Source organism: Mesorhizobium sp. LCM 4577, from assembly GCF_001854795.2.
GTDB classification, from domain to species: Bacteria; Pseudomonadota; Alphaproteobacteria; order Rhizobiales; family Rhizobiaceae; genus Mesorhizobium; species Mesorhizobium plurifarium.
Genome location: NZ_MDDU01000002.1, coordinates 1 through 56,628 on the forward strand (window position 1 = coordinate 1; position 56,628 = coordinate 56,628).

A 56,628-nucleotide genomic window follows, 5' to 3' on the forward strand; every position below is an offset into this window, starting at 1 on the left:
AACCGCCGCCCGTCAATCCAAGTCGAAGGCACTCCCGTTGCTCTCCCGATCAGATGAGCCTCGACTATGTCTAACTTTCCCCGGACAGCCCTGCCCTTGTGGGAGAAGGGGGAAGTGCCTCTACTCTTCCGGCTCGGTCGTGAACAGCAGCGGATAGCCCTTGGCCTTGCCGGCATCGGTCGCGCGCGCCGCTTTGGTCTCGGCGACGTCGCGCGTGAACACGGCGACCACGCAGACGCCGCGCGTATGYGCGGTGATCATGACGCGGTGCGCCTGATCCTCGCTGAGCTTGAACTCGCCCTTGAGCACCGTCACCACGAATTCGCGCGGCGTGAAATCGTCGTTGACGAGGATGACCTTGTAGAGCTTCGGCCGCTCGGTTTTCGGCTGCGTCTTGGTGCGGGGTTTGAGCACGGTTTCGAGCATCGGAATCCACCAGCGACGAACTGGGTTCTCGTTTCACTTTGTCACGCAGGAACGCGCACGTCCATTTGCCTCGCGCGACGGCAACGGGGCCAAGGTGATGAAAACCTATGTGGGGAAGCGTCGCCTGCCGGTCAACGCCCCTGCCGCCCGGCCGTGCGCGACCTGCCGGGGCCACCCGATCCGCGCTCGAGCAGCGCGAAGAGCATCCAGGCAGCAAAGCCGATCATCGTCGCGCCGGTCAGCACGAGCAGAATCCAGGACTGCGCCGGGGTAATGTAGTCGAAGCTTGAGGAGATCAGCGGAGCGAACAGCTCGGGCTCGGTCCTGCCGCTGGCGGGATCCGGCACGGGGCTTGCGGTAAAGATGATCAACGATCGCGCGGCCGCGGTGACGATCAGGCCGCCGAGTGCCAGCCAACGCATCAGGGACGAAAACCGCTTCTTCATGCGGATTGTCCTACAGCACCGGCATTGCAATCAGGTTAAGGGTCGCGCCAGGCGCGGCGGAAGCTGCCGGTTGGGAGGCTTCCGTCGCGCGTAAGCCGCTCCAGCCGAAATGGCCGGAACGGCTTTGCAAGATGATGCCGAAGCCTGGATCAGGTCTTCGGGGCGTCCTTCTTGTCGGTCTTCTTGACGACCTTCTTGGTCGCAGCCTTCTTGTGCTTCTTGGCGGTCTTCTTGACGACTTTCTTCGCCGTGCTGTCGGCCGGAGCGGTCGTGCTGGTCGCGGTCGAAGCAGCCGGAGCGGTCGTCGTCGTCTGGGCGTTGCCAAGAGTCGGCATCGCGAAGGCGAGAGCAACACCGAGGCCGAGGGCGGAGAGGAGGGACTTCTTCATGGCTTCATTTCCTTTTTCTTGCAGATCTGGATGAGCGTCACTGAACGGGATCGATCGGTGTCACTCCAAGCAGCTTCAAAGCGTTTGCGAGCATCCGGATTCCCTGTGCCTGCTTCTTGTTGGCGCAGAACCGGTTTCCCTTTCTTTGCAGTGCTTTCGCCGCGGTGACCTGCGTTGCCGCGGCATGGGTTTCGAGGGCTTCGTCAACCTGACGGCTCAGATTGGTGCAGCGCTCGGTCCGGGTGAGCGGCGGCGCGACCTTTGCAGTGGAGGCGCCGGCCGCGGCTGTGATGAGCGACATGCTGAGCAAAGCACCCATCACGCTGATCCAGAACCTCTGCATTGATCTCGTCCGTTACTCCGGAAACTTGCGCCGCAGCCGATGACCTGACCGCCACGGCACCGGTTATGACCTTGAAATTTTTCACCAGTTTTTCCCGACTGTAGAATTTTGTTTCTGGATTGTTTCTGGGGAACTCGCCCGGCCCGGCGATCGCGGCCACTGGCCAAGATGTGGCCCGAATTCTATCGTGTGAGAGATTGCCGAAGGGACGCCCGGCTAACAGAATCATAGGTTTCGAGTGAAATCGGACGCACACATACTGATCGTCGACGACGACAAGGGCATACGCGACCTGTTGCAGGAATTCTTCCAGAAGCGCGGCCTGCACACGACGGTTGCCGGCGACGGCACCGAGATGGAAGCGGTCCTGCGCCGCACGCCGGTGGACCTGATCGTTCTCGACGTGATGCTGCCCGGCAAAAGCGGCCTCGAGCTTTGCCGCGAGATCCGCGCCAACTACACGACGCCGATCATCATGCTGACCGCGGTCACCGAAACGACCGATCGCGTGGTGGGCCTGGAAATGGGCGCCGACGATTACGTGCCCAAGCCCTTCGATCCGCGCGAGCTTCTGGCCCGCATACGCGCGGTGCTCAGACGCAACGGCAGCGCCGAGCCGCGCCGCCCGGCCGCCAAGCAGATCTATCACTTTGCCGGTTGGACGATGGACTGCGCGCGGCGCCGCCTGACGGCGCCGGACGACGTCCGGGTGGAGCTGACGATGGCCGAGTTCAACCTGCTGCAGACCTTCGTCAAGAGCGCCCAGCGCGTACTTACCCGCGAGCAGCTGATCGAGCTTTCCGGCGGCGACACCGGCTACAGCTTCGACCGCAGCGTCGACATCCTGGTGAGCCGCCTGCGCCGCAAGATGGAAGACGACCCGAAGACGCCCAAGCTGATCCTGACCGTGCGCAGCGGCGGCTATCAGTTCCTGCCCGAGACCACGTCCGAATGAGACGCTTCCTGCCGCAGACCCTGCCAGTCTGGGTACTGCTCATCGTCATTGCCGGCCTCATGATCAGCCAGGTGGCGACGCTTTACATCGTGGCGCGCGACCGCGCCGCCGCCAACAGTATCGTCGATCTCTACCGGTTGAACGACCGCGCCTACTCGCTGGTGCAGCTGATGCATGACGCCACGCCCGAAGAGCGCAAGGCGACCGCGTCGGGCCTGTTCAACTCGACCTATGCGCTGACGGTCTCGGACACGCCCGCCGTCACCTCTTCGATCGCCGGCGACGACCAGCTGGCGGAGCTGGAGGACATCCTGGTCGGCCGCCTGTCGAAATTCGGCATCACCGACGCGCGCGTGCGGCGCGATCCCGCCACCCAGGAGTCCGATGTCCCGGACGGCCAGGCGGTGAACAAGGATGTCGGCCAGGTCGAGCGTGATCTCCTGGTCCTCGGCGCGGATTTCGCGCAGAGCGACAAGCTGACGGCCTCGCTGCGCTTTTCCGATGGGCAATGGCTGAATTTCACCGAGCCGATCACGCCTCCGGGGCCGATCCTCAGCGTCGACAGCTTGCCGCTCTACTCGCTGATTGCCGGCTTGATCGTGGTGATGTCGATATGGTCGCTGCGCCGCCTGACCGCGCCCTACCGGATGATGGAAACCGCGGTGAAGCGCATCGGAAATGATCTCAAGAGCCCGCCGATCGCCGAGAGCGGCAGCCGCGAGATCCGCGCCGCGGCGAAGGCGATCAACGCCATGCAGATGCGGCTGCGCGACTATGTCGAGGATCGCGAGCACCTCGCGGCGGCGCTGGCGCACGACCTGCGCACGCCGCTGACGCGCATGCGCCTGCGCCTCGAACTGTTGCGCAAGTCGCCGGCGCGCGAGGCGCTCGCGCACGACCTCGCCGACATCGAAAGCATCGCCAGCTCCGTCATCGACTTCGCCAAGTTCGAGGTGACCGAGGAAAAGGCCGAGCGGATCGATTTCTGGTCGCTGGTGGAATCGGTGGCGGACTCCTTCGACGGCGCGTGCTTCGACGAGGACGTGGTCCCTTCGCGCGGCCTCATCTGCATCGCGCGGCCGGTGGCGCTGCGCCGTTGCGTCACCAATCTCATCCAGAACGCCGTGACCTACGGCAAGAAGGCGCATCTCGGCGTGCGGCGATCGGGCGACACGATCACGCTGTCGATCCGCGACGAAGGCCCCGGCATCCCGCAGGCGAAGCTGGATGCCGTGTTCGGCTCCTTCGTGCGGCTGGAGGGTTCGCGCAACCGCGCCACCGGCGGCCTCGGCCTCGGCCTCACCATCGCCCGCAACATCGCGCGCGGCGCCGGCGGGGAGGTCAATCTTTCGAACCATCCCGGCGGGGGCCTTTTGACGGAGTTGAGGCTGCCGGTGGCAGCTTGAGTCAGCAGGCGGTCGTCCCGCCGCATTGCGCCACTGGATCGGCCGCCTCTTCCTTGTGATAGTGCGGCCCGCTTGGTCACGAGGGAAATCCACCCATGTTCTACGCCGTCCTTGCCTATCACGTGGAAGACACCGTGCAGTCCTGGACGCCCGGCGAGGACGCGGCGCTGATGAAAGACCTGCTCGAGGTCAACGACAGGCTGACCCGCGAGGGCAAGCTCGGGCCGGCGGCCCGGCTTGACGCGACGGCCAAGGCCGTGACGCTGCGCGGTCCGGGCGACGGCATGGTCATTGACGGTCCCTTCGCCGAGACCAAGGAACAGTTGCTCGGCCTCTATGTCCTCGATTGCGCGAACCAGGACGAAGCGATCGCCGCCGCGCGCGATCTCAAGCGCGTCAACCCGACCGCCGTCTACGAGATCCGGCCGATCATGCTCTATCTGCCGGGCGCGCCGCTGGCGGCCGGTTGAAATACGCCTAAAGCATGTCTCCCGAAAGTGGGAACCGGTTTCGGGATATAGACATGCGTAAAATCAAACCTAAAGCGCATGGAGCGAATCTGAAAGATCGCGACGCGCTTTAGGTCGCGTGTTTCACATTGGCGCCGCGGCGGCCGCGGTTTCCCGTCCCAACCGAAGCATCTCCGTGACCAGCAGGTCGAGATCGTCGCGCCGCGTGCGGTGATTGGCGATGGCCACTCTCAGGCAATGCCGGCCGTGCACGGTGGTGTCGGACAGAGCCGCGATGCCATCCTCCTGGAGTCTCAGCATGATCTCGGTGTTGAACGCCTTGAGCTTTTCCTCCGACGCACCATCCACCCGGTGGCGGAAGCTGACGATGTTGATGGTGGTCGGCGCCATCAGCTCGAACGACGGCTCCGCCTCGATCCGCCGGGTGAGGTGGCGCGCCTGGGCGATGTTCTGGTCGATCAGCCGGCCGAACTTTTCGACGCCGTGCTCCTTCAGCGCCATCCAGATCTTCAACGCGCGGAAGCCACGCGACGTCTGCAGCCCGTAATCGTGCAGCCACGCTCCGGAAGCCAGGCCTCGCGGTGTCGATTCCAGATATTCCGGCGTGACGGCAAAGGTGTTGCGGTGCGCCGATGCGTCCCGCACCAGCGCGCAGYCGGCCTCGAACGGCGCATGCAGCCATTTGTGCGGATCGAGCGCGATCGAATCCGCCTGTTCGATGCCGGCGACGAGCGATCGGCTCTCGGGCGCGATCGCGATCAGCGCGCCGATGCAGCCGTCGACATGGAACCAGAGGTCTTCTTCGGCCGCCACTTTCGCCAGCGCCCGCAGGTCGTCGACGGCGCCGGTGTTGACGGTGCCGGCGGTGCCGATCACGCAGGCGGGCTTGAACCCCGCCTCGCGATCTTCCGCGATTGCCGCCTTGAGCGCGACGATGTCGATGCGCAGACCGGCATCGGTCGGGATCCGCCGCAGCGCCCGATTGCCGAGGCCGAGCGCCTCCATAGCTTTGCGGTGGCAGGAATGGACCTGGTCCGAGGCGTAGTAGCGCAACGGCTTCGGCATGGCGCCGACGCCACGTTCGCGCACGTCGACGCCCGCCTTGACGTTGCGCGCCACGGTCAGGCCGATGATGTTGGCCATCGAGCCGCCGCTGACCAGCGTGCCGCCGGCCGAGGCAGGGAAACCCACCATCTCCTTCATCCAGTTGACCACCTGGCTGTCCATCAACCCGGCGGCATGGTTGCCGCCGCCGAGATTGGAACCCTGGATCGCGGCCAGGAAGTCGCCGAGCGCGCCGGTGAAGTTGCTGGCCCCCATATACCAGGACCAGAAACGCGGATGGATGTTGCCCATCGGATAAGGCATGACGTTGCGGACGACATCGTCATAGACGTCGGCCACCGGCGCCGGCGACCGCGGCAACGGCGCCGAGAAGAATGAACGCACCTCGGCCGGCATCTCTCGCCAGACAGGACGTTCGCGGACATTCTTGAGATAGGCGATGGCATCGTCGAGGACCTGGTGCGAGAGCGCTCCCATCTCGGTCCAATTCGGCGGATCGAGCGTTTCGTCCGTGGTCGCCGTCTCCTGAAAGCTGTCCATCCGTATCTCTCCCGCCGGCATGTGGGTGATCATGTGCAAGAATGGCGACGCCGCCCTTTGAAGGCGGCGTCGCGGTATCTGTCCTCAGGCTTCGAACTGACAACTTGGCGTCGAGCGCGACAGCGCTGTTTCCTCGGCGTCCATCTCGGCTTCGATGCCGTCGAAAAGCGGCGTCGACATGTAGCGCTCACCGGTGTCGGGCAGCATGCACAGGATGACCGAACCGGCCGGCGCGGTGCCCGCGATCTGCCGCGCGACGGCGAAGGTGGCGCCACCGGAGATGCCGGTGAAGATGCCTTCCTGCTGCGCCAGCGCTTTCGCCCATTTGATGCCTTCGGGGCCAGGGATCGGCACCACCTGGTCATAGTAGCGCTGGTCGATCGCCTCCTGCAGCACGTTGGGGATGAAGTCCGGCGTCCAGCCCTGGATCGGATGTGGCTCGAAAGCTGGGTGGCTGGCAGCCGGCGCGCCGCCGGCGCCGCGCTCCTGCCCCTTGCCGCTGCCGACCAGTTGGGCGTTCGCCGGCTCGGCGAGCACTATTCTGACCTCCGGCCGCTCGCGGCGCAGCACGCGGCCGACCCCGGCGACCGTGCCGCCGGTGCCGTAGCCGGTGACCAGATAATCCAGCCTGGAGCCGGCGAAATCATTGATGATCTCGCGCGCCGTCGTCGCCTCGTGGATGGCGGCATTGGCCTCGGTCTCGAACTGGCGCGCCAAGAACCAGCCGTTCGCCTCGGCGAGCTCGACCGCCTTCTTGTACATGCCGAAGCCCTTCTGGGCGCGCGGCGTCAGCACCACCTTGGCGCCTAGCATGCGCATCAGCTTGCGGCGCTCGATGGAGAAGCTGTCGGCCATCGTCACCACCAGCGGATAGCCTTTCTGCGCGCAGACCATGGCAAGGCCGATGCCGGTGTTGCCGCTCGTCGCCTCGACCACGGTCTGGCCGGGCTTGAGCTTGCCGCTGCGCTCGCCTTCCTCGATGATGTTGAGCGCCAGCCGGTCCTTTACCGAGGCCGCAGGATTGAAGAACTCGGCCTTCACATAGATCGTCGCGTGACCCGGCCCGAGATTGTTGATGCGGATGACCGGCGTGTCGCCGACCGTGTCGAGAATGCTGTCGAACAGCCTGCCGCGCCYGGCCGTGGTCCTGATCTTCAACTGATGCAACATGGGGCTTTCTCCTCGAATCTCACATGCCGGTTACAAACCGGCGGATTGGGCGGCGCGGTTTCGACACCTTGCCGCGTTAGGTTGCTTGATCTGCCGCAAAATGCGGCAACGGCGGCGTTCCGGCGCGGAATGGGGCCGCCGGCTGCCTCCTGTCATCTTTGGTGATAGACTATGGACCAATTGGCCAGCGTTGGAGAAAGCGTGGAAACATACGTGGAATCCACCCGATCGAGGCTGAACGACCGTGTTGGCCTGTCCGTAAGGCTGCTCGGACAACTGACGATTGCTCGCGACGGAGTGCCGGTTACCTTGCCCTCGTCGCGCAAGCTGCGCGCGCTGCTGGCCTATCTGGCGCTGGCGCCTCACCCTGTCAGCCGCAGCCGGCTTTGCGAACTACTCTGGGACGTGCCCAACGATCCGCGCGGCGAGCTTCGCTGGTGCCTGAGCAAGCTGCGCGCCGCGCTGGACGAACCGGCCTTGCGCCGGATCGAGACCGAGGGCGACACCGTGGCGCTTCGCCTCGGCGGTGCGAACGTCGATGCCGTCGAGGCGGCCGCCGCGGTGGCGGAAGGGATCGAGACGCTTGGCCTCGACCGTCTGCGGACGCTTGCGCAACTGTTCGCCGGCGACTTTCTCGACGGCCTGGAGCTCGATCGCAGCCCGCATTTCGGCAGCTGGCTGACGGCGCAGCGCCGCCGATTCGGCGCATGCCATGTTGCCGTCCTTGAGCACATCATCGGTCTTGTCCCGCAGGGGGCCGATGAAGCCGGCGCCTATATCGACAAATGGCTGGAGCTTGCGCCGTTCGACGGCCGCGCGCATGTGGCGCTGCTGGAAAACCTGGCCCGGCGCGGGCAGTTCGGCGCTGGCGAGGAACATCTTGCCACGGCGGCGGAGCTGTTCCACTCCGAAGAGCTTGATTTCACGCCGTTGCGCGAAGCCTGGCAGGAGATAAGGGCCCGCAACGCCGGCGCAACGCCATGCGCCCGGTCCGGGCCGTCTTTCCCGATATCGGATTCGCCGATCGCCGCGATCGAGTCCGAACCCACGGCGACGCGCCGGGCCTCGCTCGCTGTGATGCCGTTTGCGGAGAGCGCCGGCGGCGGCTTCCGCGGCGGCCTGGCCGACGGCCTCACGCACGACATCATCACGCGGCTTGCCAAGCTTCGCGATTTTTTCGTCATCGCCCGCGGCTCGGTCTTCGCGCTCGCCGACAAGAACATCGCGCCGGAAGACGCCGGACGCCGGCTGAATGTCGACTATGTCGCGACGGGCTCGGTGCGGGCTCTGCCGGGCCGGTTTGTCATCTCGGTCGAGCTTGCCGAGGTCCGCACGGCAAGGATCGTCTGGGCCGAGACCTTCGAGCACAAGCCCGACGACATCTTCATCGTCATCGAGGATATCGGCAACAGCATCGTCTCTTCCATCGCCGCCGAGATCGCGACGGTGGAGCGCAACCGCGCATTGCTGAAGGCGCCTAACTCGCTCAATGCCTGGGAGGCTTATCACCGCGGCCTCTGGCACATGTATCGCTTTACCCGCCAGGAAAACGAGCTGGCGCAGCATTTCTTCGGCGAAGCGCTGAAGCTCGATCCCACTTTCGCGCGCGCCTATGCCGGCATGTCCTTCACCCACTGGCAGAATGCTTTCCAGCGCTGGGGCGACCGCGATCGCGAAACCACGCTTGCTTTCGAAAGCGCCGGCCAGAGCCTCTTGGTCGACGACCGCAACCCTGCTGCCCACTGGGCGATGGGCCGCGCGCTATGGCTGCGCGGCGAACAGGACGGCGCGCTGCTGGAACTGGCGAGCGCCGTCGACCTCAGCCCCAATTTCGCGCTCGGCCACTATGCGCTGTCCTTCGTCCATTCCCAGTCGGGCGACCCACTGTCGGCGATCGGCTCATCCGACCATTCGCGTCACCTCAGCCCCTTCGATCCGCTGCTGTTCGGCATGATGGGCGCGCGCGCCATGGCGCATGCAAGGCTGGGCGAATTCGAAGCGGCGGCCGAATGGGCGCTGAAGGCGGCCGCAAGGCCAAACGCCCATGTCATCATCCTGGCGATCGCCGCCCATTGCCTGGCGCTGGCCGGCCGGCAGGACGAAGCGCGCACCTTCGCCGCCGCGATCCGCAACACGCTCCCGAACTATCGCGCTGACGATTTCATCGCCACGTTTCGCTTCGATAGGGACGGAGAAACCCTGTTCCGGAAGGGCGCCAAGCTGATCGGGCTGAATTGAATCCAGCCGGTTGCTAGTGGGATAGCGGCCCGCTGGCTTTCCGCCAGGCGTCGATGCCGCCCTGGATGTGGCGGGCGCTCGAAATCCCGACATCCTGCGCCGCTTGCACCGCCATCGCCGAGCGCTCGCCGAAGGCGCAGTAGAACAGGAGCTGTTTGCTGGTCGATTTCGCCAGCTCGTGCAGCATGCCGCCGGCGGCGATGTTCTCCTGCAGCCGCGCATAGGGCAGATGGATTGCGCCTGGGATGACGCCGTGGCGCTCGCGTTCGGACTGCTCGCGCAGGTCGATCAACGCCACGTCGGGCCGCCCGACCAGGGCCAGCGCCTGCTCTGCGCTCACCGCCCAGCCGCGGGCGGCGATGTCGTCCTGATGCAGTCCGACCCGCATGTTCGCCGGCACGGCCACGTCCATCATTTTCGGGTTGGACAGGTTGAGATTGTTCATGATGTTCACATACTCGTCGACCGACTTCACCTGCAGGCGCGGGTTGAAGGCCTTTTCCTCGCCGATCGTCGACACGGTCTCGCCCTTGTAGTCATGCGCCGGGAAGATCAGCGTCTCGTCGGGCAGCTTGAGCAGGCGGCCGAAGATCGATTCATACTGCTGGCGCGGATCGCCGTTCTGGAAATCGGTGCGGCCGGTGCCGCGGATGAGCAGCGTGTCGCCGGTGAAGACCCGGTCGGGCAGGACGAAGCTGTAGGAATCGTCGGTATGGCCGGGCGTGTAGACGACGTCGAGCGCCAGCCCTTCGATGCCGAGCTTGTCGCCGTCGGCAAGCCGCATCGACACCACGTCGGCCTTGGTCTGCTCGCCCATCACGGTGACGCAATGCGTCCTGTCGCGCAGCGCGCCGAGGCCGGTGATGTGGTCGGCATGAAGATGCGTGTCCACCGCCTTGACCAGCCTGAGATCGAGCTCGTTGACGAGCTGCAGATAGCGCTCGACCTTCTCCAGCACTGGATCGATGATCAGCGCCTCACCGCCCCTGCGGCTGGCGAGCAGGTAGGAGTAGGTGCCCGAAACGGAATCGAAGAGCTGACGGAAGATCATCGTCGCATACCCCGCTGCGTTTCCGCACCGCGCGGGTGCCATCCGCGCGATCGCAGCAATACCCTACCGCATTGAGGCGCGGAATCGGAATGGATTTCGAAAAAAATATGGGCCGGAAGCCTGCCATTCCCCATAGCGAGGAATCACAAGCTTCAAAGGCCGGCGCGAGGTCTTGTCGGGCAACACCCTCAGAAGCTTTTGTCCGCGAGGAAGCCTACCGCCTCAGCACGGCGCTCAGCACGTCCCTGATGCCGATCGCGCCGACGAAGCGCGAGCCCTCGTCGAACAGCGCCACCGGCGCCGTCTGCGAGCGATGCATGGCGAGCATCACCGTTTTCAGCGGCGTGCCGGGATTGGCCCAGAACACCTGCGCCCCTTCCTCCGGCTGGCGCTCGACATCGGCGCAGGACACCCATACCGCCGGCTTGCCGTCGCGTTCGGCTGCCGCAACCAGGCCATGCTCGTCGATCTTGAAGCGCGTCGTCTTGCGCCGGTCGAGCCACACCCAGCCATTGTCGCCCTGCTCCAGATCGCGGCGGTCCCGCATCACGTTCCACGCGGTCAGCACCGACAGCGGGTTCACATTGGCGATGAAGTCGCGGACATAGTCGTTGGCGGGCCGCAGAACGATGTCTTCCGGCGCGCCGGTCTGGACGATGCGGCCGCCCTCCATGATCGTGATGTGGCTGCCGATCTTCAGCGCCTCCTCGAGATCGTGGCTGACGAAGATGATGGTCTTCTTCAACTCGGCCTGCAGTTGCAGCAGTTCGTCCTGCAGCTTGGTGCGGATCAGCGGGTCGAGCGCCGAGAACGGCTCGTCCATCAGAAGGATCGGCGCCTCGGTGGCGAAAGCCCGGGCGAGGCCGACGCGCTGCTGCATACCGCCCGAAAGCTCATGGGCGTATTTCTTCGACCACTGGTCGAGATGGACGAGCTGCAGCTGCTTCTGCACCCGCGCCTTGCGCTCGGCTTCTGGCACGCCGGCAAGCTCGAGGCCAAAGCCGACATTTTCCTCGACCGTGCGCCAGGGCAGCAGGCCGAACTGCTGGAACACCATGGCCACCTGCTTCTGCCGCAGCCGCCGCAAGGTCGCCTCGTCGCAGGTGACGACATCGACGGTGCGGTCACCGTCCTTGACCAGCACCTGGCCGCGCGACACGACGTTGAGCCGGTTGACGGCCCGAAGCAGGGTCGACTTGCCGGAGCCGGACAGCCCCATCAGCACCGAGATCTCGCCTTCATGCACGGTGAGGCTGGCGCCAGCGCATCCCAGCACATTGCCGGTCTTTTCGAGGATTTCGGCACGCGTGGCGCCCTGGTCGATCATCGCCAGCGAACCTGCCTGATCGGCGCCGAAGACGATGTCCACGTTCTTGAAATCAACCGCGACGGTCATTTCTTGCCTCCAACGCCGATGCGGGTCATGCGGTCGAGCACGATGGCGAGCACGACGATGGCGAGGCCCGCCTCAAGCCCGAGATCGATGCGGCGCGAGCCGAGCGCGCGGTTGATTTCCGTGCCGAGGCCGCCGGCGCCGATCAGCGCGGCGAACACCACCATCGACAGCGACAGCATGATCGATTGCGTCAGGCCCGCCATGATGGTCGGCAGCGCCGAGGGCAGCTCCACCTTCCACAGAAGCTGGCGCTTGGTGGCGCCGAAGGCTTCGCCCGCCTCGATGATCGCCTTGGGCACCGAGACGACGCCGAGATGGGTGAGCCGCACGGCCGTCGGGATGACGAAGATGATGGTGACGATCAGGCCGGGCGCGTTGCCGAGCCCGAACAGGGTGAGCACCGGGATCAGGTAGACGAAGGTCGGCAGCGTCTGCATCAGGTCGAGCACCGGCAGCATGACGCGGTAGACCTTCGGCTTGTGCGCGGCCCAGATGCCGAGCGGCACGCCGATCGCCATCGCCATCGCGGCGGCGGCAACGACCAGCACCAGCGTCTGCACCGTCTGTTTCCACAGATTCTGGTTGATGATGAAGATCAGGCCGAGGAAGACGCCGATGGCGAGCGGACGCGAACGCTGCAAAAACCACGCGATGATCGCGATGACCAGCGCCAAGAGCACCGGCGGCACCATCAGCAACAGGTCCACCGCCCCGTCGAGGATGAAATTCAGCCCGTTTGAGAAGGCCCGGAAGATGGTGTCGAAATTGTCGGTCAGGAAGCTGAAGAAGGCCTTGCCCCATGGCCCGATCGGGATCTTGTAGTCGGTCAGGAATTTAGAAATCGGATCCATCTTTCCCCTCTCGGCTTCGCCGCGCTTGCCGCACGGTCATCCTCTCACGTCTCCAGGCATATGAAAAAGGGCAGCCTCTTGAAGAGGCTGCCCTTTTCCGGAAATCATGCCGGTCCCAAGCGGATCAGCCCCCGAGCGCGGTCTTGACGGCCGCAGCCGCGTCTCCGCCGTCGAAGGTGGTGACGCCGGCGATCCAGGGCGCGACCGCGTCCTGATGCTTCTTCAGCCAGTCGGTCGCCACCGTCTGCGGGTCGCCACCCTTCAGGATCGCGTCCATCATCTCGCCTTCCATGTCGAGATTGAACTTCAAATTGGCGATGAACTTGCCCGCGTTCGGGCATTCGGTGGTGTAGCCCTTGCGCACAATGGTGTAGACGGTGGCGGCGCCGAAGCCGCTGTCGCCCATGCCGTCGAGATAGGTGATCTTCATGGCGCCCATCACCGGATGCGGCGTCCAGCCGAGGAAGGCGATCCACTCATTGTTCTTCATCGACTGCTCGGCCTGTGTCAGCATGCCGGCTTCCGACGACTCGACCAGTTCGAAGCCCTCGAGATTGTCCTTCGGGTTCTTGATCATGTCGAGGATGATGCGGTTGCCGTCATTTCCGGCCTCGATGCCGTAGATCTTGCCGTTGAACTTGTCCTTGAACTTGCCGAGATCGGTCAGCGTCTTGACGCCGGCATCCGCGACATAGGTCGGCACGACGATGCCGTAACCGGCGCCCGTCAAATTGGTGCTGATCGTCTCGATCGAGCCCTCTTTGGTGTAGTCCTTGATATCGTTGGTCATCGACGGCATCCAGTTGCCGAGGAAGACGTCGAGGTCCTTGTTCTTCAGCGAGGCCATGGTCACCGGCACCGAGAGCTGGATCGTCTGCGGCTCATAGCCGAGCGCGGTGAGCAGCACCGAGGCGAGGCCCGTGGTGGCCTGGATGTCGGTCCAGCCGACGTCCGACAGGCGGACCGCCTTGCAGCTCGCCGGATCGCCGGCATAAGCGGCGGTCGTGGACAGAAGCGCCGCGAGGCCGAGGCCTGCGACGAAGGATTTCATACGCGACATGAACTTTTCTCCCATTGGAACTTCGAGGCAAAGCGAAGTCACGGTTCTTGCGCCCGCCTTGTTTCGTCAGCCAAACACCATTTTGAAGCTGTTTCAAGCGCTTCAACATCACGACGAACGGCGCGCGCTGGCCATTAAGCGACATGACAGGCTTTTGAACGACATCGGATTTTAGACGGCAGGGAGTTTTTGGTGGACGGAGCCGCGGGCCCCCTCCCCGTGCGCCGATATGTGAGCTTAGAAGGACGGCATGGCCAAGCTTTACTTCCACTACGCGACGATGAACGCCGGCAAGACGACCATGCTCTTGCAGGCGTCCTACAACTATCGCGAACGCGGCATGTCGACGATGCTGTTCGTCGCCGGCCACTATCGCAAGGGCGACCGCGGGTTGATCTCGTCGCGCATCGGCCTCGAATCCGAGGCCGAAATGTTCCGAGACGGCGACGATCTTTATGCCAGGGTCGCCGAGCATCACCAACATGCCCCGGTGCATTGCATCTTCGTCGACGAGGCGCAGTTCCTCGAGGAGGAGCAGGTCTGGCAGCTCGCCCGCATCGCCGACCGGCTGGGTATTCCGGTCATGTGCTACGGCCTGCGCACCGACTTCCAGGGCAATCTGTTCTCCGGCTCGCGGGCGCTGCTCGCCATCGCCGACGACCTGCGCGAAGTGCGCACTATCTGCCGATGCGGCCGCAAGGCGACGATGGTGGTGCGGCTCGGACCCGACGGTAAGGTGGCGAAGCAGGGGGAGCAAGTGGCGATCGGCAAGGACGTCTATGTCTCGCTCTGCCGCCGCCATTGGGAAGAGGGATGGGCAGGGCCGAGCCCGACGACTTCATCGGTTTTGTGGGCCCTTGAGCCGGAAGCTTTTTTGACTGCCGGTCGTCGGGTAGCCGGCTGCCACCCTCTTGCAGTCGTGCGATCTATGCTGCCTTTGTTAAGGTCGGCGCTCTAATTTCCCGCCCAGCCAGAACCAGCCGGAGAATCCCGCAATGTTTCGAGCCATCGTGTCCGCCGTCGTTTTGCTGTTCGCCGGCGGCCTGGCCGCGCATGCCGGTGGCGATGCGGCGCTGGGCAAGAAGGTCTTCAACCGTTGCATCGCTTGCCATGAGGCAGCGACGGATCGCGACAAGGTCGGCCCGCATCTGCTGGGTGTCGTCGGGCGCAAGGCCGGCTCGGCGGAAAGTTTTCAGAGCCATTATTCGCAAGCCATGAAGGATGCCGGCGCAGCGGGCCTCGTCTGGGACGAAGCCAACCTCACGGAATATCTCAAGGCGCCCAGGCAGAAGGTTCCTGGCAACAGGATGGCTTTTACCGGCCTGACCAGCGATGACGACATCGCCAACGTGATTGCCTATCTAAAGGCCGACCCCAAGCCCTGATCGCTATTGCAAAGAGATAGAGCGGTTCGCCGTTTCCCGGAAACAGCGAACCGCTCTAGAGATTTGCCGGCGCTGTTTCATCGCCTTGGCCGTCCGTAAAAACAATAACTTAAGGCATATAAGCTGAAGCTGTTCGACGGCGGCGCGCATTATTGGACACCATGCGCATGCTTGCCTTGTCTTTCAAGGGTCTAACCAATTCTTTTGTTTTGGCGCCTCTGTTTGTCTTCCTTCTTTCAATCCCTTGAAGCCCCACATATATTCGCCGCCACGACACGGAAACGGATGCCGAAGCGGGAGGCCCCAATGGCGACATTGCAGAATTTCGATGCCGAAATTGCCAAGACCAAGCAGGTCGTGCAGGACATGCGCACCAAGATCGAGCAGTCCGGCACGGTGCTCGACACGCTCGCCCAGGCCGACAAGAAGATCGGCGACGCCAATTTCGACATCGAGAACGCCCGCATCGAGGATGTGCTCAAGCAGCAGAAGGTCATGGAAGGCAACATCGCCGACCTGATCATCGGGCTCGAGGATGCCACCAATGTCTTCGGCGCCGAATTCGAAAGCATGAAGAACTACACCGGCTGGGAAAACTTCGTCGGCGTCTTTTCGGCGCAGCGCAAGCAGCGCATGCGCACCGACCGCGTCCGCAACATGTCGCTGGCCGGCAATCTGCAGGAGCTTTTGGCGAAGTCGGACACCATCGTCGGCATCCTGAAGGCGCAGAAGCAGGTCCTCGACCAGCGCTACAAGACTTCCGAGACCAGCCTGTCGCAGGTGATCGAGCGCCGCAAGACGACCATGTCCAACCTCGAGGCGGTGCAAAAGCGCATCGAGGAATTGAACCCTCTGCTGCTCGACATCGAAAACAAGATCGCCTCCTCCACGACCCAGAAGGAGCGCACCGAGCTTGAGGGCGAGCGCTCGAAAATGGCGACCGAATACAACGAAAAACAGGCCAAGGAGCAGGAGCTGCTGGCCGAGAGCCAGACGCTGGAGCGCTACACGTCGATGTTCCAGACTTTCGTCGATTCGCTCAACAACCAGATCGCCGCGCAGTCGACGCTGATCAACAAGCTGACCATCGACACCGAGCAGCGCATCGTGCTGTACAAGGCGCTGGAAGATTCGCTGAAGACCGCCGCCCAGCAGGACGTCGCCCACAAGATCAACACGCTGGGCAGCCAGGTCGACAACACGGCCGAGGAGACGATGGCCGGCATCGGCGCCGCCTCGCAGAAGCACATCGGCGACCTTTTGGAGATGCATGAGAAGAACATGGTGGCTTCAGCCGACATCCAGCGCCGCAAGAAGCTTGCCGACGATGCCTTCGCCCGCCGCTTCGACGATGTGATGAAGAAGCACAACGCCGCCAATTATGTGCAGTCCTAAGCAGGTTCCGCAAAAGTGTCCCACGGTTTTGCGGTCAGAACCTGCGAAAACCAAAGGAATCCAGGCAGATATTCGTGGGGCATCTCACGATTATCTGTCTGGGCGGCGCCGCTGATTTCATTGCAACGGCAGTTCCCATGACACCTGAGAACGACGCGGCGGCTCGCTATTTCTCCGCCATCACGGCGGCGCTGAGCGGGCTGGAAGTGTTCATGCGCGACGATCGCTCGCCGCTTTACCGGCACGGCATCGTCGCCAGGATCGTCGCGGAATATATCGCGCGGCTGGACAAGTCCTTTGCCTGCTGGCGCAACCGGCTCGGCTTCATGGACACGTTCCGCATCTCGCGCGCCGACAGCGGCTATCCCGTTTTCCAGAACCTGCTCGAATTGGAAAACGACCGCCAGCAGGCCGACGCCCGCCTGGCCAACATCCCGCAGGCCGGCGAGCTGCGCGAGGAGATGGCCGACTTCATCCTGYGCCACAAGGAATTTCCGGAAGCGCTGCAGAAGTCGATGGCCGAGCGGCTCTATCTGGAGGACGTCAAGAGCGAGGCGACCTTCGGCCCGTTCACCCTGGCGCAGACGGCCAAGGTCTCGGTCAACCCGAAGACCATGCGGCCCTATTATCTGGTCCATTGGGCGACGTTCGACGGCAGCGCCAACCTGCCGCTGGTCTATATGGTGACGGTGGAGGACTCCTCCGAAAGCATGGTGCGCCAGCTGGTCGACGTGAATGGCAAGCTGAACGAGAAGGTCGATATCCCGCTACCCGTCGACGGCCTGCTCAATCCCGAGCTTGCGCACCGCTTCGACGACTTCACCGAGAAGAATTCGGCCTACACGCTCTCGCCAGCGACGATCGCCGTCAATCTGGACAAGGATTTCGAGCCACTGCACCCCAAGCAATTGCGGCGCGTCGTGCTTGGGCCCTTCTACTCGGCCGGCATCACCGACAACAATTCGACCGTGGCCGAGGTGCTCTCCAAGGTGCGCAAGCCCGAGAATGCCTGGCTGCTCACCTGGACCATCCAGGAGGTCTTTTCCAAGAGCGAGAAGCCGGGCCGCAAGGGTCTTTTCTCCAGCGAGAAGACCACGCAGGAGTTCTTCATCAACACCGACGACCTCGAAGCGGCGCGCCAGGGCGTGTCGAGCTACGAGAACCACGCGCTGATCCCGCACGAGGCCTACCAGGCGCTTTATGCCGCCGGCGAAGCGCAGAAGATCTTTTCCGGCTACAAGGTCCACATCCTGTCCAACGGACAGGTGATCAGCGATGTGTGACCGTCAAACCGCGGAGCATCCTTCATGGACACCGGCCTGACAACGATCTCGGAAGCAGCTATCGAGAAGCACCGCGCGACCGCGCAGAGCTTCATCACCCGCATCGTCGTGCTTGAGGACCCTTCGCGCGAATCCGGCACCGCGCTTGCCGGCACCAACCGCCGCTTCGTCTCGACGGTGTCGGTCGGCTCGGTGCGGCGCACGCGCGAGGTCGAGCTCACGAAAACGGTGGCCGCCATCCACCCTGACGACCAGCTGATGAGCATCCCGCAGCACACGCTGCTTTACCGCGCCCGGCGCGGCCTGGCGATCGCGCTGGCTATTTCGGATGTCTTCGCCGAAGGCTCCGACCTCGAAAGCCTGCAGGCGAAGAACGCGCGGGCGCCGCTGGAAGGTGACGAGGCAGCCACCTTCAAGAGGCTTCTGTCGGCTTCGGCTTACGTCTCGGCCTTCAGCTTCGCCTCCTACCTGCTCCAGTTGATCGACAGCGACGGCGAGGCGCCGAACGATATCCCCGAGCCCGACTTCCTTTTCGACACGCCGCAGGACGCGGTGAAGTCGATCGTCGCCGGCCTCGACAAGGCGATCGCCGGTTCGAAGGATGACGCCGATCTGACGACGCGGACGCGGGCTTTTGCCCGCGTCGCCATCGACGGGCTTTTGGCGCGAAAAGGCCGTTTCGACGGCATCGGTCCGTTCGAGAACGCGCATATCCGCATCGACATCGATGACTTCACCCTCGACGGTTTCGACGTCGCGCCGGGCAAGCGTTCCAAGCCGCTGGTGATGACCTTCAAGAAGCCGGAGGAGGTCGTCGGCAACCACATCGCCAAGTATCAATCGGTCAAATTGGCCAAGATGCTGATGGCCTATGATTTCGAGCGCGAGCTGAACCCCTTCGTCGAGCTTGGCGGCTTCCTGTTCACCTTCATCGGCGACGGCGCGCCGGGCACCGGCAAGACGACGCTGATCCAGATGATCGCCGGCCTCGTCAACGGCTACTGCCAGGTCGCCGGCTATCCCTTCGCTTATGAGAATTTCGGCGTCGACCAGATCTCGTCCTATCAGGGCAAGTCGGGCCAGAACTGCCGCCAGTTCATCAACAACGTGCTCAATCCGCGCGTCATCGGCTTCGGCACCATCGACGACATCGACCAGGTGGCGGCGCGCCGTTCCGACGATCGCGCTTCCGCCGGCCAGCAGGAGATCACCGGCGTCTTGATGGACGCCTTCGCCGGCGCCTCGACGGTGGTGCGCGGCAATTGCTCCTTCGGCATGTTTTCCAACTACCCGGAAAATGTCGACGACGCGCTGCGCCAGCGCGCCGGCGCCCGCTGGCTGGTCGACGGCCCGCAGACCCGCGACGACTACATCGACATCTTCGTGCTGCTCGCCGRCAAGAACCACAAGATCCCGCTCGGGGACCACGAGCTCTATGCCGCGCAGGAGATTCAGCGCGCCGTGGCCGAAGCCTATGAGGAACATGAAAAGCCGCAGGAAGACGGGCTGATGAAGGTCTATGAGCGCTACATGAAGGAGAATGGCGCGCCCAAGACCATGGCCGATGTCGGCACCTACCTGCACCTGATCAAGGACGCCGAGCCGCGCTTCACCGGCCGCGCCATCAAGAACGTCACCGACGCGATAAAAATGCGCGCCATGGACATCGAGCTGCCGGACGATTGGTTCGAGAAGCCGGAAGCCTTCATGCATAAGAGCTACGACGACAAGAAGGCGATGATCGAGGAACTGCGCGGGCCGTTCTCGATGGACATGGTCATGCAGGAGATCAACCGCTACGCCGATTCCGAGTTCCGCTATTCCGACAAGTCGGATGACGCGGCGGTGGAGAAGCTCCTGCGCGACGCAAGGCTGCGCGAGCGAGCAGCGCGCGAGATGGAGGAATTGAAGAAGAAGGGGGCGTGGTGATCTTTTCCTTCTCCCCGTTCACGGGGAGAAGGTGCCCGAAGGGCGGATGAGGGGCAGCGCCGTGCGTGGCAGAAATGAGCCAAAGGTTACGAGAGCCCGCGAGCTGCGGCAGGTCGAAAACGATGCGGAGGAACGGCTGTGGCATGAACTGCGGGGGCGGCGATTGAACGGCCACAAGTTTGTTCGCCAACTGCCGATCGGCCCCTATTTCGCGGACTTCGCTTGCCGCGGAGCCAATCTGGTTGTCGAGGTTGACGGCAGCCAACATGCCGGTCGATCCAGGGATCGATACAGAGATGAGACGATGAATGGAAATGGTTGGTCGGTACTGAGAGTTTGGCATGCGGATGTTTTGACCAGCCGCGCGAGTGTGTTGGAGACGATTGTTGCGGCGCTGGATGGTCGGTTGGATCGAAAGATGATTGGTATCGACGTGAGATTTTTGCCGGCCGCAAGATCGGAGCAAGAACGATGAGCGCCGGCGCCGCCCCTCATCCGCCCTTCGGGCACCTTCTCCCCGTGAACGGGGAGAAGGCATGACCCGCCCCGCCAAAAAGCCCGACCTCCTGCGCGACAACGAGCTAATCTACGGCCGCTTGCTCGCCATCGACGAGCCGCATCTCATCCAGCGCTACAACAAGGCGCTTGCTGCGTTCGGGCTCGAGCCGACCAAGCTTAAGAGCTTCCAGATCGACCGCACCGGCTTCTCGCCCGAGATCGCTGAGGAGTGCGGCGACTACAACTATCTCGATCCCAACGAGGTCAACCGCCGCTTCATCATCCTGACGCCGTCGCAGATCGACCTGCCGGTGGTGCACACCGCCTTCTCCAACACCTCGCAGCTGATGTTCGAATTCATGTCGAAGAACCAGCGCGCCATCGACGCGCTGACCATCAAGGACGTGATCTACGGCGAGATCGAGGACTCGGTCCCCAAGGTCAACGACATCGAGGACCTGCTGTCGATCAACCAGGTCGAGTTCAAGGTGCTGTCGGCCGAGGACGTGCTGGGCAAGGCGGCCGAGCTCGGCAAGCTGGTCGACCGGCTGAAGCAGGAGCCCGACGCCTGGCGCGACAACGCCATGCTCCAGCGCATGGTCGATCTTGCCAAGGTCTGCGGCGACATCCGCGAGAACGCGCTGGTGCCCGACCAGGTGATCTTCCGCCACAACGCCTATTGGACCAGCCATTTCGGCGGCCTCTATGTCTTCGTCGACCCCGATATGACGACGGTCATCAGCGACCCTGCCGCTCCCGGCTTCCGCCGCTCGCGGCCCTGGCAGGTGAGCTATCTGTCGATCAACGACGCCGACAAGGTGTTCCGCTTCCTGGCCGCCACCGGCCGCCTCGACCTGCCACGCGCCTCCTGGATCGAGGCTTCCGGCTATCTCGAGCACCGCGCCGAGATGATCGTGCGCGCGCTGATACGCGACGCCGAGCCCAACCGCAACCTGACCGACGTCGACAAGGTCTGGCTGCAGACCTGGATCCATGGCCATGCCGACCTGATCGCCAGCGACGGCAATTTTCCCTTCCTCAACGCCGCCAAGCGCGAGATCGCCCAATTCGGCCACCTCAAGATCGAGGACGTGCCGCCGCGCCAGCGCTTCCTGGTCGTGCGCGCCAAGCCCGAACACCCCGACGCCTGGCTGACCAACCAGCTGATCTCGGATTTCGTGCCGCAGGACTTCGTTTCGCGCTACGTCTTCAACAAGCCCGGCTTCTACAAGGACTATGACGGCTTCAGCGACGCGTGGCGGACGCATGTTGTGGACGTTCTGAAAACCACATATTTGAAGGACAAGGCGGCGTTCCGCGCGCGGCTTTATGGCCTGACTGACTAGAACGAAATTAACCGTCATTTCGTTCTGACTTTTGTTTTGGCGCATGATGTTACCCAAAAAGTCTGCAACTTTTTGGCATCATGCTAAGGGGGTGCCACAGCCATGCTCGACCCGATCGTGAACTTCTTCACCCGGATCTTCCAATGGATCGGCCGTGGCATCGGCTTCGTCATCGGCGTCATCCTATGGCCGTTCATGTGGGTCGGCCGCTGGTACGGGCAGCGCGGCTGGATCCTCAAGGCGGTGGTCGGCCTTGCCATCCTGGTGCTGATCGGCCTCTACGCCAATTTCTTCTACGCCACGCAGTGGTGGAACAATTTCAACCCGAGCTATCCCGACACCTACACGTTCGAGAAGCGCGACGTTTCCGCCGGCGAGCAGGTTTCGGCCGGCAGCGGCACCGACACGGCCAAGACCTGCGGCAACTCGGCCATCGCCCAGGTCGCCGCCGATCTGACGGATTTCAACGTCAACCAGAATGCCTGGATCTCGTCGATGATCCTCTACAAGCTCGGCCTGTTCGGCATCAACTGGGACAACACGCCCTGGATGGACAACAAGGCTTCCTTCCAGCGCGGCATCAACCAGGCGGTGCGGCGCACCGCGACGGAGCTTGCCGACAATCTCGGGCGCGTGCGTACGACCTCGCAGATCGACGCCGACTTGCAGGATGCGCGCGGCAATCTGCAGTTCGACGAATACACCTGGTATTTCGGCCTGAGTCCGTTCGGCCCGAAGACGCCGACGCCGAGCTATTACCGCGACGCGGTGCGCAAGCTGCGTTCCTTCAACGCTCGGCTTGCCTCCTGCCAGGCGACCTTCGACGCCCGCGCCGACAACCTCAAGCAATATATCGACCGTATCGCTTCCGACATCGGCTCGACCTCGGCCATCCTCAAGGAACGCGCCGAGAACCATAATGACGGCTGGTTCGACTTCCGCGCCGACGACCGCTTCTGGTTCGCCTACGGCCAGCTCTACGCCTATTACGGCCTGATGAAGGGCGCCCAGGCCGACTTCGAGGGTGTGATCAAGGAAAAGCACCTGCAGAACCTGTGGGATACGATGGATCAGCAATTCGTGTCGGCGCTGCGCATCCAGCCTTTCATCATCGCCAATGGCCGCGAGGATGGCTGGCTCCTGCCGACGCATCTGACGACGATGGGCTTCTATATCCTGCGCGTTCGCTCCAACATGGTCGAAATCAGCAACGTGCTGACGCAATAGCGCCGTCTCGAGGCGACAGGGCGATGGCGGATTTGCGTCGTCGCCCCTGTCGCTTTTCGCGCATTAGGCGGCTGTTTTGAGACGGCGGAGCGGCATCCGCTCTGGCTTCTATACGGCGCAACGACCAGGCCCGAGATGACTGCTTTGAAGAGGCCCGGCGACAGGAACGCTCTTTCTTAACAGGAAACATAGTTGCATGGAAGTTGACGCCGTGACAGCGACAGGGTTACATGCCCTTGCGTCCGGGCGGCGTTTCGACCATGCACGAATGATCGACCCCCTCCCCTCCACCGCTCACTCCAGAGGAAAGCCGTCATGGCCGAAGTGAAGTCCGACATCGAGATCGCCCGCGCAGCCAAGAAGAAACCGATCCAGGAGATCGGCGCCAAGATCGGCATCCCGAACGAGCATCTCTTACCCTATGGCCACGACAAGGCGAAGGTCTCGGCCGATTTCATCAAGTCGGTGAAGGGCAACAAGGACGGCAAGCTGATCCTGGTCACCGCCATCAACCCGACGCCGGCCGGCGAAGGCAAGACGACCACCACGGTCGGTCTCGGCGACGGCCTCAACCGCATCGGCAAGAGGGCGATCATCTGCATCCGCGAAGCCTCGCTCGGCCCGAACTTCGGCATGAAGGGCGGCGCCGCCGGCGGCGGCCTGGCCCAGGTCGTGCCGATGGACGACATGAACCTCCACTTCACCGGCGACTTCCACGCCATCACCACCGCCCATAACCTGCTTTCGGCACTGATCGATAACCACATCTACTGGGGCAACGAGCTCGGCATTGATACCCGCCGCGTCGCCTGGCGCCGCGTCATGGACATGAACGACCGGGCGCTGCGTGAGATCATCTGCTCGCTGGGCGGCGTCGCCAACGGCTTCCCGCGCGAGGCCGGCTTCGACATCACCGTCGCTTCCGAAGTGATGGCGATCCTGTGCCTTGCTACCGACCTCAAGGATCTCGAGAAGCGCCTCGGCGACATCATCGTCGCCTACCGCCGCGACAAGTCGCCGGTCTATGCCCGTGATCTCAAGGCCGACGGCGCCATGGCGGTGCTTTTGAAGGACGCCATCCAGCCCAACCTGGTGCAGACGCTGGAGAACAACCCGGCCTTCGTGCATGGCGGCCCGTTCGCCAACATCGCGCATGGCTGCAACTCGGTCGTCGCCACCACGACCGCGCTGAAGCTCGCCGACTATGTCGTCACCGAAGCCGGCTTCGGCGCCGACCTCGGTGCCGAAAAATTCTTCGACATCAAGTGCCGCAAGGCAGGGCTGAAGCCGGCTGCCGCCGTCATCGTCGCCACGGTGCGCGCCATGAAGATGAATGGCGGCGTCAAGAAGGAAGACCTCGGCAAGGAAAACATCGAGGCGGTCAGGAAGGGCTGCGCCAATCTCGGCCGCCATATCGAGAACATCCGCCAGTTCGGCGTGCCGGCGGTGGTTGCCATCAACCACTTCTATTCCGACACCGAGGCCGAAATCCAGGCGATGAAAGACTATGTCGCCTCGATGGGTGAGGAGGCGATCCTGTGCAAGCACTGGGCGCAGGGCTCGGCCGGCATCGAGGATCTCGCCAACAAGGTGGTGGCGCTCGCCGAATCCGGCGCTTCGCAGTTCGCACCGCTCTATCCGGATGAGATGCCGCTGTTCGAGAAGGTCAACACCATCGTCCAGCGCATCTACCGCGGCTCCGAGGCCATCGCCGACAAGTCGGTGCGCGACCAGCTCAAGACCTGGGAGGAAGCCGGCTACGGCAAGCTGCCGGTCTGCATGGCCAAGACCCAGTACTCGTTTTCGACCGACCCGAACCTGCGCGGCGCGCCGACCGGCCATACGGTGCCGATCCGCGAGGTCCGGCTCTCGGCCGGCGCCGGCTTCGTCGTCATCATCTGCGGCGAGATCATGACCATGCCGGGGCTGCCCAAGTCCCCGTCTTCGGAAAAGATCTTCCTCAACGAGCAGGGTCAGATCGAAGGCCTGTTCTAAAGCAATTCCAGGAAAAGTGCGCAGCGGTTTTCCGTCCGGAATTGCGTAAGAACTAAGAGATTGAGCGGTTCGCCGTTTCCGTGAGACGGTGAACCGCTCTAAGCACCCTCAGGCTGGAAACGATCAAGGGCGCCGCCTCATCGCGGCGCCCTTTTTGCGTCGCCGGCTTTCATGCCACCGTGGGCGAGCCGAACTTCTTGATGCCGGCGACCGACATCGAGACGAACTGGTCGAGGATGGCGAAGAAGATATCCAGGCTGAAGCCGAACAGGAAAGCGAAGGTGAACAGGCTGAAGCCTATGCCGGTCACCTCGCCGCCGAGCTTGGTGCCGGGCGCCATGAACCAGGCGAGGATCATGCCGGCAAGCCCGCCGAGCGCGATCCGGTGGATGAGGCGCGACAGCGGCGGATTGGGCAGAAGCGGGTTCAGGATCATGCGCATGTGGAACATGATGCCGCCAAGCGCGCCGTAGAGCGCGGGCAGGATCCACAGCGCATAGGGACTGAGGACCTCGCTCAGCGTCTTGGCCTGCAATGTCAGCGTCGAGATCGAATTCGGCGTGATGGTGATGACGCCTTCGCATTGCAGGTCGCGTGTCGCCTCGTCGAAATCCGCGTTCACGTCTTCCAACTGGCCGGCCGTGGCGGCGGCGCTCACGGCTTGCACGCCGCCTTGAATATTGCCGTTGTTCCTGCAATCGAAATCCGACTGCTTAAGCGGCTGGCTGTTTTCGGCCCCGCCTTGCTGTTGCGCCAGCGCGACCTGCTGACCACAGAACTGGTCTATGGCCATCTGCCTGGGGTTCGAGAAATCAAGCGGCGCGCCCGCTTTGGCCGAAGAAGCCGAAAGCTTGCAATAGGCCCATTGCATGCCCCAGAGCGGAAACGGCGCCTCCTGCGTCATGAAGCCCTGCGCCCGCACCAGCAACGAGGAAAAACGCTGGTCGAGCGAATGCAGGCTGTCGACGGAATTGTAATAGGCGTCTTTCAGTAGCGTCAGGTCGGTCGTCGACGCCTGCTGGGCGGTGGCCGAGCTCAGTTGTTTCTTGGTCGCCCAGACCTGCCTGATCGACTGCCCGAACCGGGCGCTGAAATCGTTGTTGTCGATCTCCTGCAGCTCCGCGTTGATCGAGACGCCCCTGTTGTAGACATAGGTCAGCTTGCCGATGACGATCATCATCGTCACCGACAGGGCGATGAGGAAATAGGTCGCGAGCGCGGTCCGGCGCGACATGTCGCCCGGCGACCAGCCGGTGCGCAGCGCAGCCAGTGTGGAAAATGGCACGGTGTTGGAACAGTCGTTGAGCACCGTCTGAAGTTTGACGACCTCGGGCTGGCTTGCCGTCGCATCATTGAGCTTTTCCGCATCGCCGATCGCGGCGAACAGCGCGCTATCCTTGAACACGCCGTAGCGGCCATAGCCGGCAACCAGCTTGGCGTCGGCAAGCAACCCGGAAACAAGAGGATCGTGGGATGTCGTCATCGCGCCCCCCCGACGACTAGCCCAGGTAACCCGGCACGAAACCATATTGCGACGGGCACCCGCAGGGATAGCCCGCTGGCCCGGGCGGCTGCGCCCAGCACCAGAAGAATTGGGTGAAGCAGATCGTGCCCGGCGCATGCGGCGGAACTTGCGCGAAGGCGGGCCAAGGCAGCAGCGCCGCGCCGATGGCGAGGATCAGGACGACCACGGTTCGTGCAACGCGCGCTTCCAATCCAGCCCCCAAAAGCCAACCGCGCTTACTCGCATGCGCGGCGACTTTGCGAAAATACCGGAGCGGCTTCCGTGAAATGGCTCACGCTCTGCCTGGAAATCGTTCGCCAAGGCAAAAGCGCCGCGATCCTGGCGGCGCCTCGCCATTCCAAATCGGTTCGAACTAGGCAGCGTTCCGCTGCAAGGCCCGCTGGTTGGACGCGTAGATCGTGTCGCGCTCGGGCAGCCTCCCGGTCTTTAGGCAATCGATCCACTCGGCGGTCTTCAGCACCGCGGCGAAGCGCGACTGCAGAACCACGCTCACCACCCGGTGTATGTCCTCGGCCGACGAATAGCCGGCGCTGTTGGCATAGGGCACCGATCCGCTGGCATCCGAGAGGAATTCGACGGCAAAGCCCATATGCACCGCGTGGATGATGGTCGACAGGTCGCAATTGTGGGTCATGTAGCCGACGACCGCGATCGTATCGATGGCGTTGGCGCGCAGCCAAGCCTCGAGGTCCGTGCCGGTGAACGCCGAAGGCAGGGTCTTTTCGACATAGTGGTCGCGGCCGCGCCGGGCGATCTCGGCATGCAGCTCGCCGCCATGGCTGCCCTTGGCGAAGATCGGCGAGGTCTCGGGCGCCATCTGCTTGACGATGACGATCTTGATGCCGGCCGCCGCGGCCGCGTCCATGGCGCGCGCGACATTGGCGACGGTCTCGGCGAAAGGCGGATGCTGGATAGCGAGATTGCCGCCATCATAGTCGTTCTGGACATCGACGACGACAAGCGCGCGGCGCGGCTGGGTGGCTGGTGCTGACATGGCGGTTTTCCTTTCGATCGGGTTGATGGTGCAAAGCTAAGGGAGTGTTCCGGATCGAGAAAGTGTCCCGATTGACATCATTCGAAAGAATTGGGACATTTGACTTTCAACGGAACGATGCCTGCCATGAAGAACCCGATCATCGCCGCTGTCGCTTTCGACGGCATCAGCCCGTTCCATCTTTCCGTGCCGTGCCTGGTGTTCGGCGCCGATCGAACCAGGCTTGGGCTGCCGCGCTTCGACTTCCGCGTCTGCGCGATGGAGGACGGACCCATCCATACCGATGCGGGGCTGAGCATCGTCGTGCCGCACGATCTTTCGGCGCTCGACGAGGCCGATATCGTCATCATCCCGAGCTGGAAGGATCTCGAGGATCCCCTGGCCGCGCCGTTCAAGGGGGCGCTGCGACGCGCGCATCGGCGCGGCGCGCTGATCGTTGGCTTGTGCCTCGGCACCTTCGCCCTCGCCGGCGCCGGATTGCTTGCCGGGCGCAAGGCGACCACCCACTGGGCCTATACGGACCAGTTGCAGAGGCTTCATCCCGACATCGCGATCGACGCCGACGTGCTCTATGTCGACGAGGGCGACATCATCACCTCCGCCGGCGTCGCCGCCGGGCTCGACTGCTGCCTGCATATCGTGCGTGCGCGCTATGGCGCGGAGGCGGCGCTGCGGCTTGCCCGCCATGTCGTGCTCTCGCCGCACCGGCAGGGCGGGCAGGCGCAGTTCATCGAGCGCCCGCTTGCGCCGACGCCGAACGCCGACCGGTTCGCCAAGGCTCTCGATGATGTGCGGGCATCGCTCGGCCAAGCCCACAGCCTGGACAGTGTCGCCGAAGCAGCAGGCCTTACCCGCCGCACCTTCACGCGCCGCTTCCAGAAAACCACCGGCACCAGTTTCGGCAACTGGCTTGCCGACCAACGTCTCGCGTTGGCGCAAAGGCTGCTGGAGCAGACGGACAAATCGATGGACATGGTGGCCTTCGAAGCCGGCTTCGGCAGCGCCACCTCGCTGCGCCAGCATTTCGCCGCGCGGCTCAGGACCTCGCCGAGGCAATACCGGCGCGAGTTTTCGAGAAGCACCCAGGCGCCAGGCGGGCTCAGCCTTTTGTAACGGCCCGAGCCGGGTTGCCGACAACGGTGGCGCTGGCCGGCACGTCGCGAGTCACCACCGCGCCCGCGCCGACGATGGCGCCCTCGCCAATGCTGACGCCGGCGAGGATCACCGCGCTGCCGCCGATCCAGGCATTGTCGCCGATTGTTACGGCTTTTGCGATCTCCAGCCCGGCCAGCCGTCCAGTGGCTTCGCGATGATGCTCGGCGCAGTAGATCTGCACATTGGGCCCGAGCAGCGTCCCCTTGCCGATGCGCACCGGCGCGGTGTCGAGGATGGTGCAGCCGGCATTGAGGAAGACGCCCTCGCCGAGGAACAGGTTGAAGCCGTAGGCGCAATGGAACGGCGCCTCGATGCGCGCCCCTTCGCCCGCGCCGCCGAGCAGCGCCCGCAAGGCCGGGGCGATATTGCCGCGCTGCCTGGGCGGCAGACCATTGTGCTCGAACACCGCATCGCGGGCGGCGACGCGCAAGTCCTCCAGCTCATCGTCGATGCAGGTGTACCATTCGCCAGCCGCCATCTTCATGCGCTCGCTTGTCGCCATGCGACACCTCCGGATTTCGTCTGCTGCCAAAGCACCGTCGCCAGAGCATAATCGATTGTCAGACAAAAGCCCCGTGGCCAAACGCCTGGCTTGTGCTAGCCTGCCGTTGCGAGACCATGCGACGGGCTCAGTTTGAGGGGGGCGATCATGCTTTACATTCTTGCACTGCTGATAGGCATCATTGCCGGCCTGCGCGCCATGACCGCGCCCGCCGCCGTCGCCTGGGGTTCGTATCTCGGCTGGCTGCCGGTCGCCGGCACCTGGGCGAGCTTCATGGGGCATTGGATCGCGGTCGGCATCTTCACCATCCTGGCCATAGTCGAGCTCATCACAGATCAACTGCCGTCGACGCCGAGCCGCAAGGTGCCGCCGCAATTCGGCGCGCGTGTCGTCGTCGGCGCCTTCTGCGGCGCGGTCATCGGCGCCACGGCCGGCGCCACCATCGGTGGCCTGGTCGCCGGCGCGATCGGCGCGGTGATCGGCACGCTGGGCGGCGCGGAAGCGCGTGCGCGACTGGCCGCGGCTTTCGGCAAGGATCCGCCCGCCGCCTTCATCGAGGATGCGGTGGCCATCATTGGCGGCCTGCTCATCGTCGCGGCGGTCGCATGAGCGCAAGGAGCTTCGACGCCATCGTCATCGGCGCCGGTCAGGCCGGGCCGCCGCTGGTCGGCAGGCTCGAGGCCGCCGGCATGAAGGTCGCGCTGGTCGAACGCAAGTTCATCGGCGGCACCTGCGTCAACACCGGCTGCATGCCGACCAAGACGATGGTGGCGAGCGCCTATGCCGCGCATCTCGCCCGCCGCGCTGCCGACTATGGCGTCGCGCTCTCAGGCCCCGTCGGCGTCGATTACAAGCGCATCAAGGCGCGCAAGGACAAGGTCACCAACGACGCCCGCGGCAACCTCGAAAAATGGATCGGCGGCATGAAGGGCTGCACGCTCTATCGTGGCCACGCGCGCTTTGAATCCGCCAATACGGTGCGCGTCGGCGACGAGCTGCTGACGGCGCCGAAGATCTTCCTCAACACCGGCGGCCGCGCCTCGGTGCCCGACCTGCCCGGCATCCACGACGTGCCTTATCTCACCAATTCCTCGATGATGGATCTCGATGTGCTGCCCAGCCGCCTGATCGTCGTCGGGGGCAGCTACATCTCGCTCGAATTCGCGCAGATGTTCCGCCGCTTCGGCTCCGAGGTCACGGTGATCGAGAAGGCGCCGCGGCTGACCGGCCGCGAGGACGAGGACACCTCCGCCGCCATCCAGTCCATCCTCGAGAACGAAGGCATCGCCGTTCATGTCGGCGCCGGCAACATCAGCTTCGCCAGACAAGGCGCCAACATCGCTGTGACATTCGACGCCGGCACGCCGCCAGCGGTCGGCTCGCATGTGCTGCTGGCGCTCGGCCGTGTTCCAAACACCGATGATCTCGGCCTCGACAAGGCCGGCGTCGCCGTCGACCAGCGCGGCTACATCACCGTCGACGACCAGTTGCGCACCAACGTGCCCGGCATCTGGGCGATGGGCGACTGCAACGGCAGGGGCGCCTTCACCCATACCTCCTACAACGACTTCGAGATCGTCGCCGCCAACCTGCTCGACAACGATCCGCGCAAGGTCAGCGACCGTATCGAAGCCTATGCGCTCTATATCGACCCGCCGCTCGGACGCTGCGGCATGACGGAAGCCGCCGTGAAGAAATCCGGCCGCCGCGCGCTCGTCGGTCAGCGGCCGATGACCCGTGTCGGCCGCGCGGTCGAAAAAGGTGAGACGCAGGGCTTCATGAAGATCCTCGCCGATGCCGACACCGGCGAAATCCTCGGCTGCTCGGTGCTCGGCCCGGGCGGGGACGAGGCGATCCACTGCGTGCTCGACCTCATGTACGCCAAGGCGCCGATCTCGACACTCGCGCGGGCGATGCACATCCACCCCAATGTCTCGGAGTTGCTCCCCACGATCGCCCAGGAGCTTAAGCCGCTGGTCTAAGCCTGGCAGCGGCGTTCTCCCGTTTCTGCATTGCTGCATTGCAACAATGGCGCTTGCGCGCCAGGCGCATGCAACGCCAGTCTAATTTGAACCGATTCAGTCCGGATATCCCATGCCGCTGCCGATCCTAGCGCTCGCCATTGCATCCTTCTGCATCGGCACCACGGAATTCGTCATCATGGGGCTGCTGCCGGAGGTCGCGGCCGATCTCGGTGTCTCGATCCCTTCGGCTGGCCTTCTGGTCACCGGCTATGCTCTGGGCGTCGTCTTCGGCGCGCCGATCGTCGCCATGGTGACCGCCCGCCTGCCGCGCAAGCCGGTGCTCATCGGTCTCGCCGCCCTCTTTGTCATCGGCAACCTCTTCTGCGCCATCGCGCCGAACTACTGGCTCTTGATGGCGGCGCGGGTCTTCACCGCTTTCGGCCACGGTGCCTTCTTCGGCATCGGCTCCGTCGTCGCCGCGAGCCTCGTGCCGCGCAACAAGCGGGCGAGCGCGATCGCGCTGATGTTCGCCGGCCTGACGCTCTCCAACATCCTCGGCGTTCCCGCCGGCACGGCGTTGGGCGAAGCCTTCGGCTGGCGCGCCACTTTCCTCGCCGTCGTCGGCATCGGCCTCATCTCGGTCGCGGCCATCGCCTGGCTGGTGCCTTCGGACGTCGCGGAGCCCAGCGGTGGCGGCCTGGTGGGCGAGCTGCGCGTGCTCGGCAAGCTGCAGGTCTGGCTGGCGATGCTGATCGCCTCGCTCGCCTCCGCCAGCCTGTTCGCCGTCTTCACCTACATCAAGCCTTACCTCACCGACGTCTCCGGCCTGTCGACGGCAACCGTCACCTGGGTTCTGCTGCTCTTCGGCGCCGGCATGACCATCGGCAACATCATCGGCGGCAGGCTGGCGGACTGGAAGCTGATGCCGACGGTGATCGCCACGCTGCTCGCCATGGCCCTGCTGTTCGTCGCCTTCACGGAGCTCGGCGCCATCGCAAGCGTGGCCGTGGCCATCGTGTTCCTGTGGGGCATGCTGATCTTCATCGTCGTGCCGCCGCTGCAGATCCGTGTCGTCGAGGCCGCGGCCGAAGGCCCGAACCTGGCCGCAACGCTCAACCAGGGCGCCTTCAATGTCGGCAATGCCGGTGGCGCCTGGATCGGCGGCCTCGCCATCTCACTCGGCGTCTCCTACGCCAACCTGCCGCTGGTGGGCGCGGCGCTCGCGCTTCTCGCCGTCGCTGTGGCCGTGCTGTCACAGGCGCTCGACCGCCGGACAGTCTTGCAGCCGCAACCGGCAGGGTAGCGGCGACTGCCCCGACGGCCCGGAGCGGCTGGACCACTCGACAGCCCGATCGCAAAAATGCATGGGTGAACCTCGTCACGCGGAGGTATCCCATGCAGAAGACGATCGAACGCATTGCCGGCGACAGCGAAGGCGTCGTTTACGAATTTCCGGTCCTGCGCTTCGAGGGCAAGGACAAGGCGGCCCCTTCCGCCTATCTGCAGGCCGCTCTCCATGCCGGCGAGCTGCCGGGCGTCGTCGCCATCGACGCGCTGATGCCGATGCTTGCCAAGGCGGAGGCCGAGGGCCGCATCAGGGGTCCGATCACCATCGTGCCCTGGGCCAACCCGATCGGCCGCGCGCAATATCATTTCGGCGAGCATCAGGGCCGCTTCAATCTCGGCACCCGCATCAACTTCAACCGCTCCTTCCCGCTGCTTGCCACGCCTGATGCCAGGCTGCTGCCGGATGTCAGCCTGGGCGGTGCCGATCGCCGGCTGAAGAACCGGCTGGTCCAGCTGTCGCTTGGGCAGGATATCGTGCTCGACCTCCACTGCGACGACGAAGGCCTCGCCTATCTCTACATCCACACCAGCCTGTGGCCGCATATGGCCGATTGCGCGGCCGCCATGGGCGCCGAAGCCGTCCTGCTGTGGAGCGAGGACAACAGCGGCACCTTCGAGGGCGCCTCGATCATGCCCTACCAGAATGCGCCGACGAGCGTTGCGCGCTTCGACAGGCGCGCCGTCACCACGGTCGAATATCGCGGCATGCTCGATGTCGATGGCGCCCTGGCCGCGGCCGATGCCGCCGGACTCTACCGCCTGCTGGTGACGCGCGGCGTCGTCCAGGACTCGTCCATACCGAAATTCGAGACATTTTCCGGCCCTGTCGTGCCGTTGGAAAACATCGACATGATGCCTTCGCCCAAATCCGGCGCGATCCTCTACGACGTCAAGCCTGGCGATCGCGTCAGGAAAGGCGACAGGCTGGCAACAATCGTGCATGCGCCCGGCGAGTCCGGTGGCCGCACGGAAGTGTTTGCCCCGCAGTCGGGCTTCATCCTGACCCGCCGCGCGCGCCGCATCATCCGCACCGGCGAGGACCTGCTGAAGCTCGCCGGCGATGCCCGGAGCACCGACGCGCGCTCCGGCACGCTGGAGGACTGAAGCGCTCGCGACAATGTTTCGGATCAGAGGCCGCGCAGGCTCTCCAGATTGTGCACATGGACATGGTCGCCGGCGGCGACGGGCGCCGTCAGCCGGCCGATGACTTCGCCATATTTGCGCACCTTGGCGCCGGCCGGCAGATCACGCAGCGCCAGCTTGTGACCGGCATCGAGCGATGCGCCGGCCGTAAGCACGAGCCCTTCGCGGGCGCCGCGCGTCGCAACGCTCGCCCCTGCCTCCACCGGCCCGACCAGCACCGCGACGTCGTCGTCGGCATGCAGCACGATGGCGCCCGACCGGCTCATGCGCTTGCCAGCCGCACCTGGACGCCAGCAGCGTCCTCCCTGAGCTTCAGCACCGCGCCGACATCCTTGCCCGCCATGCCGGCGTCCATCGTCTCGCCAAGCACCGCAAGCGTGGCGGCGCCGACCGGCGCCTCCAGGCCGAGCGCCTCGTTCATCGCCAACGCCAGGCGGCAGTCCTTGTGCGCGAGCTTGACCATGAAGCCGGGCTCGAAGTCGCCCTTGAGCGCGCGATTGTGCATGGCGACCGCGAGCTGCTGGTTCCAGGCCATCGTCGTCTTGAGCACGCTGATCATCGTGTCGAGCGTCAGCCCCGCCTTGGCGCCGGCGACCAGCGCCTCCGAGCTCGCGGTGATCAATACGCTCGCCAGGAGATTGTTGGTGAGCTTCATGGCCTGCCCCATGCCGAGCGCGCCGCAATGGATGAGGTCCGCACCCATTGCCGACAGGACGGGGCGGGCGCGCTCCAGCACAGCGGCATCGCCGCCGATCATCAATGTCGACGTGCCGGCAATCGCATGCTCGACGGTCTTGCCCACCGGGCTGTCGATCATGTCGACGCCGCGCTGGGCGAGCCACGCGCCGATCTTCTGCGTGGTCTGCGGGTCGATCGTGCTCATGTCGATATAGAGGCTGCCGGATTTCAGCCCATGGCCGATGCCATTCTCGCCGAGCACGGCCGCCTCGACGTCGGGCGCGTCCGGCAGCATGGTGATGACGACCTCCGACCGCTCCGCCACCTCGCGCGGCGAAGCCGCCGCGCGGGCGCCCGCGTCGACGAGTTTCGCCACCGACGCGGGATTGAGATCGAAGACGGTGAGCCCAAATCCCGCCTTGAGCACGTTGCGGGCCATCGGTGCGCCCATGGTTCCAAGCCCGACAAAACCTACTTCGGTCATCAATGCTTCCTTTTCGCTGAGTTTCTTAGGAATGCGCTTGCTCAGGAAGGCGCCTTCCACTGGTCGAGCTGCCAGGCCGGCAGGCCGCGCAGGTCCTTGGCGCTCTTGTCGGTAAAGCCGCTTTCGTCCGGCACCTTGCCCGTCCCCTCATAGGCCTTCTGCAGCAATGGAGCCGCCTTGCCGAAGGCGGCCTTGACCTGATCCCAGCTCAACGCCTCGGGGATCATCTTGCCGGCCACCATGAACTGGGAAATCTGGCTGACCGCGGCCGCATCGCCTTCCGTCGGCCAGATCCAGCCGCGCTGGAAGAGCACCTCGTCGCCGACGACCTTGGCGCCGAGCGCGGGATCGAGCCCCCAATATTTGTTGACCGATTGCGAAATGTCCTTCGGGTCGACTTTCTGCAATTCCGCCAGCGCCCGCTGCGCGGCGACCAGGAAGGCCTGGCCGATCGGCGAGTCATCGCCGACGATGCGGTCGCTGCAGATCCAGAAGGAGCGGTGCAGATAGTAGCCGTCGGGATAGAATTTCGATTTCTTGACGCCCGGCAGCAAATGCCCTTCGCCCTCGCCCGCCGGTCCGCTGTAGCCGGCCTCGGTGTAGCCGAAGGAATTCATGATGCCCGTAAGCCCCGTCTCGGCATTGGCCTTGAGAAAGGCCGGGTAGATCACGACCGACGCGTCCATGCCTTCCGGCAGCGATGCCGCCACCGCCTGGGTCGGCGTGTTGACGATGTTGATGTTGAAGGCGCGCGGATCGGCGTCGCCCAATTCCTGCAGCAGCATCTGCGAGAGCGCGTTGTAGGGGTCGCCGCCGACCAGCGCGCCGACCGTCTTGCCCTTCAGGTCCTCGATGTTCCTGATCGGCGAGCCCTTGCGGGTCGCCAACACCATGCGCATATGGCCCTCGCCCACGGTCAGGATGTTGATCGGCTGCGCCTGAGACAGCAGGCGAACGATCGGCGTGTTGCCCCACATGCCGATGTCGAGATCGCCCGAGACGAAGGCCTCGACCATGGGCAGGGCCGAGGGGTAGTCGCGCCAGTCGACGGTCAGGTCGTAGCCGAGCTCGCTTGCTGCCTTCTCCAGCATCTTCTCGTTGATCATGCGCTGCGTCAGCGGCGAATTGCCGGCGGCGTAAGGCTGGCGCCCGATCGAGACTTTCGCCGTCTTGCGGTCCTGCGCCCGCACGATCGCGGGCATGGCGAGGGCGCCCGCGGCGGCGCCCGCAAGGAACATGCGGCGGGTGAAGATGCTCTGCGTAGATCTTGTCATGACATTCCTCCGTCCTGTCGTGTCAGTTCATCGTTGCGCGGTATGCTTCTTCGCGGATCAGCTCCCAGATCGACTGGCAGAGCCTGGCGAAATCGCCCGAGCGGCGGGTCGCGTCGCCGCGCGGCCTCGGCAGGTCTATGTCGACGATCTGCTTCAGCCGGCCGGGATGGCTGCTCAGCACCGCCACCCGGTCGGCCAGGAACACGGCCTCGTCGATGGCATGCGTGATGAACACGACCGTGCGCCGTTCCGGCGCCGGGCGGTCCTGCCCCCAGATCCGCAGCAGTTCGTCCTGCAGGATGACGCGGGTCTGCGCGTCGAGTGCGGCCAGCGGCTCGTCCATCAAGAGGATCTCCGGCTCGCTCGCCATCAGCCGCGCCAGCGCCACGCGCTGGCGCATGCCACCCGAGAGCTGGTGCGGATACTTGTCCTGCGAACCCTTGAGCCCGACCATCTCGATGGTGCGCTCGACGCGCTCGGTTCGCTCGGCCGGCGACAGCCCATTCCCGGCCGGCCCATAGACCAGTCCGAACTCGACATTGCCGCGCACCGTGCGCCAGGGAAACAGCGCGTAGTCCTGGAACATCACGCCGCGCTCGGCGCCCGGCCCCTCGATCGGCTTGCCGTTGAGCGCCATGGTGCCGGACGTCGCGGGCTCGAGACCGGCCAGCATGTTGAGCACCGTCGTCTTGCCGCAGCCCGAGGGTCCGACGATGGCGAGGAACTCGCCGTCCCTGATGTCCAGCGACAGCTTCTCGACGGCGACGACCGAGCCGCCGAAGGACTTGCTGACGCTATCGAGCCGGATCTTCGGCGCGCTCATAGGCGGCTCCACGGTACGGTGATGGCAAGCGCCCAGCGCAGAGCGCGGTCGAGGGCGAAGGCGACGATGCCGACCGCGATCATGCAGACGACCATGCCGTTCAGGTCGATCGAGTAGGCGTAGAAGACGAACATCATCTGGCCGATGCCGCCGCTGCTGCCGGACTTGGCGCCAACCGCAAGCTCGGCGGCGATGATCGCCGTCCAGGCGATCCCCAATCCGATCCGCATGCCGACGAGGATCGACGGCAAGGCCGCTGGCAGGAGCACCACGCGCATGCGGGTGAGCGGCTTAAGCCCCATGGTCAGCGCGGCGCGCATCAGGCTGGGCTCGATGCGCTTCACGCCCGAGATGGTGTTGATCAGGATCGGGAAGAAGGCGGCATAGGCGACGATCGCGATCGCCGCGCCCGAGCCCGACCCCAGCCAGAGGATGACGAGCGGCAGGATGGCGAGCGCCGCGATCGGCCGGAACGTCTCCACCAGCGGGTCGAGATTGCGCTCGACCGTCGGCATGCTGCCCATGGCGATGCCGAGCGGGATTGCCACACATGCCGCGATGGCAAAGCCCGCAAAGACGCGCCCCAGGCTGGTGRCAAGGCCGGCGAGCAGGTCACCGTCCCGCAGCATGGCGATCGCGGCTTCGACCACGGTGCTCGGTCGCGGCGCATGGTCCGAACCCGAAGCGAGGAGCTGCCAGCCGGCAATGAGCAGAACCGGGACGATAAGTCGAAGCGCCATGCGTTTCATCGCGCCGCCCCCGTCTGTGCCCACGGGGTCAGAACCTTCGAAAGCTGGCGCAGCCCCTTGTCGGTCAGGAAGCCGAGCACGCCGATCGTGACGATGAAGGCCATCACCGTCGGGGTCGACAACATGCTGCGATAATATTCGATCGCGTAGCCCAGCCCGTTCGGCGCCCCGACCAGCTCGGCGGCGACGACGGCGGTCCACGACGCGGCGACGGCAAGCCGCGCCGAAACCAGGATCGCCGGCAGCGCCGCCGGCACGATGACGCGCCGCATGATCGTCGGCCCCGACAGGCCCATCGTGCGCGCCGCGGCGATCAGGCGCTTATCCACCGCGGCGGCGCCCGCGGCCGTGCCGACCAGCAACGGGAAGAACGCCGTGTAGAACATGATGAACAGCGGCAGGCGATGGCCGATGCCGAAGAGGTAGAGCGCGAGCGGTATCCAGGCGATGCCGGCGATCGGCCGCAGCATCTCGACCGGCAGTTCGAGCAGATCGTTCCACAGCCGGCTGCGGCCCATCAGCAGGCCGAGCGGCACGGCAATCGCGGCTGCGGCRAGCAGGCTGGCCAAAAGCCTCGCCAGGCTGATCAGCGCATTGCCGAACAGCTCGCCATTGAGCGCGGTGTCGCGAAGCGCTGCGGCGACCGCCAACGGCGACGGCAGCAGCAGTTTTGATGGCACGAAGAGCGATCCGACATACCAGGCAAGCACGAACAGCGCCATCGTGCGCAGATAAACCAGCGCTCCCCCAAACCGCGTTGGGCCGGCCGCCTTCACGCTTGTTGAGAAAACCGCGCTCACAGCGAACCTCGTATCCGGGTCGGGACTTCCAGGCCCTCTCCCAATATCTCGCCGAAGGTGAGCGTGCCGCCGGCGACCTCGAAGATCGTCGCGAGCAGCCGGCACGCGGCCTCCTCGATCGTTTCGGCTCCTTCCGCGACCGGGCTGGCGTCGAAATCGATCTGCTCGGGCAGCCGGCGCGCGGTCTCGCGCCGGGCGGTTATCTTGATCGTCGGCGCGAGCGCGCTCGCCGTGCTGTTGCCGGGCCCGGTGGTGAACAGCATGAGCTGGGCGCCGGCGGCGGTGAAGCCGGTCATCGATTCCGGCGAGAAGGACGGGCCGTCCATCAGGTAAAGCCCGCCGGCAGGCGGCGGCTCGGCGACGGAGAGCATCCCGTCGATCGGGCAGCTGCCTGTCTTCGCCACGGCGCCGAGCGACTTCTCCTCGATCGTGCTTAGCCCGCCGCGAATATTTTCCTCGCCGGGATTGTTGCCCGTCAGGCTGCGGCCCGACGCGCTGGCAAGGCTTTCCCGGCGCTCCACCGCACGCAGGATTCCTTGTGCGATCGACGGATCGCGGGCGCGGCCGGCCAGGATATGCTCCGCGCCCAGCCACTCGACGGTCTCGCCGGCGATGACGGTTGCGCCGCGCGACACCAGAAGGTCCACCGCGGCGCCGACGACCGGGTTGCTGATGAGACCCGACGTCGCGTCGGAATGACCGCATTCGACGCCGACGACCAGTTTTGTTCCCGGCAATGTTTCGCGGCGGGCGCGGGAGGCCTCGCGCAACAGCGCAGCACCTCGCCTGATGCCCTGCTCCAGGACCGAAAGCATATCTTCCTCCTGCTCGGCGAAGGAGACGCTGGCGACGGGCTTGCCGTCTTCCGAGATGCGGGCCGAAACCATCGCGGTCGTCGCGTTGTCGACCCCGACAACCAGCACCGCGCCCACATTGGGGTTGCGCCCAAGACCCACAAGTTGATCAACGTGCAACCCGAGATCCGGTTCGATATGGCCCCTGCCGGCGCTCGTGGCCGCCAGCAGCGCGCCCTCCAGGCTGGCGGCGATCCGCTCGCTCACCCGCAGCGCAAGCCCGTTGATGCACAGGACAAGCACGTAATTGCGGACTCCGACGCTTCCATCGGCCCGGCTGAAGCCGCGAAAGGACGGCAGGCGATCGATTTCCCCTTTGTCGGAGGCATGTGGAGGCATCTGGCGTTCCCGAACCGTCGCTGCAGGCGATCTCCTGGCAAATCTCATATTTGATCAAATGTTCCATTGGCAAGGGCAAAATTGACTTCTGTTGATGGCCATGCGAGCAATATTTGCTCAAATCCGGGTAGCAGGGACATATGGCGCGAATTCCCGACGTTCAAAAACTGCTTCGTGACGACATCATTTCCGGAGCCATTCCGTTCGGCTCGCGGCTGAGGATCGACGAGTTGGCGAGCCGCTATGGCGTGAGCCATATGCCGGTGCGCGAAGCGCTGCGCGCGCTGAGCGGCACCGGCCTGGTGGTGCTGGAGCCCAATCGCGGCGCCCGCGTCAGGACGGTTCACATGTCTTTCGTGGTCGACCTTTTCGACATCCGCAGCGCCATCGAGACCATGCTTGCGCGGCGCGCCAGCGAGCGCCGCACCGCCGATCATCTGCGCGACCTGAAGGCGGCCGAGGAATTGCTCGAAGCCCGGGTCGCGAGCGAGGACTTCCTTGCCGTGCCGCATGCCAACAACGTCTTCCACGGCGTCATCAACGAGGCCGCCGGCAATCCCGGCGCGCTGTCCATGGTGGATCGCAACTGGCTTCTGGTGGCGGCGATCTGGCAGCGCTACGGCTATGACGAGGGGCGCTTCCACGGCGTCATCAACGATCACCGCCACATCATCCGCGCCATCGAGCGCCAGGATGCCGGCTCGGCGGCAGTTCTGATGGGGGCGCATATCGAGAAGGCCAAGCACGACCTTCTGGACAGGATCGCCGTCGATCCCAAGCCGGACATCGGCCTGCAGTGACCGCCRCCGAGTTCGACGTCGCCGCGAAGACGGGCGACATTCTGGGCGAATCGCCGATCTGGCATCCGCAAACCRGCGAATTGTTCTGGGTCGACCTGCGCCGCCCTTGCCTGCACCGCCTGCAGCCGAAAAGCGGGACCGTGACCTCATGGCCGATGCCCGACGTGATCGGCTCCGTCGTCCCGCGGGCGAAAGGCGGGGTGGTCGTCGCGCTCAGGCACGACCTCCACGCTTTCGATCCGCAGAACGGCCAGTTGAGCCGATTGACGACGGTCGAATACGGGCCACCGCAGCATCGCCTGAACGACATGAAATGCGATCCCGCCGGCGGCATCATCTGCGGCAGCATGTGGGATTACGGATTGCACCCGTCGGGCGCTCTCTACCGGATCGACGCGACAGGGGACCCGCCCCTGCTACGCGGGCGGATCGCCGTGCCCAACGCACTTTGCTTCAGCCCGGATAAGCGAACGCTCTACTTCACCGACACCAGGAAAGGCGACATCGAGCGTGYGGACTTCGATCCGGCGAGCGGCAGCGTCGGCCGATGGTCGACATTCGTCACGGCGCAAGCGGCGCCGGGTCGGCCAGACGGCGCCACTGTCGACGCGGAAGGCTTCCTTTGGAATGCGCGCTACCAAGGGGGCGCACTCGCCCGCCTCGCACCCGAGGGCACGCTGGACAGGCTGGTGCGGGTCCCGGTCAGCCAGCCGACCTCCTGCGCCTTTGGCGGCGAGGGCTTGAGGACCCTCTACGTGACCACCGCCACCCAGACGCTGAACGCCGTGGAACGGGCCGAGCAGCCGCTTGCCGGTGCGCTTTTGGCGCTCGATGTCGGGGTGGCGGGCCTGCCGGAGCCGATGTTCGCCGGCTAGGCCACGATCGCGCCGCCGGAGCATGATGCCGAAAAGTGTGAAGCGGTTTCGGACAACATCATGCTCCATCTCTTTGATTCAGAGCCAGCCGAGGTGACGTCCCCCTGTTGCCTGCAGGTCGATGCCGGTGATGAAACTGCCGGCATCGGAGCACAAAAGCACCGCCGCTCCGGCCATCTCGCTTGCCTCGCCTGCCCGTCGCATTGGCGCTGAATTCTTCTGGATTTCAGCCCACTTCGCCGCATCCTGGCGCCGCCAGCGGTTGCGCTCGGTAATCACAAGGCCCGGCGACAGGTTGTTGATCGTCACGCCGTGCGGCGCGTAATCCTTGGCAAGGTTGAATGACAGATTGTGCTGCGCGCTCTTCAGCGCCGCATAGACGGCAAGATCGGATTCGGGGCGGGTCTGGTTGATGCTGCCGATCGTCAGCACCCGGCCCCAGCCATTGTCCTTCATGCCTGGTAACGCTGCCTGGAGCAGCTCGATCGTCGCCCTGAAATTGATCTGGATCTGGCGCTCCACTTGGTCGGCCGGCAATTCGAGGAAAGGCGTGCGGTACTGGATGGAGGCGCAGACGACCAGCACGTCGACCCCGCCGAGCGCAGCGATCGCCTCATGGACGCAGCGCGTCGCCTCGCCGGGCTCGGCGAAATCGGCGTCGATCGCCACCCCGCGCCGGCCTCTTTCATGGACTTCGCGCACAGCATCGGCGGCGGCGTCGGGCTGGCCGAACGCGATGTCGGCGGCGCGGGCCGAATGGACCGCCACATCGGCGCCGGCCTCCGCGAAAACCCTGACGATCTCGCGGCCGATGCTGACGCTGCCGCCGGTGACCAGCGCGCGCCGCCCGGCCATCGAGAAGCGGCGGGCCAGAAGCAAGGCGTTCTGCGTATCGATTTCGTCGTGCGGCATTCCCATTGATCCTCGATTGATTTGATCATACTCGATCGTCGAACGTCACAGGGCCTGCCGAAATGTCAAGGGTGGAGCTTCCAACCTTTTCAGATTTTGATCAAATTCATGCCTCTTGAATTCACACACAATCGATTGCCGGGCCCGCCATGCAAGTTGGCCGGCTGTCCATCTCGGCCGGCCGCGCGAAATGCCGAACGCCGCCCGCGGCTCGCACGGAAGCCGCGGACGACTTGCTCCATCCGGCGCGTTCCCCGATTCCGCTTGCCGATCCGGTCATTCGCCGCTATGGGAGTCGCCATGAACATGCGTTCGAACAAGACCATTTGGTGGTGGGGCTGCTGACAGCGGCCTGTTCGTGCGCGTGCGCGTGAAAGTAGAGGGTGGCCGCAACGGAATGTCCGGGCGGCCATTTGTTTTTAGAGCCATTCCCGGGTCCGTTGCCCAAAACGCTGATGGAGACGGCAATGACGACTAAAGTTCTGGACAACGGGGCCGAGCGCTTCGTCACCGCTGGCGGCGTGACGATCACCCGAGAGCGCCACGACCAGCCCTATGAAGGCGCGATCGACGCCTATGTGGACGGCCTGAATTCGCGCCGCGGCGCCGTGTTCTCCTCCAACTATGAATATCCGGGCCGCTACACGCGCTGGGATACGGCCATCATCGATCCGCCGCTGGTGATCTCCGCGCGGGGACGCACGATGCGCATCGAAGCGCTGAACAAGCGCGGCGAAGTGTTGCTGCCGGTGATCGGCAAAGCGCTTGGTCAGTTGAGCGAAGTCACGATCGCCGAAACCTCGAAGACGCTCATTCGTCTCGATGTCGCCAAGCCCGGCCGTGTCTTCACCGAGGAGGAGCGCAGCCGCGTTCCGTCGGTCTTCACAGTGCTGCGCGCCATCACCGCGCTGTTCAAGACCGCCGAGGACGCCAATCTCGGCCTTTACGGCGCCTTCGGCTACGACCTCGCCTTCCAGTTCGATCCGGTCGACTACAAGCTCGAGCGCAAGGCAGGCCAGCGCGACCTCGTGCTGTTCCTGCCCGACGAGATCCTCGTCGTCGACCATTATTCGACCAAGGCCTGGACCGATCGCTACGACTATTCCGGCGACGGTTTTTCGACCGAGGGCCTGGCCCGCGACGCCCATGCCGAGCCGTTCAGGACCGCCGACCGCATCCCGCCGCGCGGCGACCATGAGCCTGGCGAATACGCCAACCTGGTGCGGCGCGCCATGGAGAGCTTCAAGCGTGGCGACCTGTTCGAGGTCGTGCCCGGACAGATGTTCTACGAGCGTTGCGAGACCCAGCCCTCCGACATCTCGCGCAAGCTGAAATCGATCAACCCCTCGCCCTATTCCTTCTTCATCAATCTCGGCGAAAACGAATATCTGATCGGCGCCTCGCCGGAGATGTTCGTGCGCGTCAACGGCCGCCGCGTCGAGACCTGCCCGATCTCGGGCACCATCAAGCGCGGCGACGACGCCATCTCCGACTCCGAGCAGATCCTGAAGTTGCTCAACTCGAAGAAGGACGAGTCCGAGCTGACCATGTGCTCGGATGTCGACCGCAACGACAAGTCGCGCGTCTGCGAGCCGGGCTCGGTGCGTGTCATCGGCCGCCGTCAGATCGAGATGTATTCGCGCCTGATCCACACCGTCGATCACATCGAGGGCCGGCTGCGCGAAGGCATGGATGCCTTCGACGCCTTCCTGTCGCACGCCTGGGCGGTCACTGTCACCGGCGCGCCGAAACTGTGGGCCATGCGCTTCATCGAGCAGAACGAGAAGAGCCCGCGCGCCTGGTATGGCGGGGCGATCGGCATGGTCAACTTCAACGGCGACATGAACACCGGACTGACGCTCCGCACCATCCGCATCAAGGACGGCATCGCCGAGGTGCGCGCCGGCGCCACGCTGCTTTTCGACAGCGTTCCCGAGGAAGAAGAAGCCGAAACCGAATTGAAGGCATCCGCCATGCTCTCCGCCATCCGCGACGCCAAGACCGGCAACGCCACCGGAACCGAGCGCACCACCGCGCGCGTCGGCGACGGCGTCAACATCCTGCTCGTCGACCACGAGGACTCCTTCGTCCATACGCTCGCCAACTACTTCCGCCAGACCGGCGCCAATGTCTCCACCGTGCGCACCCCGGTACCGGAAGAGGTCTTCGAGCGTCTGAAGCCCGATCTCGTCGTGCTGTCGCCCGGACCGGGCACGCCGACGGATTTCGATTGCGCGGCCACCATCAGACGGGCGCGCGCCCGCGACCTGCCGATCTTCGGCGTCTGCCTCGGCCTGCAGGCGCTGGCCGAAGCCTATGGCGGCGAGCTCAGGCAATTGCACATCCCCATGCACGGCAAGCCGTCGCGCATCCGCGTCTCCAAGCCCGGCATCATCTTCTCAGGGCTCCCCAAGGAAGTGACCGTCGGCCGCTACCACTCGATCTTCGCCGATCCGGTGCGCCTGCCCGACGGCTTCGTGGTCACCGCAGAGACCGAGGACGGCATCATCATGGCCTTCGAGCACCGCAAGGAGCCGATCGCGGCGGTGCAATTCCATCCCGAATCGATCATGACGCTCGGCCACAATGCGGGCATGCGCATCATCGAGAACATCGTTGCGCATCTGCCGCGCAAGGCTAAGGAAAAGGCCGCTTAGGGCGGCGCCCAGGAATGAGTGCGGCCATCATGACGACAACCCAGGAGACGAAGGCGGCGACACGGCAGAAGGTCGCCAGCCTTGCGTTCTGGTCGATTGTCGTCGCCTGTGTCGTGCTCGTCCTCAAGCTTGTCGCCTGGTATATCACCGGTTCGGTCGCGCTCTACTCGGACGCGGCGGAATCGATCGTCAACGTGATTGCGTCGGCCGCCGCTTTCTGGGCGATCCAGGTCAGCTACAAGCCCGCCGACCAGGACCATCCCTTCGGCCATCACAAGGCCGAATATTTCTCTGCCGTGCTCGAAGGGGTGCTGATTGTCGTCGCAGCCCTCCTGATTCTCAACGAGGTCTGGCAGTCCTGGCAGCACCCCGCGCCGCTGGAACAGCCCTGGAAAGGCCTTGCCGTCAACGGCGTCGCAACGCTCATCAACGCGGTCTGGGCCTGGGCGCTAATCCGCACCGGCCGCAACGCGAAGTCGCCGGCCCTTGTTGCCGATGGCCAGCACATCATGACTGACGTGGTGACATCCGTCGGCGTGCTCGGCGGCCTTGTCGGCGCGGTGCTGACCGGCTGGCAGATCCTCGATCCGGCGCTGGCCGTCATCGTCGCGCTCAACATCCTGTGGCAAGGCTGGCATGTCATCGGCTCGTCGATGAACGGACTGATGGACCGCGCCGTCGACAGCCAGGAGAACATGCAGATCCGCGATATCATCTCGGCCAATTCGAAGGGCGCGCTCGAGGTGCATGACCTGAAGACGCGCATCGCCGGGCGCGCCACCTTCATCGAGTTCCATCTGGTGGTCGACGCCGACATGACGGTCGGCGCCAGTCACGTCATTTGCGACCGCATCGAGGACGCGCTGAAGGCCGAGATCCCCTCGGTGCGCGTCACCWTCCACGTCGAGCCGGACGACGAGGCCAAGCTGCCGAAAGGCACCACGGCGGTGCCTTTCGCCTGACGCAAAATGTTCGTTATTTCAGGGCGGAGCAGGAGCGAAGCTCCGTCGCGGAGACCCTGGAATGACGAAGCGCTGATTACGGTGCGCAAGCCGACTGCGGCATCGGCGTCAACCGATAGACCTTGTCGTCGGATTTCGTCTTACCGTTCACCGCCTTCGAGCAAAGATCGACTACCGCCACCGCATTGTTGGGGTTGGCGACCATCATCGTGCCGTTGGGGCCGCGCTTGAGGAAGATTTCCTTCTGCGAGATGTCGCAGGAAAAATCGCTCATCTTCGGGCTGGCCGAGCAGCGCCACTGGTCGGCATCGCCCTGGCAGGAATAGGTCTGCGTGACCTTGGCGCCCTTCTGCCTTGTCGTCACCGAAATGGCGATATCCGCGCCGTCGGGCCAGTTCGCGGCATCGCCGCCGGTGGCGAAGGAGGCAAGCTCGACCGGACCGCGGAAGACACGAATCGATTGCGTCAGCTGGTTGGGGTGCGACTTCAGATGCTGCTCGTCGTAGTCGCGGCCGAAGCAGAAGGGCTGATCGGGCTTCAGCCGCACGCGCAGCGGATCACCAAGCGCCGGATCGATGGGATCGATGCGCGCGAACTCCCCCTTGCAGCTATCGGCCGGCATCGGGTCCAGCTTGAAATTGTCGTCCTCGCTGCCCAACGCCTGCTTGGCATACTCCGCCTTGCTCATCGACTCCGACGCGTCGGGATCGAGATAGACGTCTTGCGACAGGCCGGACAGCAGCAGCTTTCCCTTGTCGTCGACTTTCAGCGAGGCCAGAGTCCGGTCGCAATCCATGCCGCAGCGGATGCCACTTGCCTTGTCGCTCGGATCTTCCTTGTTGCACCAGCTGCTCGCCCATTCCGGCTTCTTGGCGCCGCGCACCGTGGTGGTGAGGAAGCCATTGTAGGAATTATCCTGGTTGGCGGGAGGTTCTTCGTTCGGCCGGCTCACCGGATCGTGGCCGTAGAAAAAGAAGATGCGCGCCACCTTTTGGCGCGGATGCGCCTTGAGATGGGCGGCGTCGTAGACGCGGCCGAAGCAGGCGTCGGCGCCGGTCGGGCTGAGCTCGGGAAGCTTGGGCGGCTGTTCGGCGCGCGCCGCGCCGGCAAAAGCGGCAAGGGCGGCGCAAAGCGCCACGCCCGCCATGGTCCTCGCCACCATGGTCCTCGATGACATGTGATCCTCCTCCCACCGACAGGACCAGGATATGCTAGTCTAGGAGTGCCGCCCGGGCCATGCAAAATCGCGCGAGCGGGCGAGCGAACGGAGGATACGATGCTGCGCCGTGACATTTTTCGTGCCGGTCTCGCAGGCGCCGCAGGCCTTTTCGGCCTGAGCCGGGCAAATGCGGCAACATCGGAGGAAAGGCTGAAAGTCGCCTATCATCTCAGCGACACGGACAAGGTCAACTTTGTCCTCGGCAACATCAAGAACCACTATGAAGGCGCCGGCGGCAATGTCGATATCGTGCTTGTGGTGCACGGCCCGGCTCTTGCCGCCTTCAAGTCCAAGGGCGCTTCCGGCGCGGTTTCCAGCCGCTTTGCCGGCCTCGTCCAGCAGGGGCTCGTCCCGCAAGCCTGCGGCAACACGCTGCGTGGCATGGACATCACGCTGACCGACCTGCTGGCGGGCTTCGAGCTTGCCGAGAAGGGCGGCGTCGTGAAGCTCGCCGAGTTGCAGCGCCAGGGCTATGTCTATCTCAGGCCCTGAATGCGCCCGGACTTGAAGGCCAACACTTGAACGCCCCTACTTGAACGCCCCTACTTGAACGCAAGGTCGACAATGGCCTACGAAAGACGGCAACGCGGAGGCCAGCCGACATGCTGACACTTGCCATCCCCGATCTTGCCGGAAAGGCGGTTCTGGTCACCGGCGCTTCGACCGGCATCGGTGCCGCCCTTGCCCGTGCCTACGCCGCGCAGAAATGCCGCGTCGCGCTGCATTACAATGCGAGCCGCGCGCCCGCTGAAACCGTGGCCGGGACCATCCGCGACGATGGCGGCGAGGTGTTTCTGGTTCAGGGCGATTTTTCGATACCTGCCGACGTCGAGCGTGTGGTCGAAGAGAGCGCCAAGCATTTCGGCCGGCTCGACGGGCTGGTCAACAATGCTGGCGGCATGCTCGGCCGTGTCGCCTACGCCGATCAGGACGAGGCGCATTACGACGCCGTGATGGACCTCAACGCGCGCTCGGTGCTCACCGCCTCGCGCAAGGCGATCCCGTGGCTGAAGCGCCAGGGCGGCTTCATCATCAACACCACCTCGATCGCCGCGCGCAACGGGGCCGGCGGCGGCGCCGGCCTCTACGGGTCGTCCAAGGCCTTCGTCTCCAATGTGACGCGCGGCATGGCCAAGGAGTTGATCGGCTTCGGCATCCGCGTCAACGCGGTCGCGCCGGGCACCATCCTGACGCCCTTCCACGAACGCTATTCGAACGCCGATCAGATCAAGGCCATGGTCGCCACCATTCCGCAAGGCCGCGCCGGAACGCCCGAGGATTGCGTCGGCGCCTATCTTTTCCTGTCGTCCGATCTGTTGAGCGGCTACATCATCGGCCAGGTGATCGAGGTGAATGGCGGCCAGTTGATGCCGTGAGCCGGCGATTGCATACTTGATGCAGCGCGCGACCCAATCTGGAGGGAGAGCAAGGGCATGTACGGACTGATCGGCAAGATGCGGGCGGCGCGCGGCCAGCGCGACGCGGTGATCGACGTGCTGCGCGAAAGCACCGCCGCGCTCCCTGGTTGCCTGAGCTACATCATCGCCATCGACCCGGTCGACGCCGACGCGATCTGGGTCACCGAAGTGTGGACCGACCAGGCGAGCCACAAGGCCTCGCTGCAATTGCCGGAAGTCCAGGCCGCGATCGCCAAGGCGCGTCCGTTCATCGCCGGTTTCGAATTCCAGATCGAGACTCATCCTGTTGGCGGCTTTGGACTGCCGTCGCCCGAAAAGGCTGGCTGATCTCCCGGACGGGCATTTTTCGCGAAAAGCGGGTTCGCATTTGTCTGCGTCCCGTCTAAGGGCCCGATATGGACTCCTCGCCAGAGCAACCGCCCTTGGACCAAGCGCCCATCGAGCGCATGGCGCGCCTGCGCCCGCCGCAGCAATGGCTGGTGCTTTTGGTCTTCTCGCTGCTCTTCGCCGGCGCGCTGGAACTGGCCGCCCTGCCGGCGGCGCTGCTGATCGGCCCGATGCTTGCCGCGATCCTCGCCGGCACCAACGGCGCCACCGTGCGTGTGCCGCGACCGCTGTTCGGCTCGGCCCAGGCGATCGTCGGCTGCTTGGTCGCCGGCTCGATCTCGGCCGACATCTTTCCGGCGCTCTATCACGAATGGCCGCTGTTCCTTGGCGTGGTGGTCGCGACCGTCGCCGCCTCCAGCCTGCTTGGCTGGCTGATCAGCCGCTGGCGCATCCTGCCCGGCACCACGGCGGTCTGGGGCTCCTCGCCTGGCGCCGCGACCGCCATGGTGCTGATGGCCGGCGCCTTCGGCGCCGACCAGCGTCTCGTCGCCTTCATGCAATATCTGCGCGTCATCTTCGTCTCGATGACGGCCGCTCTCGTCGCCAAGATGTGGGTCGACACTTCCGACGTCGAAGCGCCGCCGATCGTCTGGTTTCCGCCGATCGATGCTTTCGCTTTTGCCGCCACCATCGGCATCGCGATCGTCGGCGGCCTGGCCGGAAAGCTGGTCAGGCTGCCCTCGCCGTTCTTTCTCGGCACCTTCATTTTCGGCGCGGTGGTCCATCTCGGTCTCGGCGTGCCGATGCAGTTGCCGCCCTGGCTGCTGGCGACCAGCTACGCCATGGTCGGTTGGTCGATCGGGCTGAACTTCACCCGGCCGATCCTGCGCCATGCCGCGCGCGCCCTGCCGCAGATCATCGGCTCGATCGTCGCGCTGATCGCCTTTTGCGGCGGCATGGCCTTCGTCATCAGCCGCCTGCTCGGCATCGATCCGCTGACCGCCTACCTGGCGACCAGCCCGGGCGGCATGGACAGTGTCGCCATCATCGCGGCGGCGGCGCGCAACGTCGACATCTCCTTCGTCATGGCCTTGCAGTCGGCGCGCTTCCTGGTCGTGCTGCTCATTGGGCCAAGCGTAGCCAGGCTGGTGGCGCGAAACGTCAGGGCCTGATCCGCGATATCCAAGGGTGCAAGGGTAGCTGAGGAGAATTGCCCATGGAACGCCGTCAGAATGCCGTAGATCTTTCCGGCCGCGTCGCCGTGGTGACCGGCGGCGCGCAAGGCATCGGCCTTGCGGTTGCCCGACGCCTGGTGTCGTCGGGCGCCGGCGTCGCCATCTGGGACGTCGACCAGGCCGCGATGGCCAAGGCCGCCGCCGAACTCGCGCCGCTCGGCCGCGTCGAGGCCATCCTCTGCGACCAGTCGCAGATCGAGGCCGTCGATCGCGCCGCTGCCGAGACCGAGCGCACGCTCGGCCCCGTCGATCTCCTCGTCAACAATGCCGGTATCGCCGGGCCGGCGGCAACCGTGGTGGATTACGACCCCGCCGCCTGGCGCCAAATCGTCGATATCGACCTCAACGGCGTCTTCTATTGCTGCAAGCGCCTGGTGCCCGGCATGGTCGCGCGCAACTACGGCCGCATCGTCAACATCTCCTCGGTGGCCGGCAAGGAAGGCAATCCCAACGCCGCCGCCTATTCCGCCGCCAAGGCCGGCGTGCTGGCGCTGACCAAGTCGCTCGGCAAGGAGCTTGCCGGCCACGACATCGCCGTCAATGCGCTGACGCCCTCGCCCGCCCGCACCCGCATCCTCGAGCAGCTCACCGAGGCGCAGGTCGCCTATATGCTCGGCAAGGTGCCGCGCGGCCGCTTCGTCGAGGTCGAGGAGGCCGCCGCCATGGTCGTCTTCATGCTGTCGGACGAGAACTCCTTCACCACCGGAGCGACCTTCGATCTCTCCGGCGGGCGCACCACCTACTGACCTCACGCCGCCTGCCGCGAAACCTATCGTCCGGCCGCAAGCCGCTCCGGCAGGAAATCGACGAAGACGCGGACCTTCGGCGAAAGGTGGCGGTTGGACGGCCACAGCATCCGGAACTGGCCGCGGCCGTCGACATGCTCGTCGAGCACGGTTCGCAGTGTTCCCTCTTCCAGCGCCTCCCGCACCAAGAAATCGGGCATGCAAGCGATGCCGAGACCGGCGATCGTCGCACCCTTCAAAGCCTCCATGTTGTTGCAGGTCAGCATCGAACGAATYTGCGGCGCGGCGCTCCCGGTGATGAACGGCCAGTTGAGCAGCCTGCCGCTGTTGAGGAATCGGAAATGGATGCCGAAATGGGCCGCGAGGTCCGCCGGGGTGTCGGGCGTGCCATGCCGATCGAGATAGGAAGAGGCAGCGCACAAGATCATGCGAAAAGGCGCGACCGGCCTCGACACCAATCGTGAATCGGGCAGTTCGCCGCTGCGGATCGCGACGTCGATACCCTCTTCGATGACGTCGACGATGCGATCGTTGAAATCGATGTCGAGCTCGATTTCCGGGTATCGCGCCATGAATTCCGACAGCACCGGCAAAAGCAGATGATAGGTGACGATCGGGGTGGAGATGCGCAGTCGTCCGCGTGGCGTCTCGCGTGTCCGCGACAGCATCGCTTCCGCGTCTTCGATATCGTCGAGGATGCGGCGCACCCGCTCGTTGAACAGCTTGCCCTCCTCGGTCAGGCCGATGCGCCGCGTGCTGCGCTGCAGGAGCCGCACGCCGAGCTCCTGCTCGAGCCGGGCGACGCTCTTTCCGACGGCGGAAGCCGAGATGCCGAGCGCCCGTCCGGCGGTGACGAAACTGCCGAGCTCGGCGGTGCGGGCGAAGGCAAGAAGGCCGTTGAGACGATCCATCGCTTGAATCCATTCGAGCGTTTCATTCCGGGATGACCGGAGATCTAATACTATTCTGCCGTAAATGTCGCCGCCCTATCTTGTCGTTGCGATCGGCGCCGCCAGTCAGCGGCATGCCGGCAACCCCGCCTGAGATAGGAAAATCCATGACTTTGATGACCAGGACCGGCCCGGCCGGCAGATGGCTCGTGCTGCTGTCGGTCTGCCTCGCCGCCATGACCATGCCGTTGAGCTTTACCGGTCCGGCAGTGGCGCTGTCCCGCATTGCCGCCGATCTCGGCGGCAGTCCGCTCGCCCTCAATTGGGTGACCAACGCCTTCATGCTGACCTTCGGCGCCGGCTTGATGGCAGCCGGAGCATTGGCCGACAATCATGGCCGCAAGCGGATCTTCCTTGCCGGCCTCGCCACCTATCTCCTTGCCGCGCTGGGCTGCACGCTGGCGCCCGGCATCGTCTGGTTCGACATGTTCAGGGCCCTGCAAGGCATTGGCGGCGCCGCCGCCTTCGCCGGCGGCGCCTCCGCGCTCGCGCAGGAATTCGACGGGCAATCGCGGTTGCGCGCCTTCAGTTTCCTCGGCACCAGCTTCGGCATCGGCCTTGCCTTCGGTCCCGTTGCCTCCGGCCTGCTCATCGACGCATTCGGCTGGCGCTCGATCTTTCTTCTCGTGGCGGCGCTTGGCGTTGCCGCCGCCGCGCTTGGCCTGCGCACGATCGCCGAATCGCGCGACCCGGACGCAACCGGGCTCGACTGGGCGGGAGCCGGCACCTTCACCATCGCGCTTTCCGCGCTGACCTACGGCGTGCTGCAGGCGCCGCAGAGCGGCTGGGCCAATCCCTTCGTTATCGTGCTCCTAGGCGTGGCTGCCGTCTTCTTTGCCGCCTTCGTCATCGTCGAGCGGCGCGTGCGCCGGCCGATGCTGGACCTGACGCTGTTTCGCTTCCCGCGTTTCGTCGGCGTCCAGTTCCTGGCCGCGGCGCCCGCCTATGCCTTCGTCGTCCTGCTCGTGCTCCTGCCGATCCGCTTTATCGGCATCGAAGGGATGAGCGAGATCAAGGCGGGGCAATTGATGATCTGCCTCTCCGGCCCGCTGCTGATCTTGCCGCTGCTGGCCGGCCAGGCGGCACGCCGGATCGCCCCGGCGACGATCTGCGGTGCGGGCCTCCTCGTCGCCGCGGCCGGTCTGGTCTGGCTGAGCCGCGTGCCCGCGGCGGGCAGCGCGCTGGTGCCCCCGCTGATCCTGATCGGCATCGGCATCGCCTTGCCCTGGGGGCTGATGGATGGACTGGCAGTCAGCGTCGTGCCGAAGGAGCGCGCCGGCATGGCGGTCGGCATCTTCAACACCACCCGCGTCGCCAGCGAGGGCGTGGCCTTGGCCATCGTCATGGCGGCCTTGTCCGGTTTCACGGCCACGCAGCTTGGCGCTCAAGGACTGGCCTCGCCTGGCGAGGCGGCCGCGGCGGCCCAGCTACTGGCAACCGGCAATATCAGCGAAACGGTGCAACATCTGCACTTGGCCGACGCCACTGCCCTGGTCCAAGCCTATGAGACGGCTTTCGACCGGCTGCTCATCGTGCTGGCGACGATCACCGTGCTCACCGCCATCGTCGTCTTCCTTGGCTTGCGCCGCGGATCGGCATCGGAACAAGACGTCGCGCCTGTCCCGGCCTGCCAGGAAGGCTGACGCTACGTGACGCCGTCAAGTCCGGCGACGTATAAAAAATACTTGACTCACATACTCATATTTGAGAGCGCGGAAGCGCAACAAAAACATGAGAATTGGAGACAGGTTAATGCCGAAGCGGTCGAGGACGTGGCGCCGGGGATTATCATTGCTGGCGGGCAGCGCCATCCTCGGCAATGCCTGGCCGGCACTTGCCCAGGACGGCGGCGACGCCACCGTTCTCGACAGGATCGAGGTGACCGCCGAGAGCAACGAGATCCTGAAGCAGGACGGCTATGTCGCCAAGAAGGACCGCATCGGCACCAAGACCGACACGCCCATCGCCAGGATCCCGCAGGCGGTCTCGGTCGTCACGCAGAAGCAGATCGAGGACCAGAAGCCGCGCACGCTGAACGACGCGCTGGGCTATACGGCCAGCGCCAATCCAAACAGCTTCGGTTTCGACACGCGCTACGACGCCTTCTTCCTGCGCGGCTTCCAGGCCTTCTACAACGGCATGTTCCGCGACGGGCTGCGCCAGTACAACGGCCCCTCCGCCTGGTTCAAGACCGAGCCTTACGGCATCGAGGGCGTCACCATCCTGAAGGGACCCGCCTCCTCGCTCTACGGCGTCAGCGGTCCGGGCGGCATCGTCAACGTCGTCACCAAGCGCCCCAAGGACGAGCCGTTCCATGAGATCGAACTGCTGGCAGGCGAGCACAACCGCTTCCAGGCGGCGCTCGATGCTTCCGGGCCGGTCAATGACGACGACAGCATCCTCTACCGCTTCACCAGCCTCGGCCGCCTGAGCGAGACCGGCCTGCCCGACTATCCCGACGACAAGCTCTATCTGGCGCCTGCCGTTACCTTCAAGCCGGACGAGGATACCAAGCTCACCATCCTCGGCGAATATTCGAAGTCCGTCACCGGCGGCACCGCAGCTTTCTACAATTCCGCCTATGGCGTGCTGTCGAACGTCTATGAAGGCGATCCGGCCTGGAACGATTTCACCCAGGATCAGGGGCGCATCGGCTACGAGTTCGAGCACCGCTTCAACGACTGGCTGACCGTGCGCCAGAACCTGCGCTACAACGCTGTCGATTCAGACATCGAATACAGCGGCCACTATTCGATCGGCGCCGATCAGCCGCTTGAGCGCTACTGGGGCCACTACACCGAGACGATGAAGAACTTCGTCGTCGACAACATGGCGCAGCTCGAATTCGACACCGGCCCGGTCAGGCACACCGCGATTGCCGGCATCGACTATGCCTGGTCGGATTATGACGCCGGCAGCGGGCTCTCCTATGTCTCGGTCGAGGATATCAAGGYCGCCCCCGTCCCTCATTCCGGCGGGCAGGAGATGAACCAGCTCGGCGTCTACCTGCACGACCAGATGGAGTGGAGCGATTTCACCCTCTTCACCAGCGGTCGCTACGACTGGGTCGACACCACCTCCACCGCCGCCGATTTCAGCCAGTCGAAGCAGAAGGACAGCGCCTTTTCCGGCCGCGTCGGCCTCTCCTACCGGACCGAATGGGGCATCATCCCCTACGTCAACTACTCGACTTCGTTCTCGCCCAACATTGGCTTCGTCTATGACGACGTTAATAGCCCGGTCGACCGCGTCGCCCGCCCGACCATCGCCACGCAGAAGGAGATCGGCGTCAAATACGAGATCCCCGACCACAACGCGACCGTCAGCGCCGCGCTGTTCGACATCGACCAGAAGGATGGCGTCGTCTTCGACGCCTCGACCGGCATCAACAAGCAGCGCCAGCTTGACCTCAACTCGCGCGGCGTCGAGCTGGAAGCCAATGCCTCGCTCGACAATGGCTTCAGCGTCATCGCCTCCTACACCTATCTGCGCGTGAAGATCGAACGCGGCGCAGAAGGCACCGACGGCAAGGAACTGTCGGCGACGCCGAACCACATCCTGTCGCTTTGGGGTCATTACCAGTTCGAGAACGGCACGCTTGAAGGGCTCGGGCTCGGCGCCGGCGTGCGTTTCGCCGGCGCGAGCTACGGCGACGACACCAACACGTTCAAGAACGACGCGCGCGCCTTCGTCGATGCTTCGCTGTCCTACGATTTCGGCTATCGCAACCCGAAGCTCGAAGGCGTGAAGCTGCAGATCAACGCCAAGAACCTGTTCGACAACCAGCAGACGATCTGCTCGGCCGGCTATTGCTACCGCGACGAGGGCCGCTCGCTGTTCGGCAGCCTGCGTTATCGCTTCTGATGTCGGTCTCCGTCTCGAACCGGACCGCCTTGTCGCCGGCCGCCATCGTCGCGGCGATCGGCGGCCTCTATGTGGCGCAGAGCGTGATCGGCGGCATCACCTGGACAGGTCTGCCGGCCGTCATGCGCGACCAGGGCCTGCCGCTCGACCGCATCGGTCTGCTCACTTTGATCGCCCTGCCATGGGCGCTGAAGTTCCTGTGGTCGCCGGCGGTGGAACGCTACCGGCTTCCGCCGGCAGGCAGGAACCGCACCGGCGCGATCGTCCTCGTCGGCGGCCTCGTCTCCATCGCCGGACTGCTGGCCGTCGCCCAGCTCGGCCCGGCCGCCTTCTGGCCCGTGGTCGCCTGCCTGACGGTGGTCGCCTTTGCAGCTTCGACAGTCGACATCGCCTGCGACGGCTTTGCGGTGCAGAACCTTGCCGGCAAAAATCTCGGCTGGGGCAATGCCGCCCAGGTCGGCGGCGCCTATCTCGGCTCGGCGATCGGCGCCGGCCTGTTCCTCTATCTGGTCGAAATCCATAGCTGGCGCGCGGCGGTGTCGRCCATGGCCTCGTTGCTCGTGCTGCTCGGGCTGCCCTTCCTGCTCGGCATCGCCATCAAATCGCGCGAGGAAGTGCGCGAGCACGTGCCCTCACTCGGCACGGCGCTGCGGCGCCCGCAGATACGCCGCGGCCTGGCGGCGTCGGCGATCTATGTGCTGGCGCAGAAGGCGGCGCTGGCCATGCTCGGCCCGTTTCTCGTCGATGCCGGGCTCAGCCTTTCCACCATCGGACTGGTCAACGGCGCCGGCAGCATGATCCTCGGCGGAGCGGCAGCGCTTGCCGGCGGCGCGCTCGTCCGGTGGCTGGGCACGCGCAGCGTGCTTGTGCTTGCGCTCGTCCTGCAGGCCGGATCGCTGTTCATCCTCGCCGCCTTCGCTTTTTCGGGCGTTTTCCCGACAGGTCCCCTGGTAACCGTCGCGATGCTGAGTTCCTCCGGCATCATGGCGCTCGGCTTCGTGGCGCTCTATGCGCAATTCATGCGCTGGTCGGACCCAAGGCAGGCAGGTGTCGATTTCACGCTTTTCCAATGCATGGACGCACTCGTCAGCATGGCGGGTGGCGTCCTAGCCGGTTATGCGGCGCAGCATTTGGGCTATGGCGCGCTGTTCGGCGGCGCTGGCGTCAT

General features: G+C 64.7%; 53 protein-coding genes and 1 pseudogene (1 of these 54 only partly in view). 30 read left to right on the top strand and 24 right to left on the bottom strand.

What is annotated here, in order from left to right:
- Window positions 1-120: 120 nt before the first annotated feature.
- The 4 genes from clpS to LCM4577_RS04560 form a co-directional block, all read right to left on the bottom strand.
- Window positions 121-426 carry an ATP-dependent Clp protease adapter ClpS gene (gene clpS / locus LCM4577_RS04545; protein ID WP_071033119.1) on the bottom strand — a complete coding sequence of 102 codons (306 nt, stop codon included), beginning with the start codon at window positions 424-426 and terminating at the stop codon, window positions 121-123.
- 131 nt (window positions 427-557) lie between these two features.
- Entirely contained in the window at window positions 558-872 is a 315-nt protein-coding gene (locus LCM4577_RS04550) for a hypothetical protein (RefSeq protein ID WP_040989720.1), read from the bottom strand.
- Between the two features lie 149 nt (window positions 873-1,021).
- Entirely contained in the window at window positions 1,022-1,261 is a 240-nt protein-coding gene (locus LCM4577_RS04555; RefSeq protein WP_071033117.1) for a hypothetical protein, read from the bottom strand.
- 37 nt (window positions 1,262-1,298) lie between these two features.
- Window positions 1,299-1,604, bottom strand: coding sequence for a hypothetical protein (locus tag LCM4577_RS04560; RefSeq protein WP_040989724.1), 306 nt, complete (start codon window positions 1,602-1,604; stop codon window positions 1,299-1,301).
- Between the two features lie 238 nt (window positions 1,605-1,842).
- Between LCM4577_RS04560 and LCM4577_RS04565 the strand changes: the two genes are divergently transcribed.
- The 3 genes from LCM4577_RS04565 (at window position 1,843) to LCM4577_RS04575 (ending at window position 4,435) form a co-directional block, all read left to right on the top strand.
- Complete coding sequence (locus LCM4577_RS04565; RefSeq protein WP_071069918.1) at window positions 1,843-2,559, top strand: response regulator; 717 nt, start codon at window positions 1,843-1,845, stop codon at window positions 2,557-2,559.
- A complete protein-coding gene (locus LCM4577_RS04570) occupies window positions 2,556-3,965 on the top strand; it encodes an ATP-binding protein (RefSeq protein ID WP_071033115.1) in 1,410 nt (469 codons plus the stop codon). The genes LCM4577_RS04565 and LCM4577_RS04570 overlap by 4 nt, the downstream gene beginning before the upstream one ends.
- Before the next feature lie 95 nt (window positions 3,966-4,060).
- Window positions 4,061-4,435, top strand: coding sequence for a YciI family protein (locus LCM4577_RS04575; RefSeq protein WP_040989729.1), 375 nt, complete (start codon window positions 4,061-4,063; stop codon window positions 4,433-4,435).
- 123 nt (window positions 4,436-4,558) lie between these two features.
- Here the strand turns inward: LCM4577_RS04575 and LCM4577_RS04580 are convergent, their stop codons facing one another.
- Together LCM4577_RS04580 and LCM4577_RS04585 are read right to left on the bottom strand one after the other, a co-directional pair.
- A complete protein-coding gene (locus LCM4577_RS04580) occupies window positions 4,559-6,040 on the bottom strand; it encodes a pyridoxal-dependent decarboxylase (RefSeq protein WP_071069920.1) in 1,482 nt (493 codons plus the stop codon).
- A gap of 84 nt (window positions 6,041-6,124) precedes the next feature.
- Window positions 6,125-7,210 carry a PLP-dependent cysteine synthase family protein gene (locus LCM4577_RS04585; RefSeq protein WP_071069922.1) on the bottom strand — a complete coding sequence of 362 codons (1,086 nt, stop codon included), beginning with the start codon at window positions 7,208-7,210 and terminating at the stop codon, window positions 6,125-6,127.
- A gap of 171 nt (window positions 7,211-7,381) precedes the next feature.
- Between LCM4577_RS04585 and LCM4577_RS04590 the strand changes: the two genes are divergently transcribed.
- Window positions 7,382-9,448 (top strand): transcriptional regulator, encoded by a 2,067-nt coding sequence (locus tag LCM4577_RS04590; RefSeq protein ID WP_116389981.1) that lies wholly within the window; start codon window positions 7,382-7,384, stop codon window positions 9,446-9,448.
- 13 nt (window positions 9,449-9,461) lie between these two features.
- On the opposite strand, the gene LCM4577_RS04595 is transcribed toward LCM4577_RS04590, so the two are convergent.
- From LCM4577_RS04595 to choX, 4 genes are all read right to left on the bottom strand, one after another.
- A complete protein-coding gene (locus LCM4577_RS04595) occupies window positions 9,462-10,499 on the bottom strand; it encodes an MBL fold metallo-hydrolase (protein ID WP_071069926.1) in 1,038 nt (345 codons plus the stop codon).
- A 214-nt stretch (window positions 10,500-10,713) separates the two neighbouring features.
- On the bottom strand, window positions 10,714-11,895 hold the full coding sequence (choV, locus tag LCM4577_RS04600; RefSeq protein ID WP_040989735.1) for a choline ABC transporter ATP-binding protein: 1,182 nt from the start codon (window positions 11,893-11,895) through the stop codon (window positions 10,714-10,716).
- A complete protein-coding gene (choW, locus tag LCM4577_RS04605; protein ID WP_040989738.1) occupies window positions 11,892-12,746 on the bottom strand; it encodes a choline ABC transporter permease subunit in 855 nt (284 codons plus the stop codon). Before choW ends, choV begins: the two co-directional genes overlap by 4 nt.
- 124 nt (window positions 12,747-12,870) lie before the next feature.
- Complete coding sequence (gene choX, locus LCM4577_RS04610) at window positions 12,871-13,806, bottom strand: choline ABC transporter substrate-binding protein (protein ID WP_071069929.1); 936 nt, start codon at window positions 13,804-13,806, stop codon at window positions 12,871-12,873.
- A gap of 250 nt (window positions 13,807-14,056) precedes the next feature.
- Here choX and LCM4577_RS04615 point away from each other — a divergent pair.
- From LCM4577_RS04615 to LCM4577_RS04655, 9 genes and pseudogenes are all read left to right on the top strand, one after another.
- Window positions 14,057-14,667: pseudogene (locus LCM4577_RS04615) on the top strand (thymidine kinase).
- Window positions 14,668-14,801: 134 nt separating this feature from the next.
- Window positions 14,802-15,191 carry a cytochrome c family protein gene (locus tag LCM4577_RS04620; RefSeq protein WP_071033109.1) on the top strand — a complete coding sequence of 130 codons (390 nt, stop codon included), beginning with the start codon at window positions 14,802-14,804 and terminating at the stop codon, window positions 15,189-15,191.
- 306 nt (window positions 15,192-15,497) lie between these two features.
- Entirely contained in the window at window positions 15,498-16,586 is a 1,089-nt protein-coding gene (locus LCM4577_RS04625) for a hypothetical protein (protein WP_040989743.1), read from the top strand.
- A 137-nt stretch (window positions 16,587-16,723) separates the two neighbouring features.
- Window positions 16,724-17,869 (top strand): hypothetical protein, encoded by a 1,146-nt coding sequence (locus LCM4577_RS04630; protein WP_071069931.1) that lies wholly within the window; start codon window positions 16,724-16,726, stop codon window positions 17,867-17,869.
- 24 nt (window positions 17,870-17,893) lie between these two features.
- On the top strand, window positions 17,894-19,798 hold the full coding sequence (locus LCM4577_RS04635) for an ATP-binding protein (RefSeq protein WP_071069933.1): 1,905 nt from the start codon (window positions 17,894-17,896) through the stop codon (window positions 19,796-19,798).
- A gap of 61 nt (window positions 19,799-19,859) precedes the next feature.
- On the top strand, window positions 19,860-20,273 hold the full coding sequence (locus LCM4577_RS04640) for an endonuclease domain-containing protein (protein ID WP_041004951.1): 414 nt from the start codon (window positions 19,860-19,862) through the stop codon (window positions 20,271-20,273).
- Window positions 20,274-20,334: 61 nt separating this feature from the next.
- Window positions 20,335-21,642: a DUF6638 family protein gene (locus LCM4577_RS04645; protein WP_071069935.1), complete on the top strand. Its 1,308-nt coding sequence runs from the start codon at window positions 20,335-20,337 to the stop codon at window positions 21,640-21,642.
- Between the two features lie 102 nt (window positions 21,643-21,744).
- Window positions 21,745-22,869: a DUF2333 family protein gene (locus tag LCM4577_RS04650; RefSeq protein WP_071069937.1), complete on the top strand. Its 1,125-nt coding sequence runs from the start codon at window positions 21,745-21,747 to the stop codon at window positions 22,867-22,869.
- A 315-nt stretch (window positions 22,870-23,184) separates the two neighbouring features.
- Window positions 23,185-24,864: a formate--tetrahydrofolate ligase gene (locus LCM4577_RS04655; RefSeq protein WP_071069939.1), complete on the top strand. Its 1,680-nt coding sequence runs from the start codon at window positions 23,185-23,187 to the stop codon at window positions 24,862-24,864.
- A gap of 169 nt (window positions 24,865-25,033) precedes the next feature.
- Here the strand turns inward: LCM4577_RS04655 and LCM4577_RS04660 are convergent, their stop codons facing one another.
- From LCM4577_RS04660 to LCM4577_RS04670, 3 genes are all read right to left on the bottom strand, one after another.
- A complete protein-coding gene (locus LCM4577_RS04660; RefSeq protein ID WP_131803422.1) occupies window positions 25,034-26,347 on the bottom strand; it encodes a hypothetical protein in 1,314 nt (437 codons plus the stop codon).
- A gap of 16 nt (window positions 26,348-26,363) precedes the next feature.
- Window positions 26,364-26,579: a hypothetical protein gene (locus LCM4577_RS04665; protein ID WP_131803255.1), complete on the bottom strand. Its 216-nt coding sequence runs from the start codon at window positions 26,577-26,579 to the stop codon at window positions 26,364-26,366.
- A gap of 162 nt (window positions 26,580-26,741) precedes the next feature.
- A complete protein-coding gene (locus tag LCM4577_RS04670) occupies window positions 26,742-27,383 on the bottom strand; it encodes a cysteine hydrolase family protein (RefSeq protein ID WP_071033100.1) in 642 nt (213 codons plus the stop codon).
- A gap of 126 nt (window positions 27,384-27,509) precedes the next feature.
- On the opposite strand from LCM4577_RS04670, the gene LCM4577_RS04675 reads away from it, so the two are divergent.
- Window positions 27,510-28,496: a helix-turn-helix domain-containing protein gene (locus tag LCM4577_RS04675; protein ID WP_071069940.1), complete on the top strand. Its 987-nt coding sequence runs from the start codon at window positions 27,510-27,512 to the stop codon at window positions 28,494-28,496.
- On the opposite strand, the gene LCM4577_RS04680 is transcribed toward LCM4577_RS04675, so the two are convergent.
- Complete coding sequence (locus tag LCM4577_RS04680; protein ID WP_071069942.1) at window positions 28,483-29,040, bottom strand: sugar O-acetyltransferase; 558 nt, start codon at window positions 29,038-29,040, stop codon at window positions 28,483-28,485. The two genes, LCM4577_RS04675 and LCM4577_RS04680, sit on opposite strands and share 14 nt — an antisense overlap.
- Before the next feature lie 147 nt (window positions 29,041-29,187).
- On the opposite strand from LCM4577_RS04680, the gene LCM4577_RS04685 reads away from it, so the two are divergent.
- The 4 genes from LCM4577_RS04685 (at window position 29,188) to LCM4577_RS04700 (ending at window position 33,455) form a co-directional block, all read left to right on the top strand.
- The gene (locus LCM4577_RS04685) at window positions 29,188-29,649 is read left to right on the top strand and encodes a membrane protein (protein WP_041004528.1); all 462 of its coding nucleotides are present in this window, start codon (window positions 29,188-29,190) and stop codon (window positions 29,647-29,649) included.
- Window positions 29,646-31,022, top strand: a complete 1,377-nt coding sequence (locus LCM4577_RS04690) for an FAD-containing oxidoreductase (protein ID WP_071069944.1) — start codon at window positions 29,646-29,648, stop codon at window positions 31,020-31,022. Before LCM4577_RS04685 ends, LCM4577_RS04690 begins: the two co-directional genes overlap by 4 nt.
- A gap of 112 nt (window positions 31,023-31,134) precedes the next feature.
- Window positions 31,135-32,307, top strand: coding sequence for an MFS transporter (locus LCM4577_RS04695; RefSeq protein ID WP_071069946.1), 1,173 nt, complete (start codon window positions 31,135-31,137; stop codon window positions 32,305-32,307).
- 92 nt (window positions 32,308-32,399) lie between these two features.
- Window positions 32,400-33,455 (top strand): succinylglutamate desuccinylase/aspartoacylase family protein, encoded by a 1,056-nt coding sequence (locus LCM4577_RS04700; RefSeq protein WP_071069947.1) that lies wholly within the window; start codon window positions 32,400-32,402, stop codon window positions 33,453-33,455.
- Between the two features lie 23 nt (window positions 33,456-33,478).
- Here the strand turns inward: LCM4577_RS04700 and LCM4577_RS04705 are convergent, their stop codons facing one another.
- From LCM4577_RS04705 to LCM4577_RS04735, 7 genes are read right to left on the bottom strand one after another with little or no spacing between them, the layout of a single operon-like run.
- Window positions 33,479-33,760, bottom strand: a complete 282-nt coding sequence (locus tag LCM4577_RS04705; protein WP_041012747.1) for a UxaA family hydrolase — start codon at window positions 33,758-33,760, stop codon at window positions 33,479-33,481.
- Window positions 33,757-34,656, bottom strand: coding sequence for an NAD(P)-dependent oxidoreductase (locus LCM4577_RS04710; protein WP_041004953.1), 900 nt, complete (start codon window positions 34,654-34,656; stop codon window positions 33,757-33,759). The genes LCM4577_RS04705 and LCM4577_RS04710 overlap by 4 nt, the downstream gene beginning before the upstream one ends.
- Before the next feature lie 41 nt (window positions 34,657-34,697).
- The gene (locus LCM4577_RS04715) at window positions 34,698-35,930 is read right to left on the bottom strand and encodes an ABC transporter substrate-binding protein (protein ID WP_071033095.1); all 1,233 of its coding nucleotides are present in this window, start codon (window positions 35,928-35,930) and stop codon (window positions 34,698-34,700) included.
- A 22-nt stretch (window positions 35,931-35,952) separates the two neighbouring features.
- Entirely contained in the window at window positions 35,953-36,753 is an 801-nt protein-coding gene (locus LCM4577_RS04720; RefSeq protein WP_071033094.1) for an ABC transporter ATP-binding protein, read from the bottom strand.
- Window positions 36,750-37,493 carry an ABC transporter permease gene (locus LCM4577_RS04725; protein ID WP_157900447.1) on the bottom strand — a complete coding sequence of 248 codons (744 nt, stop codon included), beginning with the start codon at window positions 37,491-37,493 and terminating at the stop codon, window positions 36,750-36,752. The genes LCM4577_RS04720 and LCM4577_RS04725 overlap by 4 nt, the downstream gene beginning before the upstream one ends.
- Before the next feature lie 5 nt (window positions 37,494-37,498).
- Window positions 37,499-38,302, bottom strand: a complete 804-nt coding sequence (locus tag LCM4577_RS04730) for an ABC transporter permease (RefSeq protein WP_131803423.1) — start codon at window positions 38,300-38,302, stop codon at window positions 37,499-37,501.
- The gene (locus LCM4577_RS04735) at window positions 38,299-39,495 is read right to left on the bottom strand and encodes a UxaA family hydrolase (RefSeq protein ID WP_071069951.1); all 1,197 of its coding nucleotides are present in this window, start codon (window positions 39,493-39,495) and stop codon (window positions 38,299-38,301) included. Before LCM4577_RS04735 ends, LCM4577_RS04730 begins: the two co-directional genes overlap by 4 nt.
- Window positions 39,496-39,635: 140 nt before the next feature.
- Between LCM4577_RS04735 and LCM4577_RS04740 the strand changes: the two genes are divergently transcribed.
- Both LCM4577_RS04740 and LCM4577_RS04745 read left to right on the top strand, forming a co-directional pair.
- Complete coding sequence (locus LCM4577_RS04740; protein ID WP_052458221.1) at window positions 39,636-40,295, top strand: GntR family transcriptional regulator; 660 nt, start codon at window positions 39,636-39,638, stop codon at window positions 40,293-40,295.
- Window positions 40,292-41,170 carry an SMP-30/gluconolactonase/LRE family protein gene (locus LCM4577_RS04745; RefSeq protein WP_071069953.1) on the top strand — a complete coding sequence of 293 codons (879 nt, stop codon included), beginning with the start codon at window positions 40,292-40,294 and terminating at the stop codon, window positions 41,168-41,170. The genes LCM4577_RS04740 and LCM4577_RS04745 overlap by 4 nt, the downstream gene beginning before the upstream one ends.
- Window positions 41,171-41,248: 78 nt before the next feature.
- Here LCM4577_RS04745 and LCM4577_RS04750 read toward each other — a convergent pair whose 3' ends face one another.
- Complete coding sequence (locus tag LCM4577_RS04750; protein ID WP_157900448.1) at window positions 41,249-42,082, bottom strand: SDR family NAD(P)-dependent oxidoreductase; 834 nt, start codon at window positions 42,080-42,082, stop codon at window positions 41,249-41,251.
- A gap of 467 nt (window positions 42,083-42,549) precedes the next feature.
- Here LCM4577_RS04750 and LCM4577_RS04755 point away from each other — a divergent pair, with 467 nt between their 5' ends.
- Window positions 42,550-44,739 carry an anthranilate synthase gene (locus LCM4577_RS04755; protein ID WP_071069955.1) on the top strand — a complete coding sequence of 730 codons (2,190 nt, stop codon included), beginning with the start codon at window positions 42,550-42,552 and terminating at the stop codon, window positions 44,737-44,739.
- Window positions 44,740-44,768: 29 nt separating this feature from the next.
- Complete coding sequence (locus tag LCM4577_RS04760; RefSeq protein ID WP_244508220.1) at window positions 44,769-45,701, top strand: cation diffusion facilitator family transporter; 933 nt, start codon at window positions 44,769-44,771, stop codon at window positions 45,699-45,701.
- Between the two features lie 76 nt (window positions 45,702-45,777).
- Here the strand turns inward: LCM4577_RS04760 and LCM4577_RS04765 are convergent, their stop codons facing one another.
- On the bottom strand, window positions 45,778-46,878 hold the full coding sequence (locus LCM4577_RS04765; RefSeq protein WP_071069959.1) for a hypothetical protein: 1,101 nt from the start codon (window positions 46,876-46,878) through the stop codon (window positions 45,778-45,780).
- A 99-nt stretch (window positions 46,879-46,977) separates the two neighbouring features.
- Between LCM4577_RS04765 and LCM4577_RS04770 the strand changes: the two genes are divergently transcribed.
- From LCM4577_RS04770 to LCM4577_RS04790, 5 genes are all read left to right on the top strand, one after another.
- Complete coding sequence (locus LCM4577_RS04770; protein WP_041012740.1) at window positions 46,978-47,412, top strand: DsrE family protein; 435 nt, start codon at window positions 46,978-46,980, stop codon at window positions 47,410-47,412.
- Window positions 47,413-47,522: 110 nt separating this feature from the next.
- The gene (locus tag LCM4577_RS04775) at window positions 47,523-48,296 is read left to right on the top strand and encodes an SDR family NAD(P)-dependent oxidoreductase (RefSeq protein WP_071033086.1); all 774 of its coding nucleotides are present in this window, start codon (window positions 47,523-47,525) and stop codon (window positions 48,294-48,296) included.
- Between the two features lie 57 nt (window positions 48,297-48,353).
- Entirely contained in the window at window positions 48,354-48,665 is a 312-nt protein-coding gene (locus tag LCM4577_RS04780; protein ID WP_040989797.1) for a putative quinol monooxygenase, read from the top strand.
- 68 nt (window positions 48,666-48,733) lie between these two features.
- Entirely contained in the window at window positions 48,734-49,837 is a 1,104-nt protein-coding gene (locus LCM4577_RS04785; RefSeq protein ID WP_071033084.1) for an AbrB family transcriptional regulator, read from the top strand.
- A 44-nt stretch (window positions 49,838-49,881) separates the two neighbouring features.
- On the top strand, window positions 49,882-50,646 hold the full coding sequence (locus LCM4577_RS04790; RefSeq protein WP_071069961.1) for an SDR family NAD(P)-dependent oxidoreductase: 765 nt from the start codon (window positions 49,882-49,884) through the stop codon (window positions 50,644-50,646).
- Window positions 50,647-50,669: 23 nt separating this feature from the next.
- Here the strand turns inward: LCM4577_RS04790 and LCM4577_RS04795 are convergent, their stop codons facing one another.
- The gene (locus LCM4577_RS04795; protein ID WP_071069963.1) at window positions 50,670-51,557 is read right to left on the bottom strand and encodes a LysR family transcriptional regulator; all 888 of its coding nucleotides are present in this window, start codon (window positions 51,555-51,557) and stop codon (window positions 50,670-50,672) included.
- Window positions 51,558-51,703: 146 nt separating this feature from the next.
- Here LCM4577_RS04795 and LCM4577_RS04800 point away from each other — a divergent pair, with 146 nt between their 5' ends.
- The 3 genes from LCM4577_RS04800 to LCM4577_RS04810 all read left to right on the top strand — a co-directional run.
- On the top strand, window positions 51,704-53,239 hold the full coding sequence (locus LCM4577_RS04800) for an MFS transporter (protein WP_071069964.1): 1,536 nt from the start codon (window positions 51,704-51,706) through the stop codon (window positions 53,237-53,239).
- Window positions 53,240-53,348: 109 nt separating this feature from the next.
- Window positions 53,349-55,460 carry a TonB-dependent siderophore receptor gene (locus tag LCM4577_RS04805; RefSeq protein ID WP_071069966.1) on the top strand — a complete coding sequence of 704 codons (2,112 nt, stop codon included), beginning with the start codon at window positions 53,349-53,351 and terminating at the stop codon, window positions 55,458-55,460.
- On the top strand, window positions 55,460-56,628 hold the 5' portion of the coding sequence (locus LCM4577_RS04810) for an MFS transporter (RefSeq protein ID WP_071069968.1). 49 nt of this gene lie beyond the right edge of the window; 1,169 of the gene's 1,218 nt are visible here — the first part of the coding sequence; its start codon is at window positions 55,460-55,462; its stop codon lies beyond the right edge, outside the window. Before LCM4577_RS04805 ends, LCM4577_RS04810 begins: the two co-directional genes overlap by 1 nt.

Bases quoted from the DNA above. Each gene is read 5' to 3' on its own strand.
- LCM4577_RS04750 (WP_157900448.1), bottom strand. From the start codon at position 42,082: ATGCCGCACGACGAAATCGATACGCAGAACGCCTTGCTTCTGGCCCGC.
- LCM4577_RS04685 (WP_041004528.1), top strand. From the start codon at position 29,188: ATGCTTTACATTCTTGCACTGCTGATAGGCATCATTGCCGGCCTGCGC.
- LCM4577_RS04785 (WP_071033084.1), top strand. From the start codon at position 48,734: ATGGACTCCTCGCCAGAGCAACCGCCCTTGGACCAAGCGCCCATCGAG.
- LCM4577_RS04790 (WP_071069961.1), top strand. From the start codon at position 49,882: ATGGAACGCCGTCAGAATGCCGTAGATCTTTCCGGCCGCGTCGCCGTG.
- LCM4577_RS04770 (WP_041012740.1), top strand. From the start codon at position 46,978: ATGCTGCGCCGTGACATTTTTCGTGCCGGTCTCGCAGGCGCCGCAGGC.
- LCM4577_RS04705 (WP_041012747.1), bottom strand. From the start codon at position 33,760: ATGAGCCGGTCGGGCGCCATCGTGCTGCATGCCGACGACGACGTCGCG.
- LCM4577_RS04695 (WP_071069946.1), top strand. From the start codon at position 31,135: ATGCCGCTGCCGATCCTAGCGCTCGCCATTGCATCCTTCTGCATCGGC.
- choX (WP_071069929.1), bottom strand. From the start codon at position 13,806: ATGTCGCGTATGAAATCCTTCGTCGCAGGCCTCGGCCTCGCGGCGCTT.
- LCM4577_RS04710 (WP_041004953.1), bottom strand. From the start codon at position 34,656: ATGACCGAAGTAGGTTTTGTCGGGCTTGGAACCATGGGCGCACCGATG.
- LCM4577_RS04670 (WP_071033100.1), bottom strand. From the start codon at position 27,383: ATGTCAGCACCAGCCACCCAGCCGCGCCGCGCGCTTGTCGTCGTCGAT.
- LCM4577_RS04675 (WP_071069940.1), top strand. From the start codon at position 27,510: ATGAAGAACCCGATCATCGCCGCTGTCGCTTTCGACGGCATCAGCCCG.
- LCM4577_RS04735 (WP_071069951.1), bottom strand. From the start codon at position 39,495: ATGCCTCCACATGCCTCCGACAAAGGGGAAATCGATCGCCTGCCGTCC.
- LCM4577_RS04560 (WP_040989724.1), bottom strand. From the start codon at position 1,604: ATGCAGAGGTTCTGGATCAGCGTGATGGGTGCTTTGCTCAGCATGTCG.
- choW (WP_040989738.1), bottom strand. From the start codon at position 12,746: ATGGATCCGATTTCTAAATTCCTGACCGACTACAAGATCCCGATCGGG.
- LCM4577_RS04595 (WP_071069926.1), bottom strand. From the start codon at position 10,499: ATGATCTTCCGTCAGCTCTTCGATTCCGTTTCGGGCACCTACTCCTAC.
- LCM4577_RS04590 (WP_116389981.1), top strand. From the start codon at position 7,382: ATGGACCAATTGGCCAGCGTTGGAGAAAGCGTGGAAACATACGTGGAA.
- LCM4577_RS04765 (WP_071069959.1), bottom strand. From the start codon at position 46,878: ATGTCATCGAGGACCATGGTGGCGAGGACCATGGCGGGCGTGGCGCTT.
- LCM4577_RS04775 (WP_071033086.1), top strand. From the start codon at position 47,523: ATGCTGACACTTGCCATCCCCGATCTTGCCGGAAAGGCGGTTCTGGTC.
- LCM4577_RS04650 (WP_071069937.1), top strand. From the start codon at position 21,745: ATGCTCGACCCGATCGTGAACTTCTTCACCCGGATCTTCCAATGGATC.
- LCM4577_RS04660 (WP_131803422.1), bottom strand. From the start codon at position 26,347: ATGACGACATCCCACGATCCTCTTGTTTCCGGGTTGCTTGCCGACGCC.
- LCM4577_RS04720 (WP_071033094.1), bottom strand. From the start codon at position 36,753: ATGAGCGCGCCGAAGATCCGGCTCGATAGCGTCAGCAAGTCCTTCGGC.
- LCM4577_RS04715 (WP_071033095.1), bottom strand. From the start codon at position 35,930: ATGACAAGATCTACGCAGAGCATCTTCACCCGCCGCATGTTCCTTGCG.
- choV (WP_040989735.1), bottom strand. From the start codon at position 11,895: ATGACCGTCGCGGTTGATTTCAAGAACGTGGACATCGTCTTCGGCGCC.
- LCM4577_RS04575 (WP_040989729.1), top strand. From the start codon at position 4,061: ATGTTCTACGCCGTCCTTGCCTATCACGTGGAAGACACCGTGCAGTCC.
- LCM4577_RS04700 (WP_071069947.1), top strand. From the start codon at position 32,400: ATGCAGAAGACGATCGAACGCATTGCCGGCGACAGCGAAGGCGTCGTT.
- LCM4577_RS04550 (WP_040989720.1), bottom strand. From the start codon at position 872: ATGAAGAAGCGGTTTTCGTCCCTGATGCGTTGGCTGGCACTCGGCGGC.
- LCM4577_RS04740 (WP_052458221.1), top strand. From the start codon at position 39,636: ATGGCGCGAATTCCCGACGTTCAAAAACTGCTTCGTGACGACATCATT.
- LCM4577_RS04655 (WP_071069939.1), top strand. From the start codon at position 23,185: ATGGCCGAAGTGAAGTCCGACATCGAGATCGCCCGCGCAGCCAAGAAG.
- LCM4577_RS04645 (WP_071069935.1), top strand. From the start codon at position 20,335: ATGACCCGCCCCGCCAAAAAGCCCGACCTCCTGCGCGACAACGAGCTA.
- LCM4577_RS04625 (WP_040989743.1), top strand. From the start codon at position 15,498: ATGGCGACATTGCAGAATTTCGATGCCGAAATTGCCAAGACCAAGCAG.
- LCM4577_RS04780 (WP_040989797.1), top strand. From the start codon at position 48,354: ATGTACGGACTGATCGGCAAGATGCGGGCGGCGCGCGGCCAGCGCGAC.
- LCM4577_RS04690 (WP_071069944.1), top strand. From the start codon at position 29,646: ATGAGCGCAAGGAGCTTCGACGCCATCGTCATCGGCGCCGGTCAGGCC.
- LCM4577_RS04755 (WP_071069955.1), top strand. From the start codon at position 42,550: ATGACGACTAAAGTTCTGGACAACGGGGCCGAGCGCTTCGTCACCGCT.
- LCM4577_RS04555 (WP_071033117.1), bottom strand. From the start codon at position 1,261: ATGAAGAAGTCCCTCCTCTCCGCCCTCGGCCTCGGTGTTGCTCTCGCC.
- LCM4577_RS04800 (WP_071069964.1), top strand. From the start codon at position 51,704: ATGACTTTGATGACCAGGACCGGCCCGGCCGGCAGATGGCTCGTGCTG.
- LCM4577_RS04620 (WP_071033109.1), top strand. From the start codon at position 14,802: ATGTTTCGAGCCATCGTGTCCGCCGTCGTTTTGCTGTTCGCCGGCGGC.
- LCM4577_RS04570 (WP_071033115.1), top strand. From the start codon at position 2,556: ATGAGACGCTTCCTGCCGCAGACCCTGCCAGTCTGGGTACTGCTCATC.
- LCM4577_RS04680 (WP_071069942.1), bottom strand. From the start codon at position 29,040: ATGGCGACAAGCGAGCGCATGAAGATGGCGGCTGGCGAATGGTACACC.